A 55,052-nucleotide genomic window follows, 5' to 3' on the forward strand; every position below is an offset into this window, starting at 1 on the left:
CACACCACCCACCACGACTCGACCAGTCACGCCCGCCAACGGCGGCTACGCGGTGGATCCGGGCTTAGAGAACGGATCGGGCCGAGCGTGGACGAACTCACCGCGATTCACGATGAAATAGTCCACGACGCGGCGAATGCCTGGGCGACCGAACGTGGGTACGAGCCTGTCTACTCCGTGTCGCCACGATCCAGGATCGTGATCATTGGCCAAGCACCCGGCAAGCGCGCGCAGGATAGCCAGATCCCTTGGAATGATCCAAGCGGAACCAAGCTACGGCAGTGGCTCGGTGTCACTGAGGAGCAGTTCTACGACCCGGACATGCTCGCGCTGCTGCCGATGGACTTCTACTACCCGGGCAAAGGTGCCCATGGCGACCTTCCCCCACGACCTGACTTCGCACCCACGTGGCACCCGCGCATCTTGAAGCAACTCACAGAACTGCGCCTGACGATCCTCATCGGAAGCTACGCGCAGAAGCACTACCTCGAGGTCGCCGCCAAGCAGACCTTGACCGAGACGGTACGCGCCTACCGTGACTATTTGCCCGAGCGGATTCCACTGGTTCACCCCTCGCCTCTGAACTTCCGATGGCAGTCCAGGAATCCATGGTTTCAGGCAGAGGTGATTCCAGCGCTCCGGCTACTCGTCCAGGCAGCGATCTCAGGACCCAACTGATTGCGGATCCACCACCAGACCTTAGGCCGAGGATGACGTCGTTGACAGGACTGAGGTGCCTGAAGTTCCCGGACAGCGACCCAACTTCCTCACAACCACGACGACGGACTTGACCTGGAGGACTGGATCTCGGCGACAGGCGCTTGGATGGACCGAGGTAAGAACCTCGCCGGCTGACGGCACTGAACCACAGTACGGTCACCCTGGGCGTGCAAGGAGCTCTGCCAAATGACAATCCTGATGGACGACCAAGACGGCCAAGTTCTCGTCGTCGAGAACTCTGACCTGGCCTATTACGAGCTTCGGCTCGAGGGGGCGGTAGTCGGCACGCTGGACTACCGAGACTTCGAGGGTCGCAGAGTCCTCGGGTTGACCGAGATTCGCCCTGACCTTCGTGGCCGCGGTCTGGCCACGACGTTGATCCACGCTGTTCTTGACGACCTGCTGAGGCAAGGCATCCAGATCAGCAACTACTGCCCCGCGGTCGACCGATTCCTCCGGACGCACTCGGAGTACAACTTGGTGGTCGACCCCGCAAGGCCAGGGATGACAGACAGCCGGACGCTGCACCAGGCAGGTCCAGCTGAATCCGCGTTGGACGCCGCGATGCGCTCGGAACATGCGAGGCTGCGCGATTTGGTCGACGAGTCTCGAGGTGGCGAGACTCCGCTCACACACCGCAGGCACGACGCCGACTTGTTCTCGGCCTACGCGGCACAGCATTTGGCCGCGGCGACGGAACTCCTCCTCAGACACGCCAGCAGTTGGCCGGCCGACGACGTATCCGCCTACCTGGGCAACATCAAACAGCTCGAAAAATCTCTCCGCGTGCTCAAGGGACGGCAGTACGGTGACAGCCGATACCTCCATCTTCGATTTGGCGAAGTCTGGGAGGTCGTGATCCGGCTGCTGTCAGAGCACGAGGAACTCGAGAATCGCGTGACGGCTCGGATCCAGGACGAGTTCGATCAGGGCCTCATCAGGTCCCTGGCCGAAGAGCTCCTTCTGAAGCAGGACAAGTCACCAACTCGTAGCCATCCATCGTCGCCGCACATGGGAGTCATCGGCAAACTCACACGCCGGCTCTGGCGCATCGCCGATACCACGTCGGACGACCTCGAAGGTCGTCTCGTCCCGACGCGCTACCACCGGCACCCCAAACGTGACTCCTCGTTCTCCCATTACCTTCGCGGCACCCCGATCGATGGTGACGACGCGGCGACATGATCTGACTCCGACGCTGTCGGTCAGCACTGTCAGCTAGCAACGAGCGCGATCGATCACAGCTGCGAGCGCTCGGGGAACAGCAGACCTTGTAGCTCCCTGACGTGCCAGGACAGCGACTGAACTCGCCAGCCTTGCTGGGCTCCTCGTCGTCGCGGCGGGGCTGATCCTGCCCGCTGACCTCGACGTTGCACCGGTGCTGGTGCCACTCCGGACACGGGTCATGGACAACGCGTGCTCCCAGGTCGAGGATGCAAGGAATCATCGAGCCTTGGGAGAGACGGATGACGACGACGAGGCGACGGGTCATGGCAATCGGGTGCTCGATCGGGTTGCTGCTGGGACCCCTGGCGGTGACCGGTCCGGCGCAGGCGCAGGATCCGCCGGCCAAGCCGGTCACGGTGATGACGCGCAATATCTACCTCGGCGCGGACATCAACCGGCCGGTCGAGGCGGCTCTCCGCGCGGCGGCGCAACCCGGGGCAAACCAACTCACGATCGTCACCGCCCTGGCGAATGCGACCCAGGTGACCCGCGCGATCGTCGACCGCACCGACTTCGGCGTGCGCGGACGGCTGCTGGCCGACGAGATCGTCAATGCACGGCCGGACCTGATCGGTCTTCAGGAGGTCGCCCTGTGGCGGCACGGGCCGTTGCAGCTGAATCAGGTGGGCGTGCCGAACGCGGGGACCGTCGACTACGACTTCCTGCAGATCCTGCTCGACGAGTTGGCCGAGCGCGGCACGCCGTACGTCGCGGCCAGCATCGCGAACCGGGCAGATGTCGAGTCGCCGAGCTTCACCGGCTCGATCGCCGGGCCCGGTGGCAACCCCCGCGACATCCGCCTGACGATGCGCGACGTCGTCCTGATGCGCGCGTCGAGCAGCCTCACCACGTTGGACGAGGGCCAGGACATCTACGACGTGAACCTGCAGGTCGGCGTTGCCGGAGTGGACTTCAACTTCGACCGCGGCTACCAGTGGGTCGACGTCCGGGCGGGCGCGCAGCGGTTCCGGTTCGTGAACACGCACCTCGAGGCGTTCAGCTCCGACATTGCGCTGGCCCAGGCCAACGAGTTGGTCACCGAGGCCACGTCGCCGAACCGGAGCACGGTGTTCGTCTGCGACTGCAACTCCGACCCCGCGAACAGCTCGATCAAGCCGATCGACCATGTGCCGCACAAGGCGCCGTACGAACTGATCACCGGAGCCGGCGGCTACACCGACCTGTGGAAGGACTCCGGCCGGCCCGCGGACCTGCCCGGCTTCGACGCCGGCGACACCTCCGGCCTCAACGAGACGGTGGACGAGGCGGTTCCCGGATCATGGACGCACCGCATCGACATGGTGTTCGGCCGTACGGCGGACGGGGAGGCGCTCACCACCGACCGTGGCCAGGTGACCGGCCGCGACGGCGACCCGCGCGACCCGACGACCGGGCTGTGGCCGTCCGACCACGCCGGCGTCGTGATGCGAGTCCGAGGGCTGTGAGCAGCTTCGAAGGCTCGTTGAGGGACTTCGGTGGCGGCTTGATCTTGGCGAACATGGTGTCGATGCGTGGGGTGTTCGCCTCTCCGATGCGGATCTGGCCGAGAGCGGGCGCACGTGATTCTTGACGGCGCGTCGATAGGTATCCAACGACGTGGGGAGCATTTGCCGTCCGCGATCAGTTCCTCGAACTTGGCCTCCCAGAGATTGAGGACGTGAGCGCGAGGATCAGAGCCAGGCGCAGGGGCTTAGACGTCGAACTGCGGGCGCGAGGACTGCCCGTTCGCGTCGCCGTTCGGCGAGCTCCTTCTAGTCAAGGGACTTCAGCAGGCCGAGGACCTCGGGCCAGCCCTGGGCCTGGGCGGTGGCGGTAGCTTGGCGGGTGCCACCGAGTATGGCCAGCCGGCCGCTGAGCGGCTCGTACACGTGGGTGCCCTGGGGCGAGTAGGGATAGCTGCCGACGTTGTGGCCGGCACCGGGATAGACGAGGGCTCGGTGAGGATAGCGGTTGTGCGCGGCATTGAGTTCGTGGACGATCAACGGGGCCGCGGACGCCGAGGACCAGAGTCCGTCGTCGGCTCCGGCGATGGCGAGCACCGGGCCGCTGATGTGATCGACCGGGATGAGTTCGTCGGTGACAGGCTTGCCGCGCAGGGTCCACGCATTGGCGGTGTAGTCGGGGAATCCGGGCACCACCGTGGCTGTCGGCGCGTAGAGGATCGCGCCGTGGACGAGCGATGGGAAGTACTCCGCCACCAGCAGGGAAGCCTCGGCGCCGCGGGACGGACCGAGAATCAGCAGGTGGGCTGGATCCACGCCCGGCTGGGCCGCAAGAAGGCGGGCCGCAGAGGCGAAGTACTCGAGTGGGATGTTCTTCAAGGTCGGCGGCACGCCCGTGTCGTGGAAGTAGGCGACGGTCAAAGCGGGATACCCGTGGGAGGCCAGCAGGGCTGCAGTCAGCGCTTGGCTCATGCCGCCCTCCGAACCACCGATCAGCAGCACGGCCGGATGGCGCTTCCCGTCCGGCCTGGGAAGGAACAACTGCCCGGTCACCCCGTCCTTGGCCACCTGGAGCGCGCGGATCGTCGCGCGGTCGCCGAGCCAGCGCCTGGTCTCGGTAGTGGTCGCCAGGGTCTTACCGCCCTCGGTCACGCTGAGGTGGACTGTCGAGACAGGCCGATGATCTTTGACCTCGGGCAGGTAGAGCTGCTGATCCGGATTGCCGTCCGGAGGATTCATCGACCAGAACAGACCCATTCCGTCGGGCTCCTGGTAGGTGCCGCTGACCGGCTTGGCTTCATCGAGGTTCACCAAGCCCCGGTTGTCCGCCTTGACCCGGACCTCGGAGTGCCACTGCTTCTGCTGCAGATCGGCTGCGTCGGCGTTGATGGTGACCTCTTCGCCGGCGTGCAGACCGACCACCTCAAGGTGCACCGGCTGATCGGCGAGCGTCTCCGTCCCGTCCGACTCGATCCGCACCCGCTGACTAGGCCCGCCGGCGCATCCAACCACTAACACACCAACCCCGGCCGCAACCACCAACCATCGCCACATCCGCACCACCCTCCACCCCCGGTCCTACCACCGCGGGGGTCTAACGCAGGGAGACAGGTGGGATCAGTTGGATTAGCGGAGCTCGGTGGGCGCCGTGGACGCTCAGGCGGCAGCGTCAACTTCAGCGGCGCGAAGTTCTCAGGCGGCACCGTCTACTTCGCCGGGGCGGAGCTTTCCGGCGGTGAAGTAGACCTGTCGAACGCAGTTGGGCTCAGCGCCAGAAGGCCTTCCTGAAGGCCCGTGCGCAGGACTGAAGCTACCGGACCGGATGAAGCAGACCTCGCCGGATGGTCTCCCGCCCCACTGATCACGCCCTGCGGGTAGTCCTGACCCCGTAGGCAGGCGGCGGCACCAGCCGCCCGCTAGGGGCCAGCGACCGGAGCACCCGGCTTCCGCAGCCCCTGCTGTATCAGCCGTTATCACCGGGACGGGGCGAACCGTGACGTGGAAGTACTGGCGTACGCAGCGAAGGCGGGCGGCGGTGCGGCCGTGGCACCATGTGCGAGATGCGCACCTATCTGCTGACCGCTCCTGGGTGGTTGGTCGGCCTGTCCAGCGGGCTGATCCTCGGGACCGGTTTCGCCGCAGTGACTCGGTACGCCGATCCGCGAGCCTCCTGGTTAGCAGCGGCGATCGTTGGTGTCGTGGTCGGTGTGTTGTCCGGCGCCGCGCTGGCGTTCGCCGCCTGCAGACAACGGCGCGAGCTGCGCGTCGCGGCCGGGGATCTACCACCTGCACAGCTGCTGGACGCGTACCGGGCCGCGGTTAGGGGCCCGGTACCAGTCGACCCGCAGATCCGGGCAGCTGCAGCTCGCGTCGCTCGACGCCGGATCGAAACAGCACGCCAGACCCGGATTCTCACCGTAGCCGCGGCGATCCTGCTGGCGGTCGGCGCTGTCCTGAACACGCTCACCGGCAAATACGGACTTGCGGTCTGGCTCGCTTGCGCGGCGCTGGCGAACGGCGCCGTGGTGTACGAGATCAAGCGGCTGCGCCGACGACTCGAACGCTTGTCTGCTGAGGACGCCGCCAACCAGGGGATCTGAGTGCCGCACCCCTGTTGTAAAGCAATACCGGAATTGGGGGACAGAGCGAGGGCTACGACCGGCGCGCGGTCGTTTCGTCGTACCACGCTGAAGGTCAGGCATGCGAACAACGCCCGGTACGTCCGGGTGAGTAAGATTCGTCGATTTGGATGCTTCATCCATGGTGGCGGGGGAGTCGGGCCTGGTTCGATCTGCTCGTGCGACGCGATCGCACCACGGCCGGAATCGCGTTTGGCGGTTGGGTCTTCATGGCGGTCATCGGCAGCTGGCGCTCGGCGTTCGTCGAGAACCCGAGTGGCGTGGTGGCATGGGGAGTCGCCGGTCTGTACTCCTTGGATCCTCGCGGAGGCATTCGGCTACGCCACCAAGACGATCGAACAACACGCCCGCGCATCAGCAACCATCTACAGCCAGTACGTCGCCAGCCGGCACACCACAACGCCAGCCTGACTCCGGCCTCTCCGGTCTAGGCCCGACTCATCACACCCGCGACTGCCAGCCAACCCACAGGGGTTGCATCTGATGCAGAGCGCTGACACCTTGTTGCCACTTGGCGCGGGCGGGGCGGGTGCGAAAGACTGCTTCGATGTCTGCTGAGTACGCCGAGAGTGACCAGTTCCGTGGTGCCCGCATCCGGTCGAGTGAGCTCGCCGGGCTCGAGATCCGCGATTGCGAGGTCAGCGGTCTGAAGATCGTCGACTGCTACGGGAGCGACGTCTACCTCGGCGGCGACTTCGAGCGGGTTGTCGTCAACGACGTCGACGTGACCGCCTACGTCGAGGCCGAGCTCGACCGGCAGCACCCCACGCGGGCACTCGCGCGTGACGCCGCGTCCCCCGACGACTATCGGGCTGTTTGGGATGCCATCGAGAGGATGTGGCAGGGGACGCTCGACCGCGCCCGGCTGTTGCCCGAGGCAAAGTTGCACGAGCAGGTCAACGGCGAGTGGTCGTACGTCGAGACTCAACGACACCTGCTGCACGGCGGCGATGCCTGGCTCGGCAATGCCGTGCTCGAGGAGGAAGCGCCGTATCACCCGTTGGGCTTCCCTTACGGCGGGATGCCGCCCGAGGCGGCGGCGAAGCTCGGCCTCACCCTCGAAGCCACCCCGACGCTCGACGAGGTGCTCGCGCCGCGGCTCGCCCGCATGGCCACGATGCGGCGTGTCGTCGACGGGCTCACCGAGGCAGAACTCGATCGAGTATGTGGTCGCAAGCCGGCGGACCCGTATCCCGACCAGGAATACGTCGTGCGCCGCTGCCTCAAGGTGGTGCTCAAGGAAGAGGCCGAGCATCACCGTTATGCGGAGCGCGACCTCGCCGAGCTCGAGGCCGGTGCCTGAACCGGGTGAGGGCGCTCCCGCTTGGCAGCATCGCGCAGGCCACCGGCTCCCGCCCGCCAAGCAGGAACGCTGTCCCGATCGGAATGACTTCCAGCCGCAACGCGGGCTGCTACACCCGGCTCCTCAACTCCCGCTCCTGCCAGGTGGTCGTCGGTGGCCCGCAGTGCCATCAGCCGCGTCGAGAAGGCTCGACACTGCCCGTCCGTCTCGGTCAGGCGGGGTTGGCAGCAATGCGGCCAACCTCACACTGTGCAGGGTGGAGGGACTGCGCCGATCGTCGCTTCTGGCCGCCTTGTTGATCGTTGCTGCGCTCACGAGCGCGCTTCTTCCGCTGAGCAGGGCGCTCTCGGCGGCCGTGGCGGTCTTGCCGTAGGCGGTCACGTCACGCACGTGGCCGTCGTGGTCGCGGAAGTTTGCCTTCGCCCGGAACTTGATCGGCTTGCCGTTCTGCCGGTCTCGAGGACCCGGCTGGAGACGTCCCCACGATCCGACGGGCAGCGGTGGTCTCGCCATCTCAAGCCTCCAACCTGCCCGATGGTTGGCTGCTCAACGGCTGAGTCGGCGGGGAACCGAGAGCGGCGGAATGACGCGAGACGATGTGAGGTGACGCACAGTTACGCTCAGGCTAGAGCTGGTGCCGCACCAGATCGCAGGTCGGCGGGGCGGTTGGCGGTGGCAGGTTCGCTCGCTTGAAGCTCGGCAAGGAGCGGGCGTCCGGCAAAGAGGGCCGTAGGAGGGTCGTAGACAGCACAAAGGCCCAGGAGCAGATTGCGATGTCTGCCTGGGCCTTGGTGCTGGTGCGCCGCCAGGGACGCGAACCCCGAACCCGCTGATTAGCAGGCGAGATTGACCATAGGTTGCCGCCGATTGCAGAAATGTCTCGTGACCTGCGCGTTTGCGCGAATGAGTCTCGCAACGCTTGCCATACTGCTTCAGCTCTGCTCGTTGATAAGGGTGCGTTAAGAGGTGCGCAGTTTCAGTCACAGGATGAACTCTCCACGCAACGGATGGAGGTCTTCAACTGGGGCTGTGGATAGGCGCCGAACAGCGCTTCGCCGACCGCAGTCCGCCGCCAACTGCGGTCGGTAACCGCCGGCCGTCGCTCGCATCCCAGCAGGTCGAGAAAACCCAGGTGTCGCCAACCTGGGTGCCAGAGAGCGCCTCGTTCTCACTGCGAGCCGGAGGACGATCACCGTGACGTGCTGTGGACTGCAGACCCGTTGTCTGCAACCTGGCGGCGTGACTGCATGACGGATCTCGACTGGTCCAGACCATGAGCCCTGACGAGCCGCACTGCAAAGACCGCCGCATTCCGATGGCCGCCATCCGCCTCGTCGTCGGACAATCCCATCCGGGGAAACCCGGCAACAAGTCCAAGCAGTGACGAGTGACGCAATGGCTGTGGTTCTCCGCAACTTCGACGCGTACGGCGCCGCGGAGATCGCGCGGCGGTTGCACATCGAGCCGGGTACTGCCAAGAACACGTCGCACATCTCCTGACGAAACTCGATGCCCGGGATCGGGTGGAGTTGGTGATCCTCGCCTTCCGTGCCGGGCCGAGCGAGCGCGGTTCCGCCACGGCGGACGCCCGGAGCCGCCGGTCCTGGCCGCTTACCCTTCCGCCTGCCTCGACCAGGACTACGGTCGCGCTCGTCGGAACCTCCTTGTCCTACGTGGCTCTGGGCGTTCCAGTACCTCGGCGACGACGTGTTCCGCCAGCTGCTCACCGTGTCCTTCCTGACCGGCCTTCTCCGCTACGGCTTCCTCGTCTCCACCGGCCGCGGCGAACTCCCGGAACACGAACTCTTCCGCGACCGGCTCCTGGTGATCGCAGGTCTGTCCTGGGCGGCATCGGTGGGGGCCGGTTTGTACCTGGCCTAGACGGCGTAGGCGTTCTCATGCAGGCGGGTGATGATCGGGCACTGACCGCCGGGGAGCCTTGGGATATGAGTGAGCCGATGGTCACCGCGCTGGGTCATGCCGGTCTGCGCCTGGACGCGCCCGGAATCCGTCTACTGGCCGATCCCTGGCTGTCCCAGAGAGGTGCCTTTCTCGGCGCATGGTTCCCGTTCCCGGACAACTCGCACCTACTCACCCCCGACCTGCTCGACGTGGACCTGGTCGTGGTCTCGCACGAGCACCTGGATCACCTTGACCTGGACCTGATCGCAGGACTCCCGCCGGAGGTGCCGGTGGTGATTCCGCGCTACCCGTCGACGATCATGCAGCGTCGGCTCCGCGCGATCGGCCGGACCCGGGTAGTCGTTCTCGACGCCTGGCAGCGTTATCCGCTCGGCGATCATCCGGACGACTGGCTGACGGTGATTCCCGAGCAGTGTCCGATGAGCCATGACTCGGCGGTGCTGATCAAGGTGGCGGGCCGGAGCCTGCTGCACACGAACGACGCGCGGATCTCGCTCGCGCAGACCAGGCGGGCGATGGCCGAGGCCGGTGGCCCCTTCGACCTGATGGGCGCGCAGATGTCGGGTGCCAGCTGGCACCCGGTCCGATACGAGTACGACGAGGTCGAGCGCGAGCGGATCTCCACGATCAAGCGGGTCGGCAAGTTCAAGGCAGTTACCCGGCTGGTCCGCTCGGTTCAGCCGCGTTTGGTGATGCCGTACGCCGGTCCGCCCTGCTTCCTCGACGACGACCTGTTCGAGCTCAACAGCGGCCTGCGGCCGGGCGGGATCTTTCCCGACCAGGGCGAGGCACTCGCCTGGCTCGCGGACCGCCTGCCCCAGCAGCCCGGCGTGTGTCTGCTTCCCGGGGATCGGGTGGAACTCGGGAACCTCGAGGTCACCAGAGATCCACAGTGGAAGGACTTCTCACTCGCTGCGGGTCCGGAGGCTCGATGTCGCTACCTGCGCGAGTACGCCGATCGCCGGCGCGCAGCGATCGATGGTGTCTGGGCCGCGAACCCGCCACCCGCGCCCGGTCTGCCCGAGAGGTTCAAGGCCCACTTCGAGTCACTCGGCACGCTGTCCGAGTACTTCCTGGCTCGGATCGGCATGAACGTCCGCTTCGAGGTGTCGGGACCGGGCGGTGGCGTCTGGGACGCTCACATCGGCCCGGACCGCGTGCGGGTCGACCTGGACGGCGGCGGGTGCCATGCGGACTACCGGCTGATCCTGGACGGTCGCTGGCTCGATGGTGTCGTGTCCGGACGCACGCGGTGGGAGGAACTGTTGCTCTCGCTCCGCTTCACCGCACGCCGCCGGCCCGACCACTACAACGACTACCTCGTCGGGCTGCTCAAGCACGCCGACCGGGCCGCGCTGCGGGCCGTGGAGGAGTTCGAGGCGGCCCGTGATCCCGAGGAGACCATCGAGATCACGGTGGATGGCAAGAGGGTTCAGGTCAGCCGCTTCTGCCCACACGCCGGCGAGGACCTGGCCGAGACAGCGGTTGTCGTCAACGGGGCGCTGCGCTGCCTCGGGCACAACTTCGAGTTCGACTTGGCGACCGGCGACTGCCTCAACGCCCGCTGCGACCCGTTGCAGGTCAAACGCGACGTGGCCTACGAGGAAGCAGTCTGACTCAGACGTGCAGAGCGGGGCCGCCGGGTGATCCGGCCGCCCCGCTCTTGGGTGGAAGGGCTTACTGAACAGGGCGTTGCACGTCTACCAGGCCGCTGACGAAGAGCGCGGTCAGGACGAGGTAGTGAAGAGTCCGCCGGAGCGTGGGGCGACGGAGATACTCCTGGTCCGCGGCCACCCGGAGCGGAACAAGCACCTGCAAGTAGTAGGACTCGACGTCGGACCAGCTTGGCGGTGGGACGGCGGACCTTTCGCGATAGTGGAGCTGGGCGGGACCTGTCAGCCCGGGGCGAGCCAGGAGGATCGACTGGCAGGACGCGGGATAACGCCTGGCGAGGGCGTCGCTCTCGGGGCGTGGACCGACCAGCGTCATCTGGCCGCGGAGTACGTGCCAGAGTTGGGGGAGCTCGTCGATCGCAGTACGGCGCAGGAAGGCGCCGAGAGTGGTGATCCGGACGTCGGTCGCGGCCGTCACTTCGGGGCCTGAGGCAACCACCCGCATGGTCCGCAGTTTGTAGAGCGTGAACCGTCGCCCGTGTTCGCCGACCCGCGACTGGCTGAAGAACACCGGTCGTCCACTCGTCACCAGAATCAGCACGGCGATCACCGCGACCAGCGGCGCCACCAGGATCAGCAGGACTGACGCGACAGCGAGGTCCAGCAGGCGACGTCCCGGCCCTACGACGGACGGTGCGCCGGGCGCGACAGAACGGTGGCGGGCTCGGGCGATCAGGGACATGGTGGGCTCCTCTTCGTTCAGCCGGTACCCGCGGCGACGAAGACGGCGGAGAAGACCGCCGCGGCCAGGTCGCATTCGTGGGCGAAGGCCACGCGGTCGGTCGGCATCTGCGACGGGGTCATGTGGGTGGCGAGTTGCCGGCCTTCGCCGCGGCGGCGGACCAGTTCGGACCACAGCGGATTGGGGGACAGGCCCGGCCCGAGCAGGCTGACGACATTTCCCTGGTACTGCTGCCGCCAGGTCCAGATGTCGACCGCTCGCGCCCCGGCCGCGACTGGTACGTCGACGTAGGTGGCCGCGTCCTCGCTCGCCTGTCCCGCGTCGCCCTGGTAGCCGTCCGGCTCGGCGAGCGCCTTCCGGGCCTGGAGGATGGTGAGCTGCGGCCACCCCTGGGCCTTCACCCGGTTCCAGGCGTCGGTCTGAGCCTCGCGCTTGGTCAGTCCCCATTTGGCGTAGGTAGCGTCCTCGAGCAGGCCGGTGCTCAGGTCGAGCCGGTCGATCAGTTTGGCCCGCAGGTAGCTCTCGAGCGCCGCCGCTGTCGCCGCGGGGTACTTCAGCCGGACGCGTTGCGCGCAGCCCTGCTGGTTGTTCCCGCGCCAGGGCAGACAACCGAGCTCGGGCACGATCGCGTCCACCAGCAACTGCTTGCCAGGGGCAACCTGGGCGAGCCGGGTCTTGGCCGCCTTCAGGAACTCGGCTGCTTCCGCCATCGACTGCAGGCCGTCTTTGTAGCCGATCTCGTCGGAGACCTTGAAACCGACGACCCCCGGCTCCTTCGCGAGCTCTCCCAGCCTCGCGATCGCCGCGTCGAACGCGGCCGGCCCTTCGAGCCAGCGCGCGACGAGGTCGGTCTCCCACCAGATGGCGACACCTCGCTTGTGGAGCGCATTCGCCAGGTCGGCATAACGGTCGCCCGAGAGAGCCGGGGCCGGTGCTGCCGAAGGTGACGACGGCGTCGGTCCGCCGGTCGGCTGAGCGGGCACGGCGGTGTTGGTGGTGCCCGGTGACGCATTGGTCGGGTTTGCCTCGGGAGACCCGCCGGAGCACCCCGAGATGAGGATGAGCATGGCCAGGGCCGGGGCGGCGAATCTCATGAAGACACCTCACTGGCTGGTACTGCGGTTCTGCCATGGCGAGGCGTGGCGCGTCCGCTGAGCCGCAGCAGCAACCCGATCAGCAGCGCGTCCGTGGCCAGATACGCCGCTGTGGAGGCGATGGCCGCACCCAGAGCGCCGTGTGCGGGGATCAGTAGCAGGTCGAGTACGACGGTGATCACCAGGCCGATGCCGAGCACGATCGAGTTCAGCCCGGGAGTGCCACGTCCGTAGAAGTATGCACTGGCGACTCCGGAGGCCCCGGCGAGCAACATGCCTGCCAGCAGCACACGTGCCGGAATTACTGCCGGGCCGAACTCCGCGCCGTACAGCAGCCGCATCACCGGCGACGTCAGCAGCACGATGGGTAGCGCGGCCAGGACGATCCCGATCAGCGTTGGCCGGATCATCCGCCGGGCCGTCGACGCGGCCTCACGCTGCCCGAGCTTCGCAAGCCGCGGGTAGAACACCCAGGTCAGGGCATTGCCGGGCAGTCTGAGCAGTTCCGCGTACTTCGAAGCGACGGCGTAGCTGCCGAGAACCGCGGGTCCCGCCATCGCGCCGAGAATCGCGAAGTCCAGCCGGAGGTTGAGCAACGTGATGAGGCCGCCGACCTGACCCCGCAGGCCGTACGACGCAACCTGCCCGGCAAGTCCCCGGTCCGGCCGTCCGAACCAGCCGAAGCCGTTGCCGGCCAGTCCGAACCGCCGCCAGCCGAGCAACCGACTCGCCCGGCGCCATGCCTCGACAGCGACGACGAGGTCCGCCAATCCGAGTCCGATCACGATCGCCGCGACGCCATGGATGCCGCTCAGCAGCGGCAACAGGTAGCACGGTAGGAATGCCAGTTCCTCTGCGGCGATGACCACATCGCCGCCCCGGCGGTCTTCGAGTCCCTGCAGCGTCGTCTTGCCGAGTGTGAGCGACAGTTGCGTCGGCACCGTGAGTCCGGCCGCCGCGATCATCAGCGTCGACTCGTGCGGGAAGAACACGTGCGCGACAACCGGTGATGCCACCAGCCAGACCACGGTTCCCAGCAGGGCACCGCCGAGGCCGATGGCGGCCAGCGTCGGCCAGAGCCGCGGCAGGTTTCGTCGCGGAGCCGCGAGGAAGTAGGCCAGCGCCCCGGGCAGGCCGAGCACACAAAGAACGCCGACCAAGCCAGGGAGCATTCGCAGCAGCGCGTACTCGCCGACAGCCGACGGCCCGCCTGTCCGTGCCACGAGCACGGTGGCCAGCGTGAGTCCGAGGATCGCCAACGCCCGGGCGGAGGTGTTCGCCACGACGGTCCGAAAGAGTTCGCCGGTCGCAGGGATCCGCAGCCGCCGAATCATGAGACCCCCTTCTTCTGCTGGTCCTGCATGACGAACACCAGTGCCGCGACGAGGCCGAGCAAGGTCCAGAGATGGCGGAAGTGCAGCACCTCGTAGAACCCCGCGGCGGTCGCCATGACCGGGCCGATGACAGCCAGCAGCCAGGGTCTCGGCACCAGTCCGGCATAGGCCTCAGGCAAGCTGCCGACCACCAGCCGGAAGCACCGGACACCGATGGCGATGCCCAGCGCCAACAGCCCGATCGCACCGATCAGCCCGCGTTCGAGCAGCGTGGCGAGGTAGTCGTTGTGCGCCTCCTTCACGTACGGCGCCTGGTTCGCGGCGAGCGTCGCCTTCGTCCGGGCCGGCCCGTACCCGGTTGCGTCGCCTTGGAAGAAGAGGTGGGTTCCCTCCCGCACGATCGTCGCGCGTTCGCTGGTAGAGCTGCCGCTGCGACCGAAGGAGTCGCGGAGCAGAGGGATACTGCCTGCCGCGGCTTCACGGATCTGCCCCAGGTCGACTCGCGGCATCACGAACACGAAGACCAGACCGGCCACCAGCATTGACGCGGCGAGCGTGGTCAGGCCGACAAGCGCACCGTGCCGCCGGTACCGCGTGACGGTCACCGAGAGCACCAGCCCGACGAGCAGGGTGAGCATGGCTCCGTTGGAGCCGGTGAACCCGATCGCGGTGATCACCAGGGCATAGGCAATCCGTCGTACGCCGACGGATTGTGGGCACTTGCACGCCGCCATCACGAACAGCGAGACGACCAGATAGTTGCCGGCCAGGTTCGGATCGCCGAAGGTGTACGACGCGCGCACGCCGTCCTTGCCCGAGACGCCGCTGAGCGCATTGATGCCGAGGATGTACGAGGCCACCATCACGCCCGAGTAGACCGCGGCGGTCCGGCACCATGCCCGGGTGACGGCCGCCACGATCGCCGGGTTGTGGCGGCCCAACGCCAACGCCGAAGCCCACGCCAGCAGCAGCACGTCCTGTGCGAGGACGAGGCCCACCCCGACGGGCGCCTGAGCGACGTAGGCCGCGAAAGCCCCGCCGAGCAGCAGGCCCGCAACTCCCACCAGATAAGGCAGTTTGACGGGAAGGTGCTCTCGAACCGCCCAGAGCAGGGCGAGCCCGATGCAGAGGGTCATCCCGACATCGGCAAGTGCGGTGTTCCCCGGGCCGGCAGGTTCGAGGAACGGGAGCAGGCAGACGGTCAGCCCCATCATGCCGGCGAGCACATCGCCGCGGGGCAGCCCGGGCCGGTTGATCCCGCCGGAAGCACGCTGTGGGGCAGCGATGGTCATTCCGCTCACCCCCGCTCCTGCTGGCCCGTCGGCCACGGTGGCAGACTCGCCAGCAGCTCGAGGTGGTCGCTGCCGAAGTCCTCGTCGTTGGCCTGCGCCGCCACCTCGCCCAGACCGACCAGAGCCGCGGCATGCCACAGTTCGGGCGGCAACCCGCTCGCCGCCAGACCATCGCGGAGGTACGAACGGACGAGGTTCGGCAACCATCCCTGGCCGAGCAAGCCGTAGGTGATCCCAGGCCCGAAGCCCGTACGCCGGAGGCCGCGGTGCCGTAGCACCCTGTGTCCAGGTCGCGTATGGCGATCCAGGTAGAGGCAGTAGCTGACCGCGAACCGCACCAGGTCCCGCAGCGGCCAGCCGTCGCCGGCGCCGCCCTCCCAGTCGACGACCCCGGTGATCATGCCGTCGTTCACCAGGAGATTCCCGAACCAGTAGTCGCCGTGCACCATCGTGCGGGTCACGCACTGGTCGCCGAGGCGGTGATCGGCCGACGACAACCGGATCAGAGCCGCCCCCAGCTGCGGGTGGCCAGGCCACCGGTCGCGCAGTTGGTCGCTGACCTCCTCTGCCCAGCGGATCCGGCCGCGTCCACCCGCGGTCGCGGCCTGAAACCGTCGCAACCAGCCACCGGCGAGGGCGAAGTCCGCAGCGACCACCCGCGGCCGGGCAGTATGCATCCAGTGGTGATAGCCGACGCTCATCGGCCTGCCGCGCACGACGGTCGACACCAGCGCGGGCCGGCCGTCGCTGTCGAGGGTCTCGACGTACTGCGGGATGGTTTCGGCGATGCTGCCGAGTTCGGCGTCGCGCAGCTCGAGCAGCATCCTCGTCTCGCGCTCGATCGCCGTCGCGGCGACGGAGGTGGCTGGGATCTTGATGGCCACCGCGCCGATCGGACCACTCGGGAAGGTGCCTGCCGACGGCGTGACGATGAACGTTCTCTTGGCGTCCGGATCGCGTGAAGCCGCGATCAGGACGCCGCGAGTGCCAGGCGCGAACAGGAGGTCGTGCACCGTGCGCGGCCGGGGGTGGATCGCCCGGGGTGCTTCGCTCATCGTCGTCTCCCCACGAGGGCGCGGCCGGGTGAGGCAGCGCCGGTCCAGCTCCAGGGCAGGCTTCGCGCCAGCGCCAGCAGCGCGGACGCAGGCACGGCGGTGATCGCCAGCCCCGGCGGCACGGTCGCGATCGCGGTCCAGAAGTGCCGGACCGCGGCCTCGGTGTCATCGATCAGGACCAACGGGTGTCGCAGGGACGGCAGCACGATGAACTCGCGCTCGATCTCGATCGACAGCCGCTGTGCCGTCCTGCGCAGCCGACGGCGGCTGAAGGGCCGCTGGTCGATGAGGACGATCGGCAGTTCAGGCGTCAGCTCGTCCGCGGCGTTCGCGTCGATGGTGCGGGCATCCAGCTCGACCGTGCCGGGCGGACACAGCGTCATCCATGGCGACGTCGCGAGCCGGGCCCGGCCGGCCGGTTCGGCGAAGCTCATCGCGCCACCAGACCGGCGGTCCGTCCGCCTGAGTAGACCTGGTCGAGCACTTCGGCGAGCCGCGCGGCGTCGAAGGTCGCACCCGCCAGCACCCGCCCGTGCTGAACCAGCCGCTCCGCCGTCCGCGGATCGTCCAGTACGCCGTCGATCGCGGCCGCGAGCAACTCCGGCCGCCCTGGCGGAACCAGTACTCCGCTCTCACCCGGGATGACCAGGTCTGGCACCGAGTTCACCGCGGTCGCCACGACGGGAACACCGCACCGCATCGCCTCGACCACAGCACAGGGCAGCCCCTCGTACCGGCTGGCCATCGCGAACACGTCGAAAGCCGGGAGCAGTCCGGCGACGTCGGAGCGCTCACTCGCGAACACGAAGCGGTCCAGCAGTCCATCGCGCCGAACAAGCTCCCGTGCTTGGGCGAGACCTGGTCCCGAGCCGATCCACACCGCGATCGTGTCCCGATGCCGCAGCCTGGCGATCGCGGTGATCAGGTGCTCGGGCGCCTTCTGGTAGTCGAGCCGCCCCACCGTGCCGACCACCTGGGTATCCCCCACGAGACCCAACGCGGACCGGGCGGCCGCCCGCGACTCTTCGGTCTTCAGCACCGTGACCGCCTCGACAACGGGTGCGATCGTGCGCAGCGTGGACGGCCTGGCCAGACCACGTCGCAATGCCTCGGTGGCGACCCCGGTGCCGATCGCGAGGACCGTGTCGGTGATCGTGGCGAGCCTGCGCTCGATCGCGATGTACGCCGCCTTGCGGACCGGGTTCTGGAACTCGTGGAACGGGAAGCCGTGGTAGGTGTGCACGATCAGCGGCACTCCGGCACGGTGGGCTGCCAGACGTCCGAGTGCTCCCGCCTTCGCGCTGTGGGTGTGGACCACGTCGAATCCGCCGGCGTTGCAGCGGTCCGTGAGCTTGCGCAGAGCGGTCCGGTCATCGCGCGGCGAGAGCGGGGACACGAGCGAAGGCTCGAGGACGACCCGGAATCCGGCGGCCTCGGCCCGCGCGGTCAGAGGGCCGCCCTGACCGGTGATGATGCTGACTGCGTAACGCTCGGGATCCAGCGGCAGCACCCCGCGCAGGGCGACGCCGCCCGCTCCGGCGATGAAGCGGGTGACGATCTGCGCGACCTCGATGCGGCCGGCCATCAGTGCACCCCGTTCGTGCGGACAGCAGCGAGGTGCGGTCGCAGAAGTTCGGCCAGGCCGGCGCCGGGCTTCCGGCCGAGCTCGAGCTCCAGGCACGGCAGCCTTGCGGCGAAGGTGGCGGCGACCTCCTCGATCGGTGGGTGGGCCGGACCACAGCCGGTCGCCATCGCGAGAACGGCAGCGGTCGACCAGAACCGGCGGAGCTCGCCCGCGGCGTACGTGCCCGCAACGACGGCCCGGGTGGCTCGGGCCTCGCTGATGTGCCGGATCCGAGGGTCTGTCTGCAGGCCGCGACGTAGGACGACGACCAGCTGTGGCCGCAGTGCTCGCAACCGGGTGGCCCAACCGTGTTCCCGGCGGCCGTGGAAGGTCTTGCGACCCGTGGCGTCGGACAGCTCCGCGGGCAACCGCAGCGGTTCGGCCAGCCCGTACGCCGTGGTTCCGTCGCAGGCGGCGAGGTTGTCGCAGGTCGCCCGGCCGCCCGCTGCCAGCTCACGGGAAACCAGACTGGATTTGCCGACACCACCCGGCCCCGCGAGCAGTACTGCGACGCCGTCGATCTCGACGACCGACACGTGCAGCGGGGCAAGCCCCCGCTGCATGGCCAGCCAGAGTGCCGGGTAGTGCACGAGCACCTGCCCGGTCAGTGCGTGGTGCCTGGCCGGGAGCAACCGCGCGGCGGCTGCCTCCTTGGTCGACGGCGTCCAGCGGCTGATGACCCGGACGCCGTCCTCGTCGATCGCCCACAGTTGGCTGAACCCCGAGCCGCCGACGCTCTCGATGATCGCCTCCCGCCGGTGGGTCGCCCACACGCCGCGAGTGATCAGCTCACTCCCTCGGGTGTCGAAACGCTCCCGGCTCTGCTCGAGCGAGATGACGAGATTGGGCGGATCCGCGCAGGTGGTCTCGGCCTCGCCCGTTGCCGAGAGCACCTTGCGGACCGCGTCGTCCCGGCCTTCGATGGTGACCCGCTGCCCAGCGGTGTGCAGCAGTGTCCGGCCGGCGGGTGCGGTGTTCACAACAGCCTGCCGAAGCGGCGCTTGGGCGGGCCGCTGACGATGCCGAGCACTGGCCAGCGGACTGCCTTGAGGACGTCGTCGAGGTCGTCGAGCCGCCGCAGCAGCACGGTGCCGCCGGACACGACCACCACGCCGGCGGTCATCTCGTCCTGTGGTGAGACAGCGGACAACCCGGTGAAGCGGACGTTGGCGAACGGTGCGTCCAGATCCAGCACACTCGGCTTGCCGGCGTCCTCCATCCCACCGGGTGACGGACTCATCGCCCGGTACGGCGCCGACGAGAAGCCCGAGAGCGCGAAGAGCAACTGGCTGACGGTGTCGGCATCGGATTCGTCGGCGCCCATCAGGACGACCGCATCGACGCCTTGGCGCCGGGCCGCGAGCGCCATCGTGTTGCGCAAGGAGCTGATGTCCTCGGAGGACTTGCCGAGTACCGGCGCCTGCAACAGGTGCGCCAGGGCCCGCACACTCGCCACGCGAGGATGCATCGTCTCCAGAATCGCGGCGGCCGTCAGACCGAGTATCAGGCCGAGCAGCAACGCGAGAGCGGCCTGGGGGAGGAATGCCGACCGCACCTGGCTGATCTCCGCCTTGGTCCCGACCGGCACCACGATGTCGCGGTTGGCGTCCGCGATCGCCAGCGAGGCCCGCTGGGTGCTGAGCTGCGACACCAACTGGCTGGCGGACTGGATCTGGGTCTGGAGGTCGGCCCGGGCATTGACGTCGGCAATGCCCTTCAACTGCAGGACGAGCTTGTCCCGGTTCGCCGTCGCGTCCGCGACCTGCTTGTCCACCTTGGCCAGCGCCGCGTTGAAGGCGGCCCGGTCGCCATTGTTCATGAACGTGGCGACCCGCTCGGCCAGGGCGGCTACGATCTGGCCGGCCGCGATCGGGTCCTTGTCGGTGACGCTCAGCTCGACGATCGACGACTCGCCGAGCCGCTGCGCCGCGACATGGGTTGCGGCGAACTCGGCCACGTCGCGCTGCGCGCGGGCCTCCTGGAGCGATGCTCCCAGCAGGCTGGGTGTCGTCGCCAGGGCGAGCACCCGGCCGCTGATCCCCTCGGCCTCGGTCGCCGACCGCGGCGCCCCGGAGACCACCTGGAGCCGGACCGACGCAAGTGACACGGCCGGCTTGCTCGACTGGAACGCGATCGCCGCGGCCACCGGCAGCAGCATGCACACCAGGATGATCCCCAGGTGGGCCCGCACGATCCGACGGAACATCTCTTCGATGGTCATCGCTGTGCCCTTCGTCCGGTGGCGTGCATCACGGGAGCACCTTCACCGTCTTGGTCGCGGAGGCGGCCAGCCCGACCGTGTCTGTCACCGTCACGTTGACCGTGAACGTCCCGATCGAGGTGTAGGTGCAGAGGGCGGTCGGCGCGGTCTGGCTCGGCTTGGCCGGACCATTGCCGCAGTTGAACAGGTAGGTCGCGATCGGGGACTTGTCGACGCTGGTCGACCCCGAGGCGTCCGCCGTGATCGTCTGGGTCCGCTTGATGCTCGACTTCGACAGCATGAGTTTGGCCGTGGGCGGCACGTCGGCCAGGATCTTGACCTGGGCCGTCGCGGTGCTCGTCAGGCCGTCAGTGTCGCGAACTGTGACCCGGGCGGTGAAGGTCCCGGCATCCTGGTAGCTGCAGGTGAACGACGAGGCGGCCAGCGGACCTGTTGTCTGACCGTTCCCGCAGTCGAACGTGTAGCTGGCCAGCGGCCTGCCGTCGGCGTCCGAGGAGTTGCCCGCGTTGAGGACCACCTGCTGCGGCCGGTAGGCCTGGTTCGGCGTCGCGGTCAGCTTCGCTGTCGGCGCCCCGTTCGGCTTCACCACGATCGGCGCGCTGGTCCAGGTGTCGCTGAGACCGGACTCGTCCGTCACTGTGACCGTCGGCGTGAACGTGCCGGCCGCGGCGTACTGGCAGGTTCCGGAAGCGCTGGTCAGCACCGTTGCGTTGCCACAGACGATCCGGTACGCCGTGATCGGTGTGCCGAGAGCCACACTGGTCGACCCGTTCACCGTCACGTCCAGCGGTGCGAACCCGGTGGCAGGCGAGACGATCGCGCGGGCCACCGGTCCGGCGTACTCGAGGGCACCGAGGTCGGCGAACGGGATCGGTCCGACGCCGGTGTTCGCGACTGTCGGATGGTCGGTCGGAGCCGTGCCATCGCGGTTCGTCGCGGTCCAGCCGGTCACACCGGTGTCGGCGGCATCGATCGCGGGGGATTGGCTGGTCAGGTGCAGGTCACGGCCGGTCAGGTTCACGAAGTTCGGGTTGGCGGCCTGGCCGGCGGCCTCCTGCCCACTCGCGGTCCGGAAGGCCGCGATCGTGCTGTAGTCCTGCGATGCCCATTCGAACAGGGCGCCCCCGGCGGCGGTCTGGAAGACCAGGTCGCGATTCAGCGTGGCGCCCGGGATTGACGCCTCGTCCACTCGGATCTCGCCGATGGTCCGGGTACTGCCGACGGCGTTGTCCATCGCCACGTTGTCGCGGCTGGTGGAGTTGGTCGAGCCGCCCTCGAAGTTGATGCCGGCGGTGGCGTTGCGGACGACAGTGTTGGACAGCACTGTCGTGGTCGGCGCGAACGATGTGTCGATGCCGTGGTCGCCGTTGTCGTAGACAACGTTGCGACGGATCGTCGTATCGGTCGAGCCGCTGTAGGCCTCGACGCCGGAATCGTCGTTGCCGTACGACAGGTTGGCTTCGATCAGCGTCTGCTGCGAGGCGGCGCTGACGTCGATGCCGGTGGCGATCCGGGTCGCCAGCCGCTTGTTGAGGTAGGTGATCACCCCGGCCACCGTCACCCGTGTGCTGCCCTGGACGCTGACGCCGTGGTGCTGGTTCTCGTGCGTGACCGAAGCCCGCAGTTCGCTGTCGGTGGAGTTGAAGAACCGGACGCCGATCGAGAGGTTGAAGGCCGACTGGATGCCGGTCAGCGTCGCGTTGCTCGACGCATCCACCGTGACGCCGGGAGCCCCGGCCTGGGCGACGTCCAGATCGCCGAGGGTGATCCGCTGGGTCCGGTCCAGCGCGACGCCGTTGAAGTTGTGCTGGCGAATCGCGAAGCCGGAGACGGCGATGTCGCTGACCTGGCGCAGCAGGACGCCGAAGCTGCGAGCGCCCGCGGCGACCGCATGACCAGCCGCGGGGTTGGTGCCGCCCGTGTCGACGTACAGGCTCGTGGTCGCGGCGTCATAGAACCAGTTGTTGGTCGTGGTCGTCGTCGCGCTTGTTGCCTTGGGCAATGCCTGACCGTCGAGGAAGACCTGTGTCGGTGCGACGGCGAAGGTGTGCTTCCAGGCCGTCGTCGCGGTGGCGGTCCAGCCGGCCGCGTCGGAGACGTCGTTGGTGCCGACGATGACCGCGCTCGGCGAGGTCGCCTTCAGCGTGATCGGGTTGGCCGGCTCGCCGCTGCGGGTGATCGTGACCTGCTCGCGGTACTGGCCAGGTCCGACCAGCGCGGTGTCGCCGGCGAGGAGCTTCGTGGTGGCCGCGCCGATCGTGCAGAACGGTGCGGCAGCGGTGCCCGGGCCGGCGTCGGTGCAGGCGGGGTTGGTCTGCTCCACCGAGTAGGTCTGGACAGGTCTCGTGCTGACGACCTCCTGCGCGCTTGCGGAGTCGGTGAGCCCTGCTCCGTCCGTGACGGTCACGGCGACCGCGTAGCTGCCTGGCTCGGCGTAGGAGTGCGCGGCCGTCGGCGCTGCCTGCGGGCCGACCACGGTGCCGTCACCGAAGTCGAAGGTGTAGGTCGCGATGCCGAGCTGGTCGGCGTCGCTGGAGCCACTCGCGTCGGCGGTGACCGGGACCGAGGGTGGCGTGCTCACGGCGGCAGGGTCCACGACCAGCGCCGCGTGCGGAGCGTAGTTCGTCGCCCCCGCAACCGGCTGGAACTCCAGCGCGCCACGGTCGGCGTACGCCGGGCTGCCGGCACCGGTGTCCGCCACGATCGGGTCGTCGGCGAGCGGGTTGCCGGCGGGATCGGTCGGGTGGAAGCCGGTGGTGGCGGAGTTCGCCGAGTCGACCGCGGTCGATCCCGCGGTCAGCCGGAAGTCTCCCGACGCGGGGTCGACGAGGTCGGGGTCCACCGACGACCCGTGGCTCTCCTGGCCACTGGCCGCCGCGTAGGCGGACAACTTCTGGTAGACGGTGCCACCGACCTTCGTGGTCGCGGCCGTGGTGTGGTTGAACGCCGTGTCGTAGTCGGCGCCAAAACCGGGCAGCGAGCCGGCGTCGACGTACAGGTTGTACTCGTTCGCGGTGACGCCGTTGTCGACCGTCAGGTTGTTGGCCAGCGTGGCGCCGGTGGACACACCCTCGACGGAGATGCCGTCGCGACGGTTCGCGTACGAGGTGTTGTTGAGATAGCGCGCTCCGGTGGACGCCAACGTGTCGAATCCGTGGTCGCCGTTGGCGTAGGAGATGTTGCGAACGACGAGAGCGCGGTGGGACCCGTTGTAGATCTGTACTCCGGTGTCCTGGTTCTGGTACGTCACGTTGTTGCTGACCGTGTTGTCGGGGGAGTTCGTGTTCACGTCGATGCCGGCCGAGGTGGCCGTCGGGCTGGGCGAGGTGTTCGCGTAGGTGGCGTTGCCGTCGATCACGTTGTTCGACGACGTGGACAGACCGATCCCGTGCAGACCGTTGTGGTGGCTGCTCGATCCGGTGACGACGACCCCGCTGGAGCCGGCGATCCGGATGCCGGTGGACAGCGAGCCGTCCACAGCGGCCGCGCGGACAGCGATGCCGCCACCAGGAGACGTGTCGATCAGGATGCCGTTGCTGGCCGACTGGGACGCGGTGACGTGGTCGATCGTCGTCGCGGACGAGGAGAGCAGCCGGACGCCGGCGAAGTTCGGACGGATCACCTCGAGGTTGCTGATGACAAGGTTCTGCCGGCTGCTCGCGGTAATGCCGAACGACTGGGCGCCGGCCTCGATCTGGTGGCCGTCGCCGGGATTGGCGCCACCGGCGTCGACATACAGGACCTTGGCGGTCGCGTCGTAGAACCAGCTGTTCGGCGTGGTCGTGGTCGCCGAGGCCGCGGCGGAGAGGCGCTGGCCGTCCAGGAAGACCTGTCGTGGCGGCGATGGCGGCGCGTAGGGCGTACTCCACGCCGTCGTACTCGTGGCAGTCCACAGGGCCGCCGTGCCGAGGGCACGAGTACCGAGAATGACGACACCCGGGCCGTCGCCGGTCACGGTGATCGGATCAGTGGCGGTACCGGACGCGTTGACGGTGACCTGCTCCCGATAGGTCCCGGGCGCGACATGCACGATGTCACCCGGCGCGATCGCCTTCTTGGTGCCTTGTGTGACCGTGCAGAAAGGCACTGTCTGGGTGCCCGCGGTCGCCAGGGTGTCGCTGCAGTTGGCCGCCGTGTTGTCCACCCAGTAGCCGGTGCCGGCCGCGGCCGCCGAGCCGCTCGTGACCACCGCCAGGCTGGACATGGTGAGGATCATGACCGATCCGGCCGCCAGTTGCTTGAGCCGTCTGTTCATGATCTCTCCCGCGTCGGAACGAGTTGTCAGTGGAGGACTGCTACGGGCCGCATCCGCGCGACAGGCTTGACCAGGCCGTTGCGGACGAGGACGTCGAGGGCGGCGTCGACACCGCGATCGTCGAAGTGGAACGCGTCGCCCGGAGCGCCGTCGTCGTAGCGATAGCGGCGCGTTCTGCGGCCGAGCGGGTCGTTGCCGGAGATGCCCCGGGTGACGAGATCCTTGACGACGGTGCCGGCGCCGTGGCACGCGGAGTACAGGCTGGCCGACGCCTTGTCCCCGGCCACCGCGAGGTAGCTGGAGGTGCGGTGCGTGCCGGGGAGCAGCACGGCTTGCCCGGTTTCCGCGAAGGTTGTGCCGGGCGTCATCATGCCGGCGGGGAAGGCTCGGCAGGCGTTGTGCCGGTGGATCACGGCCGTCGAGTGACCGACGGGTTCCTCGTAGATGCTGTTGTGGGGCGAGTCGACGACGAGACGCCCGGTGGCACTGCCGAAGGACTCGGCCGCGATCTTCCGGAGCGCGGCGTACGTCGCAGTACGGAAGGCGAAGCCGTAGTTCATCGCGGCCGCGGTAGCCAGCATCAGGCGCTGACCTTCGTCGCCGGCCAGCTCGAGCGGAGTACAGCCGTCGGTGAAGTAGAGGCTCAGCCGGGCCTTGAGCTGCGCGAAGGACCTGGCCGACCGCAGGTGGAACCACGGCTTGAGCGCCGCGTTCACCGCCTTGATCTGTCGCGGGTAGTCCTTGCGACGGAAGAAGAGCCGGCCGATCTCGCCGGTGAAGACGCCGCCACCACCGTGGTACTGGATGGTCAGCTGACCCTCGGTCACGCCGAGCTTCGCCGCCCGCTCCGGGTCGAGGATCTCCTCGACCCGCTGGAGCTCGACGAAGTGGTTCGACGGACCGACGGTGCCGAACCGGTAGCGGGCCAGCTGGAAGGCGACGCCGGGCAGCTCGGACTGCAGCCGATCGATGCCGCCGTAGCGCTCGAGCTCGAGCCGCCCGCCCTCTTCGATCCGCTCCAGGTCGTCGGCGGGCGCGCCCCACCGGTCGACGCTGAACTCCGACCCGTCCTTGACCGCGCTGACCACCTCCGAGCGGGACAGCTCCCGGGTGCCCTGCGTGGGGTAGGGGTAACGCTCCCGGACGGCCCGGATGAAGGTGTCGATCGCCCGGTCGTCCGGAACCTCGGAGTCGACGGCGATCAACGCCATCCCGCAGTTCACCGACGAGCTGGTCAGGTCGGGGCGGATGGTGCCGGTGGTCGCGACGGCGACGCTGGACGGCAGCTCCATCTTGGACTTGTGGTGGAAGTCGGGTAGCACAACCGGTGGGGCGGCCAGGTCCGCGCCCTCGATCCGATGACTCAGCACCGATACCGTGGTGGGGTCAACCGGCAGGAGGCTGGTGTCGTCGAAGACCGTCGGGGTGTGGGGGACGGTGGCGTCGAGGACGCGGACGTTCAGGGGTGGCCTGGCCTCAGTGGTCATCTCTACTCGCAGTCGTCGCAGGTGGTCGCTGGTGGATCTATGCTCAGAAGTCGTCCGGGTACGGCGCTCCCGCGGTGACCGCGGACATCAGGCCTGGAGCCGGCGTGTACTCCGGGACGAGCCGGCGCAGGTGCCGGAACACCTCGTCGGGCCGGTTGTGCGCGGCGGCGTCGTACAGCTCGTGCAGGCCGGCCCGGAAGCCGGGGACGGCACGGGGCGGCCGCGTCATCGAGATCCGCGGATGATCCGTCGGCAACGCTTCCTCTTCGCAGCCGAACAGCTCCTCGGTGAGCTTCTCGCCCGGACGCAGACCCGTGTACCTGAACCTCACGTCGCGGATGTTGAGCAGGTTCGCGAAGTTGCGGACCAGGTCGACGATCCGGACCGGCACACCCATGTCGAGCACGTACGTCGATGAGCCGTCGGCCATCCGGGCCGCTTCGAGGACCAGCCCGACGGCCTCCTCGATGGTCATGAAGAAGCGGTTCACGTCCGGGTGGGTGACAGTCACCTCGGAGCCGCTGGCGAGCTGGTCGCGGACCACGTGCAGGAGCGAGCCACGGCTGCCGAGCACGTTGCCGAACCGGACCGCCGTCAGCACGGTGTCCGACCCGTGGTGTGCCTCCAGGACCAGCTCGGCCAGCCGTTTGGTTGCCCCTAGCACCGAGGCGGGGTTGGCCGCCTTGTCGGTGGAGATCAGCACGAACCGCTCGACGTCGTACGCGATCGCGGCCTCGACCAGGTTCTCGGTGCCGCGGACGTTCGACTTCACGCCTTCGCAGGGATGGCGTTCGAGGACGGGCAGGTGCTTCAGCGCCGCCGCGTGGAAGACGATCTGCGGACGGTGGTCGCGGAACAGTTGGTGGATCCGCTCGCCGTCGCGGATGTCGGCGACGACGGTGCTCTCGGTGTCGAGCAACGCCTCGCCCCACAGCTCGAGCTGAGTCCGGTGCAGATTGGACTCGTCGTGGTCGAGCATGATGAGTACGGCGGGCCCGAAGCCATAGACCTGGCGGCACAGCTCGCTGCCGATCGAGCCGCCGGCGCCGGTGATCAGGACCCGCTTGCCCGCCACCGCTTCGGCCGCGCCGCGGCTGACCACGTGCATCTCGGGCCGGCCGATCAGCGGGCCTACCTGAAGCGCGCGCATGTCCGTCCCCGCGATCTGGCGCTGCAGAGCCGAGAGGAAGGGCGGCAGGTGCAGCACTGTGACGCCCTGCGCGGCCGCTCGCAGCCCGAGCTGCTTCACCTGGTGAGATGGCATCGAAGGAATGGCGACCACGACGACGTCGATACGGTTGCGTTCCAGCACCTCCTCGAGATCCGCCAGCGTTCCCAGCACCCGGCGTCCCCCGAACCGCCGGCCCTGTTTCGCGTCGTCGTCGTCGAGGAAGCCCACCGGATCCAGTCCGAACGAGCTGACCCGGTGCAGGTCGCGGGCCAGGGCGAGGCCGGCCTCACCGGCCCCGACCACGATGGTCCGCAGCAGGTTCTTCTCGTCTTGCCGTAGCAGCACAGGCTGACTCATTCCGCTCCCTTTCTGGACAACCGCCGATGCGTGGCGTCTGTCAACGCCGCGCAGACGGCATGGATCTGGCCGTCGGCCAGCCGGGGATGGATCGGCAGCGACAGCAGTTGGTCGAACAACCTCTCCGCCCCGGTCATCCCGCCGGGTGGGATCGACGCGAGCTGGCCGAAGTACGTGAGCCGGTGGACCGGGATGAAGTGCACCGAGGTGCCGATGCCTCGCCCGGTGAGCTCGGCGATCACCTCGTCCCGCTCAATACCCGGTGCCAATCGGATCGGGTACAGATGCCAGGCGTGCGTGCCGGTCCCGGGTTCGGGACGGTGGGGGAGCCCGATGCCGGGCTGGGAAGCCAGCAGGTCGTCGTACCGTGCGGCGATCTGCGCCCGGCGGCGTTGCCAGGCCGGCAGGTGGGCGAGTTGCGCACGTCCCATCGCCGCCTGGATGTCGGTCATGTTCGCTTTCAGGCCCGCCTCGGCGACGTCGTAGCGCCAGCCGCCGCCGGGCAGGTAGCGGCGCCAGGCATCGGCGGTCATTCCGTGCAAACGGGCCCGACGCAACCATCCGGCCCGCCCAGGATCGTTGGTTGAGACCATGCCACCCTCACCGAGCGGCAGGTTCTTCGTTGCGTAGAAGGAGAAACAGGTCGCTGCGCACTCCGACCCGATCGGTGTCGACCCGGCATACGTACCGATCGCGTGGGCCGCATCGACGACGACCTGATCCAGCGTCAGTCCCGCCGCCTCGGCCAGAGCCGGCACGTCCGCGAGATCACCGGCCCAGTGCACGACCGTCATCGCCGCCGGCTGCCCGAAAGCCCGCACGGCCTCCCGCACCGTGGCGGGCGTCGGCATACCGGTGACCGCGTCCACATCGACTAGAACCGGGTGCAGTCCGGCGTGCACGATCGCCTGGACAGCGCCACAGAACGTCATCGTCGAGGTGAGGACCAGCGCTCCACGCGGCAGGCCGAACGATCGCAGCGCGAGCTCGATCCCGTGTGTGCACGAAGAGACGGCCACCGCGTGCTCCGCGCCGACGTACCTCGCGAACTCGGTTTCGAAGGCGGCCACCTCCTTGCCGGTGGTCACCCAGCCGGACCGCAGTACGCGCATCACCGCCGCCTGCGCCTCGGCCGAGATGTAACAGTCCGCGAACGGCACCGCGATGTCTTCGACCGGTACAGCACGTGGCATAGCGTTGATTCGGGTCGTCATCCCGTTGCCCCCTCAGAGCCCCTGTAATGACCCCGACGCTACGGGCTGTGAGCGTGCCTCGCGCCCGACGAGGAGGTGAGAACGCCTACGTCAATAGGACGATCCGGGCCCGCCGGCAGCTCAAAGATCGTCGATTTCGTCGATGCCTCTCACGCCGTGTGACCGGGCGAAGGCGACCAGCGCCAGGGCCGAGTGCTGGTCCGATCGGCGGAGCAGACTCTGCACGTGGGTGCGGACGGTGTTCATCGACACGAACAGATGCTGTGCCACCTCGGCCCTGGTCATCCCGGACACCAGGCAGCGCAGGACTTCGAGCTCGCGCGGGGTCAGCTCGGCGACGAAGCCGGCCGCCTCGTCGCGTCCGCGCAGCTCGGCCAGCAGGTGCGTCAGCACCGGTCGTAGTGTCGGGGGCGCGAGGTACATCTGACCGTCGAGAACTTGCCAGACGGCCGCCAGGAGCGTCTCCAGTTGGGTGGTCTTCGACAGCCAACCCCTCGCGCCGCACTCGAGTGCCTTCACGATCAGGCGCGGCTCGCTGCTTCCCGACAACACCAGCGCGGCCGGGGCGTCCTCCCGATGGGCAAGCTCGCCCAGCAGTTCGAAACCGGATTCGTCAGCCAGGACCAGGTCCAGGAGCACGAGATCGGGTGGATCCGTGGCCAGCAGTGCGCGCGCCGTCTCCAGCGTCGCGGCGTGGTTGACCCGGCTGATCCCGCCGTCTGTCAGCAGTGCGTCGGCCAGCACGTCCGCGAACACCCGATGATCGTCGACGAGCAGAATGACCGCTCCCGAGTCGCGGGCCATTATCCCTGTGTACCTTCGGTGCTCGACAGAGTCGCCACGTCGACCAGTCCCGCGGCTGCGGCGGCACGCGCGACCTTGCCCCGGCCATGGACGCCGAGCTTCCGCAGCACCTGCTGTACATGGGTGCGGATCGTGTGGCGGCTGACGCCGAGCTGATCAGCCATCAGCTGGGTCGAATGTCCTTGTACGACGAGCCGGAGTACCTCGAGCTCCCGGCTCGTCAACGCGTCGACCACACCCCGGTGCACTCGTCGCTCGGCCTGCTGCCAGCCCTCGGACACCCGTTCGCCGGCGGCAACCCGGTCGATCGTCGCCATCAGCACCGGGAAGGCACAGGACTTGTTGACGACGCCTTGAAGGAAACCTCGTTCGTGGGCTTCCCAGACACCTTCCTGGCACGAGTCGGTCAGCAGCACGACGGCCGGCCTGGGTTCGAGTTCAGCCAGGTGCTCTGCCACCTCCACAGCGGATGGGGAGCCGGTCGTGATGTCCAGGACGCAGACCTCGGGCCGGATGTCGGCCGCTTGGTCCAGGAGTACAGACGGTTCATCGGTAGTCAGCACTGTCTGGTGGCCGTGCTGGGTAAGAGCTGCGGCCAGGACGGAAACGAACAACCATTGCTCGTCGCAAACGGCGAGCCTCATGCCGGCCTCACCATCCGCCGGGGAGCAGGCAGGCAGAGCCGGACCGTGGTGCCGACCCCTGGGCCGCTGGAGATCTCCACCCGGCCCTGGCAGGCGCGGACAGCGGCGGCGACCACCTGGAGGCCACGACCCGTGCCCGCTGTGATCCCGCCGAAGCCGGCGCCGTCATCGACGACCTCGACCGTGGCGACCTCGGCGTCGACGTCGACTCTGGCTGTCACGATGCCATCGGGTCCGGCCGCACGGCAGGCGTTGTCGAGCATGTTGCCGACCGCGCGCCGCAGCAGTGCCTGTTCGCCGTGGACGAGTACCTGGCTCGATCGCGCGATGGTGATCCGGCCCCGATGGGTGAGGCGCACGACGTCGGCGCACTCGGACACAAGCCGGGTCAGATTGACCGCGCCGGCGTCCTGGCTGCGGTCGAACTCCGCGGCGAGCATCTCGGCGATCGCGGTGAACTGCTGGTGGATCAAGGTCAACCGCGTCAGCCCGGCTTCCTGCCCTGGCCTGGGCTCGGACAGCAGGAGACCTGCGGCGACATACTGTCGCAGGTCATGACACAGCCTCATCAGCTGATCCGGACCGGTGTCCGCGGACCCCTCTCCGACGAATGGCTCCGACGTACCGACAGCACTCACCTGGGACCCCCCTCAGAGTCGCCACCGAGCGAACCGCCCCCGCGGTTCCGTGCTGCCCAAGCCCGCCGACCTCGGCTACCGACGGTGATGCCGCCACTGCCGCCTCGATGAGCCCCCCAAGGACACACGTCTCGGTCTCAGGGCTCCAGTAGATGCGTTTCCCCGCCTGAAACAAGCGACTTTCGCCCAGCCGTCATGATGCGGTCATTTTTCCGTCATCTACCGTCCACGCCGCTACGGAGTAAGAATTTCACGGATCGTGACGATCGATCAGGGGAGGTACTCGTACCCGCCGAGGTCGTCATACGGGCGTGGCCCCTCGGCGAAGGTGTTCGGCGTCGCGGGATCGTCATAGCGCGAGTTGCCCTCGATGTCAGTCGCCTGTGCGCCACTGACGCCGGAGTCGCCACGGTCGATCGCGGCCGAGCCGGCCAGCAGCCGCAGATTCCAGCTGTCGGCCTCGACGAAGCCTGGATCGGCCTGAACTCCGTGCGCCTCCTGATGGGTCGCGGCCTGCATCGCGGCCAGCGAGGTGTAGGTCGACCCGAATGCGTACATCTTGCCGGCCGTGGTCAGCCAGACCAGGTTGTGGTCGACGACGGTGCTGGCCGGGGCGGAATCCCAGATGCCGATGTTGCCCGCCCGCCGATTGCAGGCGATCCCGTTGTAGGCCGGGTGAACAGCGTTGTCGGCGGCGATGTTGTTGATCACCTGGTAGCTGCCTGAGGTGCCCTCGACATTGATCCCGGTGGTGCAGTTGCGGTAGACGGTGTTGCCGATCATGCGTCCGCCGGTGACGTTGAGGTTGTCGATGCCGTGGTCGCCGTTGTTGTAGGTGACGTTGAGCGCCGCCAGGTTGTCATTGCCCCCGGTGTAGAACTGGATCCCGGAGTCCTCGTTGTCGTGGGTGACATTGCGAAGTACGGCATTGCCCGGACTGATCACGTTGATGCCGTTCGCGTTGCGCTGGAACCCGTCGGCGTTGAAGCTCGCGGTGTTGGCAGAGACCGTGATTCCGGTCGCCCCGGAGTTGAGCACGATGCCCGTGCCGTTGTTGTGGTGCACGTAGTTGCCGCTCACCGTCGACGACGTCGCGCCGCGGATGCTGATGCCGGGCGCCGTCTGGCTCTTGGCGGGGCGGCCGGCCCCGCTGACCGTGTTGCCGGTGACGGTCAGGTGGTCGCCCTTCGACACATAGATGCCATCGGCAACGGTTCCGGTGAAGGTCAGCCCGGCGATGGTGAGATAGCTGCGGCTGGTCAGGTTGGCGCCGTAGTAGGTGGAGCCGACGATCGTGGGATGCCGTCCGGGCCACTCGGTGATCGTGATCTGCGCGTCCGCGGTCCCCGAGACGGTGGGCTTGATCGTCTCGGCGTAGCTGCCGTCGCCGATGTAGAGGGTGAAGCCCGCGGCGAGCTGGCTGACGCCCTTGCCGATCGTGCAGTACGGCGTTGTCTCGGTGCCCGGGCCGGAGTCGGAGCAGGCCACCGTCCGGTCGACGTACAGCGTCGTTGTCGCGGCTTGGGCGAGGGAGGGGATCGCCAGCAGGCCGGCCGGCAGCAGCGCCGTGGCGCACAACCCCAGACTCCTGATCAGTCTCATGTACTCACGATAGGAACGGGACAGGATCGTTGCATCGCGCAAACGACGTAGCCGCCTGCGTCCACTGGACGAGATCCGGACCGGAGCCTGCCACTGCGTACGTCGGCCGAGCGTGGTTGCGGCCGACGCGGCGAGGGGGGATGCCGACGTGGGCGACAGGCACGACGCTGAGACGAACTGTGGGGTTTCGGCCCGGCGCGTCGACGTACGCAGTTCAGACAAGGCTGCGCCATCGCACGGCGTCAGAGCAAGGAAGATGACGGCCCTGTCATCGAGTGGTCAGACGGTCCTGACGACGTGGCCGGGGGAGGGTGAGCTCGAACACCGCGCCGCCGAGGGGGTGGTTGCGGACCGCGAGCGTACCGCCGTGCGCAGTCGCCGTCGCGCGTGCCATCGACAGCCCCAGGCCACTGCCCATCGGTCCGTTCGGCGGCATCCGGTGCCAGAAGCGGTCGAAGAGCTTGGGCAGGTCCTCGGTCGCGATTCCGGGGCCGGAGTCTGTCACGGAGACGATGCAGGTGCTGTCGAGTAGCTGGCAGCGCAGGTTGATCGTGTCGCCGTCGGTGGTGAAACGCACCGCATTCTCGACCAGGGCGTCGATGGCCAGCGTGAGCCACTCGGGATCCACTGCGACAAGACCGGTCGGCTCGTTCCTGATCCGCCACTTCCGGTCGGCGCTGGCGGACCAGTTGGTGCCCAGTCCCTCCACGAGCTCGGCGACGTCGGTCGGCTGCAGTCGTAGTGCCACGCCGGAGTCGAGCCGCGCCAGTGCGAGCAGCCGGTTCGACAGGGCCGACATCCGATCCAGCTGCTCCAGTGCGACGGTCAGATCCTGTTCCACGCCGTCCGGAATCTCGGTTGCCGCCGCCAGTTCGAGATGGCCGCGGGCGATCGTCACCGGGGTCCGGATTGCATGTGAGGCGTCACGGAAGAACTCGCGTTCCCGGTCCAGGCCGGCCAGCTGGCGCGACGCCATGTCCTCCACCTGGCGCAGTGCGGTCGCCCGGCGCTGAGCGTGCCAGACCATCACGAGGACCAAAATCGGCACCAACGGAATCTCGGCCAGCTCGGCGTGCGCGAGTGCACCCTCCGAGGCATGGGCCCACATCAGCCATCCGCTCGGCACGGTGATCGCCGCCACGACCGCCAAGGTAGGCACGACGGGCCAGACCCGGTAGCCGTAGGCCAGTGCGACGGCCACGAACATGAGGTGGAACGGCGCGGCCTCATGGCCAGGCAGCGCCACCATCAGGCCCATCATCGCCACCACGAGGACGGCCAGGCCGACATCGACCACCAGTCCGGTCCGGGGCCGCGGCACCGAGACCGCCGGAGCCGTCAGTGGCTCAGGCGCTCTGGAGCTGATAGCCGACATTGCGCACCGTCACGATGAGGTCCGGTCGCACCTTGGCGCGCAACCGGCCGATACAGACGTCGACCACGTTGGTCGCCGGGTCGAAGTCGTAGCCCCAGACCTCGGAGAGCAGCTCCTGCCGCGAGCAGACCGCGTCCGGGTTGCGCATCAGGTGCAGCAGCAACAGAAACTCCCGGTGGGACAACGCCGTCGTCTTGCCGTTGACGAGCAGGTGCCGCGCTTGCAGATTCAGCACGACGTCGCCGACCTGCAGGGTGTCCCGCCGCCTCGACCCGGCATTGTCCTGCAGCCGGTTGCGCACGCGGGCGATCAGTTCCCGGAGGGCGAACGGCTTGGCCAGGAAGTCGGTCGCGCCCTGCTCGAGGCAGGCGATCCGCAACTGGACATCGCCGGTCGCCGACAGGATGAGCACCCGGAGGCTCGGTTCCTGTGCCATCAACGCGGACAGCACCGCTTCGCCGTGTACGCCCGGCATGATCAGGTCGAGCACGACCAGATCGGGGTGCTCGGTCAGCGCGAGACGGATCCCATCGAGCCCGTTCGTCGACGTGAGTACCTGGTAGCTCTCTGTCTCCAGAGCCCGCCGGACGAACCTCACCAGGTCGGGTTCGTCGTCGATCACCAAGATCTTGGTCATCCGGGCCCCCTCTGGACGATGACCTTCGTTCTTCCCCTGCCGCCCATTCTTGCCAGGACGACGCTGCCCACAATAGGCCTGAAGTCCTTGAAAAGGTGGGGATTGCCTAACGGCGCAGGAGTGGCTCCAACGATCGGACGGCCGGTCCGTCGATGGTGAACAGCGGGTGAGCCGGCGGACACTCGGCGTCCGCTCAGCATCGCGGCCCTGAGGTCCGGGGTCATGGACAAGGCGTGCTTCCAGGTCGAGGATGCAAGGAATCATCGAGGCTTGGGAGGGACGGATAGGACGACGAGGCGAGGGGTGATGGCAGTCGGGTGCTCGATCGGGCTGCTGCTGGGACCCCTGGCGGTGACGCCGTGGTGAGGAGGTCGGGGTCGTCCGGCAGCAAGGCGACGGCTTGCTCGATCGCCGCCGCCGCCTCGTCGATCCGCCGGGCGTTGCCCAGGAAGGCGATCTGCGATCGCAGGGTCCAGCTGTGGCGCGGCGTCGCGGCCAGGGCTCGATCCGCCACGCGATTGCGTCGTCCTCTAGGTCCTGGTCGCTGAAGACCCAGGCCGCTGTGGTCAGGAGGTCGGGGTCGCCGGGCCGTAGGGCGACGGCTTGTCCGATCGCCGCCTCCGCCTCGTCGAACCGCCGCGCGTAGCGCAGAAAGTCGATCCGGGATCGCAGGGCCCAGCCGTGGCGCGGATCCGCGGTCAGGGCTCGATCGGCCCACGCGATTGCGGTGTTTCTGATCGTTGGCTGGGCGGGTTGCACGCTTTGCCCGCACAACCGCCTTGGTCACGAATCCACGCGGATGAACTGATATGGACAGCTTCTGCGTGGTCCACTCGGGCGTATCCTGAGAGCAGCAGCTGCCCTGGACCCGGTGGCGAGGACGCGACCACATCGGAGTCCAGGGATGTCCATCAGCGTGCGAAGTACCAATGCCACCACCCCGGCTACCAGCGGTTACGCGGAGCTGGCCCGGGAGATCCGCCGCCTGGGCCTGCAGCGTCGACGGCCGGGGTTCTACACCGTCCTGCTGATCGCCAATCTGATGGCCCTCGGCGGTGTCGTCACCGCGATGGTGCTGCTGCGCGACTCGTGGTGGCTGATGCTGCTGGCGGTTGCGCTGGCGATCGTGTCGGCGCAGATCGGCTTCTTCGGCCACGACGCCGGTCACCACCAGATAGCCCGCAAGCGCGTTCCGACCATGCTGCTCGGCCTGCTGAACGCCAACCTGCTGACCGGACTCAGCTACGGCTGGTGGATCGACAAGCACAACGCGCACCACGCCCATCCGAACGACCTCGAGGCCGATCCGGACGTCCTCCCCGGCATCCTGGTGTTCGACGCGGCACAGGCAGCCGAGAGGAAGGGCGCGGCCGCCTGGCTGACGCGTCACCAGGCCTGGCTGTTCTTTCCCCTCCTGTCGCTCGAGGCACTGAACCTGCAGGTCTCCAGCGTCCGCGCCCTGCTGAAGCCGGGCATCCGGAACAGAGCTATCGAGCTCGCCCTGCTCGGCGCCCATTTCGGCAGCTATGCCGTCTTGCTGGTCACCACCATGACCTGGCTGCAGGCGAGCGTGTTTCTCGTTATCCACCAGGGGCTGCTGGGTGTCTATCTCGGCTGCTCGTTCGCCCCCAACCACAAGGGGATGCCGATCCTGACCGCCGAGCAGGCCGCCGACCCGTTGCTGCGGCAGGTGCTCACCTCCCGCAACGTCCGGGGTGGGCCATTTGTCGACTTTGCGTTGGGCGGCCTCAACTACCAGATCGAGCACCACCTGTTCCCGAGCATGCCGCGGCCCAATCTCCGGGTGGCGCAACCCGTGGTACGCCGCTTCTGCGCGTCGCATCAGGTGCCCTACGTAGAGGCCTCGGCGTTCGCGTCATACGGCGCGGTGATCCGCCACCTCCGTGATGTCGGAGCCGAGCTGCGCCGAACGCGGAAGATCGCCGCCGGGTGAAGGAAGGACCGGGTTCGCGACGCCCTGACGCCCGGCGGGCGGCCAGACCTTCCTCTACGGGAAGCGGACGGCGCGGGGCTGGACCGATGGTCGGCCCGCCTCCTGCGGCGTTTCCCCGGGCAGGACTGACGCACTCACCAACCCGATGATCGCGGCCTGGACAGCGAGGTAGTCCGTCCGTGGGGCTCGGCCTGGGGACGCAGCGCAGCTGGGCGTTCGACCTGCTGTACGGGTCGGGACTTCAGTGGCGCTGTGGGTGCGGATTGGCGGTATCGTTCGAGGTATCACACACCGCTGAAATTCGGAGCGGCGTGTTCGGCTGCCCTAGACCCGGCGGCGCTCCACTGGAGTGTTATCGCAGGGAGGCGGGACTATGTCTGTCACACGCGCAGCGGATCCTCAGCCCCTTACGGTTGGCAGTTACCGCCCCAGCTCAAGTTCGCTCGCGACAGGTGTGGTGGTCGCTGCCGGTTTCGCGAAGTTGGCGATGGAGCTGCACGCCGCGGTGAGCATGGCCGAGACGGTGGACCGGGTGCTGGCGTGCGCACTGCTCGCCACCGGGTGCGATTGCGCCGGAGTGGTCCTGGTTCAGCAGGGGAAGGATCTGCAGACGGCCGGTGCCACGGACCGGCGGGTGGAGCAGGCTGACCGACTGCAGTTGGAGTACGGCGAGGGGCCCTGTGTCCCGGTGAGCAGCGAGCACGACAGCGTCTTGGTCTGCGACAGCGTTGTCGACCGGCGGTGGCCGCGGTGGAGTCAGGGAATGGCCGAGCTGGGTCTGCGCAGTGTGCTCACCGTCCGGCTGTGCACGACCCGGTCGACTCTGGGCGCGCTCAACCTCTATCGGATCCGCCCGGACCAGTTCACCGCCGCCGATGAGGCCACCGCGCGTCTGTTGGCCCGGCACGCCGCGGTCGCGGTCGCGACCGTCCGGGAGGCGTCGGCGCTGGCGCAGGCGGTGGAGGCCCGCACGCTCATCGGCCAGGCTCAGGGACTATTGATGGAACGCTTCGCGATCGACGCCGACCAAGCGTTCGCGGTGCTCCGTCGCTATTCACAAGACAACAACGTCAAGCTCCACATCGTCGCCGACGAGCTGGTCACCACCCGCCGGCTTTCCACCAGATCACCAGCCGGTAGCGCCAATAGATCTCTGGTGATCAGCTGATCGGTGAGTTGGCCTTGGTGAGCGATGTGGAGTGGGAGGCGGTGTGGTCAGGTGTCATCGTTGCGGGTTCGGCAGATCCTGGCCGACGTCATGACCGACGTCATGGCCGGCGAGGGAGGCGGGCTCCCGGAGCGGCTGTGCCTTGCCTGTGCTGTGGCGGTACCGGTCAGTGGAGTGGGGCTGGCATTGATGACCGCGACCGGCCACGGCGGCACCATCACGGCCACGGACGGGGCGGCTGCGGTGATGGAAGACCTCCAGCAGGCCCTGGGTGAGGGGCCGTGTGTGGATGCGTCCCGGGACGGGCGGCCGGTGCTGCAGTCCGACCTGGCCGTCACGGGGACGTCGCGGTGGCCGGGCTTCACCGCCGCCGCCCTCGAGGCGGGTATCGCTGCCGTGTTCGCGTTCCCACTGCAGGTCGGGGCGATCCGGCTGGGAATGCTCGACCTGTACCGCGACACGACCGGTCCGCTGGACCGGCGCCAGTTGGCCGAGGCGCTGGCCTTCGCCGAGGCGGCCACCACGATCTTGCTGCACCTCCAGGACAAGACCACACTGGGCCAGCCGCTGCACCCGCGGCTGGCGGAGGCCGTCGAGAGCCGCCGTGAGATTCATCAGGCGACCGGGATGATCACGGTGCAGGCTGCGGTCGGTCTGGCCGAGGCGCTGCTGCTGCTCCAGGCCTCCGCCTACAGCAGTGAACGCCCACTGATCGACGTGGCCAAGGACGTGGTCGCCCGGCGGCTACGCTTCGCGCCCGAAGACGATCATCATGAATAGGGAGCACCCGGTCACGGGACACGAATACATCAGGAAAGAGAATGCCATGAGCAGGGAACAGCGACTGGCCGGCGTGTTCGTCGAGCTCGCCGACACCCTCGTCGCCGACTTCGACGTCATCGACTTCCTGCACACGCTGACCGAACGCAGCGTCGAGCTCCTCCAGGCCGACGCGGCCGGTCTGATCCTGGCCGACCCGCAGGACCAGCTGCAGGTGCTGGCCTCCACCACCGACCAGGCCCGAGTGCTGGAGCTGTTCGAGCTGCAGAACTCCGAGGGACCCTGTCTAGACTGTTACGTCACAGGGCAGCCGGTGGTGAACATCGACCTGGCCGAGGTCGAGACCCGCTGGCCGCGGTTCCAGGCAGCGACCACAGCGGCCGGTTTCCGCTCCGTGCACGCCCTGCCGCTGCGGCTGCGCGGTCAGGTCATCGGGGCCATGAATCTGTTCTGCCGGAACCAGACCAGCCTCAGCGACGACGACCTCGCGGTGGGCCAAGCCTTGTCGGACGTCGCCACCATCGGTCTACTGCAAGAACGCACCGTCCGCCACGGCGAGATCGTCGCCGAACAACTCCAGGCGGCGCTGAACAGCCGCATCCTCATCGAACAGGCCAAAGGAGTGCTGGCCGAGCGAGCCGGAATCGGCGTGGACGCGGCCTTCGCCATGCTGCGCGCCTACGCGCGCCACAACGGACGCAAGCTCAGTGCGGTCGCCGCCGCAGTGATCGACGATCCCCTGGACGCGGCTGTGTCGCAGTCTCTCGGGCACAGCAAGTAACGACGATCATCATGGAGCCCGTCACCGAGTCCTACCGCCCCACCCACAGTCTGAACCTGCGATCCGCCCGCGGACACATTTGGCCCGGGCGGGGCCTTCCCCATCCTGCTGTTCGAGGACCAATATGCAGACGGGAGGCTTGGGCTGATGGCCAGTTTGGCGAGCTACACGACGCTTTACGTGATCGCGGTCCGGGTAGACGGAGGTGTCAGTCTTAAGAACATCGCCGCCGTGCGGTGGGACGCAGGTGACCGGGCCGGAGGAATCGTCGGTCGGCGACTTCATCGGATGGCTGGACCGCGGTGACGCCCGCGCTTTCGTCCGCAGGGCCGACGGTGATCGCGGGCCCCGGATCCAGGTCGACCACGACGGGGGGCGGCGGTACCTGCGCAGCCGTGCCGACGACGCGGGCCCGTCCGATCGCGGGCGGCCGGACGCGCTGTTGCTGCTACCACGTTGGCAGGACGGCAAGGCGACCAAGCGACACATGAGCCACCACTAGCTGCCGCTTTTCGGCCAGGTCGCCACCCGATGGAGTCGAGTTGGCCCGACCTGCGCAGGAACGGCCGTTGCCCCGGCCCCCAGGCGGCGAGGCAACAGCGCGGGATCGTTCCTAGGGGTTGGCGGGCCGCTGCGTCGCCGGGTCCGGTGGGGCGTCAGCCTGATCGGAAACGGGATCGTCAGCAGGGATGTCCCGGCCGGCGGGTTCGGCGGCTGGGGTCGGCGTGGCGTCGGCCTGGTGGCGTAGCTCTTGGACCTCCCTGCGGCGGCGGTAGCCGCGGCGCACGCCCTTCTTGAGCAGCCAGAGGCCGAGAATCAGCGCGGCCGTGTTTGCGGCGCCGGCAAAGAAGGCGCCCGCCACGGTGATGTCGAGGTCGACGCCGAACGCCTCCAGGGTCGCATCGTCGGCGGACGAGGTGGCCACGCCTCCCTGGACTCGACCCGGATCTGCACCCTGCCCGCCGAGGACGACCTCGACGCCGCCGTCGCCCTAATCACCGTCGACCGCTGACCCAGCAACCCACTACTTGTCGGTTCGGGCCAGCTTCGGGAGTACCGGGCCTACCAGGAGCGTGGCGCCGAGGCGTTGCGGCTCAGGCTGCTCCGGGCACATGCATGACCTTGGGCCCATTGGCAACATGAGAAGCATCCGCAATGGTGGAGAGCGTGACCCCTGTTGCCGATGCCGACGTTCAAAGGAAGCCGGCTGACCATGGACACCTTCTTGTGGGTCGTCGTGCCGTATGTCGGCCTGACGGGCTTCGTCGTCGGGCACCTCTGGCGCTACCGCTACGACAAGTTCGGCTGGACGACCCGGTCCTCGCAGCAGCGCTGTGGCCCTTCACCCGCCTGGTGCACGTCTTCAGCGCCCCACTCGGCTACCTGACCCGCCCCTACATCGTCTACCGCAGCTGAGACGACGATCAGTTAGGCAGCCGCGGGCCACGCCGCGGCTGGTAAGGAGAGGTGACGGTTATGGCACATACCGAGATCATCAATATCGAGGCGTGGGCCCGTGACCTGATCACCAAGGCACGTGCCGCTCACAGCGGTCGGGCCGCACAGCTGGTGCGCGGTGGTCCGGATACCCCGTTGACCCAGACTGTGATCGCGTTAGACGCCGGTGCCTCATTATCCGAGCACGAGAATCCAGGCGAGGCCACCGTGCTGGTGCTGGAGGGCCAGGTTCGGCTGATCGCGGCAGACCACGAATGGCGAGGCGCCCGTGGCGACGTGATCAACGTGCCGCCGACCCGGCACAGTCTCCAGGCCGACACCGTGTCGGTCATCCTGCTCACCGCCGTCAAGCAGCCCGCGGCCGAGCCCGCACACGCCTCCAGATCTGAGCGGCCCGCCAGTCACCCGGCCGAGCCAGCACCCACAGTGGAAGACTTGAGTGTCAGTGACTGCTGGTCCCTCCTGCGAACCGGCACCGTCGCACGACTCGCCGTCTGGGTGGACGACCACCCCGACATCTTCCCACTCAACTACGTCGTCGATCATGCCAGCATCGTCTTCCGCTCGCGGGAGGGCACGAAGCTCGCCGGCGCGTTGACCGACACACCGGTGGCCATGGAAGTCGACGGCTACTCCGCGGAGACGTCACGAGCATGGAGCGTCGTGCTCAAAGGCCGCGCTCGCGCGATCGAGCAGACCGAGGAACTGCTCGACACCTTCGTGCTGTCACTCTTCCCATGGGAGGGCGGAACAAAGAACCGGTTTATACACATCGTGCCCGACGTCATAACCGGCCGTCGATTCCTCGTCGTGGATGCTGACAGCTGGCTTACGCCAATGTCCGATGCGCGCCGGACCCCATCTGAGTAGTCGTCGGACACCGAGGCCATAGTGGTGATCGGTGAGACCACCGGTCGCCGGCGCACCCGGCGCGTGCTCGTCCAGCAGCCGGTCGAGCACTCGTCGGGCCATTGCCGCTGCTTCGGTGGCGCGGTCAGATCCTCACGCAGGCCCAACGCAGCGGACCCCACAGAGCCTGCCACCACCCACCACGTGGTGTCGGATCTCATCATTAAACGGTTTCGGAACCGACCCACATAACCACCAGCGAGCCGAGCGCGGTCGTCCTGTCGAATACGACTCTTTCCCGACACCTCGGTCAGGCCGATCCACCAGCGCTCAAAGGGCCCGTCGGAAACAACGTCGGCGAACTGTTGGATCGGGTAGCTTCCCGACGCATGCTCTTCGGCCTAACGCGCTTAACCAAGGCCGACAGTCGACGCGACGTTCCAGCCATCGACGCCGCCTTGTGATCCGGGCATACGGGTCAGCGCGGGAAGCCGCGGGCGATCCCTCAGGCCTCACGGGCTCGCTTCGCGATCGCTGTGCGGCGGCCTCCGGCCGCCCATGACCCCTGAGCCTCGGCGGCCCCTGATGGAGGTCATTTTGGTCGAGCTGGGTCACGGGCTGCGGGGCGAGTTACCCGGTCTGGGGTATCAGGGTGGTTGTCAGCCCAATGAGGAGGATGTCGAGGCCGCGTTCGAGTTCGATGGCGCCGTCGTGGGAGGCCAGGACTGGGGCGAGGCTGCGTAGTAGGGGGAATTCGCCGATCGGTAGCCGGTGCAGTCCCAGCCGCAGCAGGTCGTCGGTCTCGTCGGGGTTTTCGACGAGTTGCTGTAACTCGTTGAGCACGTGGCCCTTCAGGAACCCGAACAGGGCCTGGTAGATGTGCAGGGCGTCGGGTCCGCTGAATCCGGCGCGGGTGAGCAGTGTGAGGATGTCTTCGAGTGGGCGCAGGGTGCCTTGCGGGCGGAGCGCAAGCGGGGTGGCCAGGAGCCGGGTGACCAGCAGCGGCACCACGTGTGGGTGGGCCAGTGCCAGGCGGCGGTAGTCGCGGGCGACGGTGCGCAGCTGGGCGGCCCAGTCGCGGTCGGTGGAGTCCACCTTGAGCTGGGCGAGCACGGTCTCAGCGACGCCGTCGAGCAGGGCCGCCTTGTTCGGTGCGTGCCGGTAAAGGATCATCGGGTCCCGGCCTAGGGCGCGGGCGAGGCGGCGCATGGACAACCCGTCCGCCCCGTCACGGTCGATGATCTCCAGCGCGGTGGCCAGCACCACATTCCGGGTGATCTTGCCACCTCCGTTGGCGGCGGCGTCATCGACGGCGCGGTCGGCCGGCGGTGGGGTCATCGCAGCGGCACCTTCTCTCATGTGTTCGAGGCCCAGCGGTCATCCAATTGTTACGCATGTAGATCTACGAGGTTGACATCACTCTAAGCAACGGCGTTCACTGTAGGTCTACAACGTAGACGTTCGGAGTGCGTCATGATCGTCATCCTGGGGCTCATCATCTTGCTCGCCGCGGTGATCGTCGGCGTGGCCGGTGTTCTCGGCAACGGTGGCGGCGCGCATACGCTCACCGATGACGGGTTCGCGGTGTTCGGCTACCACGTGACCGGCTCCACCGGCACCCTGTTCCTTTACGGCATCGTGGTCGGGGCGGTCGCCTTGTTCGGGTTGACCCTGCTGCTGGCCGGCGCGCGCCGCACCTCCCGCCGCGGCAGCGCGGCGCGCCGCGGGCTCAAGCAGTCCCGCCGCGAGACCGCCGCTGCCAGCCAGGCTCGCGACGACCTCATCGACGAGCGTGAGACCGCCCGCGCCTACACGGCGAGCGCGCTGGGGAACGGCACGCCCCACGGCGACCGCCAGCTCAACCCAGACGACAGTCTCTGGAGCAGGCTGCACCTGTTCGGGCGCCGCTCCGCTCCCCGGCAGGCCGCCGCCACACACCCAGAGTCGCTGACCGGCAAGCGGGCCCCCGATGCCCCTGCCGATCCGCCCGCTGCCCGGCAGGCCGCCGCCACACACCCAGAGTCGCTGACCGGCAGGCCGGCCCCCGATGCCCCTGCCGATCCGCCCGCTGCCCGGCAGGCCGCCGCCACACACCCAGAGTCGCTGACCGGCAGGCCGGCCCCCGATGCCCCTGCCGATCCGCCCGCTCCCGCAGGATGATCGTGCTCATGGTTCAGGAGAGCTGCTGACAGCAACGTCAACAAGTAGCCGCGATCCGCGCCTTCGCACTGTCGCAGATCACCTGGCGGACGACCGTCGCACATCACCCGACGGAGGACAGCTGACTGGCTGACTGACTGGCTGACTGTGATCCGCCAACAGATCCGCGACACATCTCCGCCAACTGATGTGCAACAGGCGAGAAGTCTGTCCACCTGTCGCAGCAACGCACGGATCTGGCCGATGAGCGGGCACACTCGCAGTGATGGACCGCTGTCATTCCACTGGGCGCTCAGAGGGTGTGGTGATCCCACCAGGCCCGGGGACCGGGCTTCGCCCCAGCCCGATCCCCGTGGTCACCGCCTCGCGCCCTGGTTGAGGTCGATGCGCAGAGCCGCGTCGTCAACCGCGGCCACGCAAGTCTTGCTTGAACGTCGCAAGTCTCCCTCGATCAGACGTCGTCGGGATGTCACCCCCGCCTGTCAGCCTGGCGGAGCATCGCGTCTGTTTCGGGGTCGGGCATGAGCTCCCGCACCTCTTGCGCGCACCGGCAAGCGGCGGCGATCTTGGCAGCCCACGCCAGCGCCTCCTCGCGTGTGGCCACGTCGACGACCGAGAACCCGCCAATGACCTCCTTGGTCTCCGGGTAAGGCCCGTCGGTGACCACCCCGTCCGTGGCTACGACGCTCGCCCTCTGCCTCTCGAGCCCGCCGCCGTACACCCACACGCCGGCGTTCACGGCCTCCTGGACCACCTCGTGCGAGGCCTTGCCCACGTCGGGCCAATCCTCGGCGGGGATGTGGTCCATCGCGCCGTCATTGAACGAGATCAAGTACTCCGGCATCCCATGACTCCCTTGTCCCGGCGGCCTCTCAGACCGCCTCTCGCCTGTTCAACGAACGACTCGTCCCGGATCCGACGCTATGCCAGAAGAAATTCTCACGGGATCTCCGCCGATCGGCGCTCGACATGTCCCCCTGTCGCGGGGATCATCGCCGCCGCCACCGGCTACGAACAGTTCCACACACTCATCTGCCTGCGATCCGTGCTTTCGGCTGTCGCAGATCACCTGGCGGACGACTGTCGCGCATCACCCGACGGAGGACAGCGCTCACTCTGGGCCCTCAGTCGGATTGACCTCTTATGGATCAAGGCGCAGCTGACGCGGCGCACCGCCCGGCTGCCGTCCTTGCGGGCGGCGCTGGGGCGCCGTCCTCGGGCCCGCCGGGCGGACAAGCCAAGCATCTTCAGAGTCGGTGGCTCGGTCCGCAGACAAGGTGACCGCCCCGCCCTCCTCGCATGCCAGTCTCCGGCCTTCGCTGCGCGCGTCCAGGGCGCGTACGGCGTCGCTGGCGCGATCGAGCAAGCTCGACCCTGGACCCGCTTAGCTGCGGCCTATAGTCTGGCTGGTTGCGAGGATGACGGGGGAGTGTGGTGGCCGCGTGACCGCACTGACGCCCGTCCGGAGGCCCACGGCTTTCAGCCGGTCTTAGGGCTGAGGGTGCATCGTGTCGTCGCGAATGTTGGCCCCACCCTGGTTCGGATCTTCACGTCCGATGTTGCCGGCGGTTGTCTGCTCAGGCGCCGGTCGAGGGCAGGGGACCGCGCTCGAGGATTTCGGCGAGGAGCCCGGCGGTGGCGGTGAGATGTTCCTGGTCCCAGGTCCATATGCTCCACCCCAGGTGGGTAAGGCCGATCTGCAGCTCGTAGCAGTGGTGGCGTATGGCGGCGTCGACGAGGGCGCTCTCGTCGGCTCGTAGGCCTGGGTCCTGGAGCAGTCCGGACAGCGGGGCGGTGGCGGCGATCCCCGGGTAGAACACGGGCCCCCAGACACTGCACCAGGCGGCGTCGTAGAGGAAGTCACCGCGTAGCGAACACTTCCAGGAAATCACCGCTTGAACCCGGCGACAGTCCGGACTCACCAACACGTTGCCGTGCAGGAGATCACCGTGTATGAGATCGCGGCGCTCGGGGCAGGCAGCGACCAGCGTCCTCACCCGGTCGCAGACCGCTGCGGACAGGGCCGCGAGCTTCGGGTCGCCGTCCAGGGGGGCCCTCCCGTCCACCAGCCTGGCGAGGACAAGTTCTCGCCAACTGCGTGCCGGCGCGCCTGCCGGGTGCCACATCACCAGTGCACCGGGGGGTGAGGGTACCCGGTAGAGCGCGACGAGCAGCCGGGTGAGGGTGGGGGCGACGGCATCGGCGCGCTCGACCGGGGTGTCCTCCAGGAACCGCCCGTGATGACGGACCGAGATGGCGTAGGCCTGTCCGGTCGGTGTGGTCCCCACCTCCCTGACCTGCGGTACCGGCAGATCCGGTCCGCTGAAGGCCATAGCCATCTGGTCGGCTTCGTACCAGGAACTCTCACGGCCGAAGCGGATCACCAACTCTTCCTCGCCCGCTCGGTAGGCCCATGCCGATGACCACGCCCCGCCGGTGAGGGGCTCCAGGTCGCTGGCAGTGCCGCCGGAGTGCTGGGCGAGGAACGCGGCGACCTCTTCGTGCCCGGGCTGTTGCATGCCGCCAGTATCCGCCCAGGTTGTCCGCGGGCCCATTGACGGGTCGCTGGGAGCGCCGGCCATGAGCGCGGAGCATGCCCATGACGTGCCCCCGAACGGCCCTCACCAGCCGTTAATGGTCAACTCGCGCCGCATCGAACCACGCTCGGCGCCAGCCAGACGCCGCGACGCCCGGCGCACGAGAACCCACTCGTAATGCGTCGCTCCAATGACCCCAGCGTGACCCCAACGAGGTGCAACACGAGGCGACGATGAGCACCTGGCCGACGAGCTTGGGAGCGCGAACCGACAGGTCGTGTTCGAGGTGCCCGTCTCTACGGATCAGAAGGCCGGCGCCCGGTGCGCCTGGTCGGGCCCGACCAGGCGTGAACCGCGATCTAGGGTGGTCGAGATGCATGGCATGACTCGTGGCACCAAACGACGGATATGCATGGGGAATCTCGCGCTCGCTGGGGGCGGCCGTGTTGCCAAAAGCGCTGGTAGAGAGCAGATGCGACGGTGTAGTTCCTCCTCGTAATGAGAAGGTCGTCGGTTCGATTCCGCCCGTCGGATCCAGTGTGATGTCTCAAGACATACCGGACAGGTGAACCCGCGGACTGTGGGTTCACCTGCTTCTTTGCGGACGGGTCCTGGCGGGCCGCCGGCGGGGCTGGTAGTCGCCGATGGGGTCGAGGACGAGCTCGCGCAGGAGTTCGCCGGTGGCGATGTGGTGGAGGCGGCCGTTGACTCGTAGAGGTTTCGGGCGGCGAGCACGATCGGCCGGACGGCCTGGTGCCTTGGACCGGATCTTGGAACGCTGACGGGTCCGTGGTAACGCCGTCGGCCAGGTGTGTCCAGCCACCACGGCTAGTGCGGCCCGCCCGCGTAGCTCATGACGTGCTGGCCCCGGCTGCCTCATCGGTGAAGAACCTCTCTAGTGGGGTGCCGGCGTACTTTTCAGCGAGCAGTTCGGAGAAGCGCAGCAGTGAGCTGCGGGGCCGGTAGTTTCCCACGATGTGCTGGGTTTGTCCGTGCGCGTTGCGGGTGATCAGGGCGACGCAACCGATCGGCTTGCCGTCGACCATGGCCACGTAGTCCTCGATCCATCCGTCGTCGCCCCAGGGGCCGACGACGTGAAACTCCTGAGAGTCCCCGTACAGCGTTCGGATTCCGACCACGACGCTGCGGGCGTTCTCGGCGCCCTGGATGGCGCCGTCCAGCATCGAGCCTTCGACGGTCACGTCGTCGGCCAGGTTGTCCAGCCAAGCCGGGTAGTAGTCGCTCAGGGCGGGATCGCCGCCGACCAGGTACCTCGGCGTGGCCTCCTTGTCGAGTGGGTCGCGTGTGACAGACATCGTGAACTCCCTTTAGGTGCGGATGCCCCTGGCGGGCACCGCCGGTGGTGTGTCTGCGTCCGGGTCGCCGGGGCAGCAAACCTGTCGGTGCCTGCCCGACCGGCTTCGGATGCTGGGTCAACGATGCGCGGTTTGAGCGGCCCGTCGCGCCCGTCGAACGACTAGTGGTTGCGCGGGCTCAGGTGGTCCGAGTGGGTTCAGGGCGTTCGGGGTGAGATCCGCGGCCTACCCACCGATCGCGAGCGACCCGTTACGGGACATAGCAGCTGGGGGCGCTCAACCGGGGACGAGCAATTGCACGCCAGGGTTTCGACGGGCGCGAACGCTGCGCGTCTGCCTCCAGGGTTTGAGAGTCATCAAATCCCACCGGTCGTGGACGACCGGTGAAAGGAGCAACTCATGTCCATCAAGAAGGTGGCGCGAACCGTCGTCGCAGCGGTGGCTCTCGCAGGTGCCGTCGGCGTGGCTGCATTGGCCCTGCCTGCGTCGGCGGCTACGCCGGCGTGCGGGGCGAACTGTCTGTCAGTCTTCAGCAAGGAGCTCGGTACCTACGCTCACCCCAACTTCGTCGAGCACGTGTTTGGCGGGGTGGCCAGTGTCGGCACCCCGACGGGTCTGGCCCCGGCCAGCGGCATGGACACGTCCGAGGACTTCATCAACCCGCATTCGGGCCCGGTGTCGGACTACTACGCGATGGGGTTGGTCTCCGCCGCGGTTAACGATGCCTACGGATCTTTTCAGGCATCGCAGCTGGAGTACGCGCCCGCCGGTGTGCGCACGGGATTGTGCGTGGGTGTCGCCGACGACCCGCACCAGAATGAGGCGCTCAGCCTGCAGCCTTGCACCGTGCCAGGCAAGACGGTGTGGATCATCGGCTCACCGCTGTCCCCGTCGACGCCCGGGTTCTTCCCGATCATCAGCGGCGCCACCGCCGACTTCTCCCGGCCATTCGTGATGAGCTACCCCCGGCACGTCGACACCAGCAACACGCTTCCGCCGATTCGCCTGCGCCACCTTCAGTTCTTAGGTCCCGATCGCACCCTGCATGACACTCAGCTGTGGGGTGTGGGCCGCGGGCCGCTCCAGTAGGCACCGTGCCCGAGCAGTTGGCGCCGCTCACGGCGAGCGGCGCCACGCCTTTGCGTGACGTCGCCGAACCGCGCCACGACCGCCGGCGTCGGTCGGACGCTGCCTTCGACGCTGGACGGAACGGCCGTGGACCATCGCATGTCAGGGTGGGATGCTGTGGGTTGTCGTTCGCGGTTTGCGATCTGGCTCGGCTTGGGGAGGCAGCACGGCCGGGAAGCCCGTCAACTCGAGGCGCCACGCCCTGCTCGGGCGCGAGCGGGAGCTTGCGCGGCTCGACGAGCTACTCGCTGCGGTCCGGGTGGGCGGCAGTGGATCGCTCTCGTTGGTGGGTGAGGCGGGTCTCGGCAAGTCGGCGCTGTTGGAACATCTGGCCGGCTCTGCTGCGGAGTTCCAGGTTGTTCGGGCGGCGGGTGTCGAGGGTGAGATCGACCTGCCGTATGCAGGTCTGCAACAGCTGTGTCGGTCGATGCTCGACCAGATCGAGGTGTTGCCGCAGCCGCAAGCGAACGCGCTGAGGGCCGCGTTCGGCCTGGCATCTGGGGATGCCACGGATCGGTACCTGGTGGGGCTTGCGGTACTCGGCTTGCTGTCAGAGGTCGCGGCGGACCGGCCGTTGCTGTGCGTGGTGGACGACGCGCAGTGGCTGGATCAGCCCACCGTCCAGGCACTCGCGTTCGTCGCACGTCGGCTCGGCGCGGACTCGGTGGCTCTGATGATCGCCAGCCGCGCAGAAATGGACGAGCTAGCCGACATGCCGTCGCTGCAGCTGGGCGGGCTGCCACTTCCGGAGGCGCGGGCGCTGCTCGACTCTGTCCTGATGCGGCAGTTGGATGCACCAGTACGGGAGCGGTTGCTGGCCGAGACCCGCGGGAACCCGCTGGCGGTGCTGGAACTGCCGCATACCCTGACCCGGGCCGAGGTCGCCTCAGGGATTCTGCGCCCGGAGGGCGGGTCGCTGTCGACCCGGATCGAGGACAGCTTCCGACAACGCGTCGAACAGCTCCCCGACCAGACCCAACAGCTGCTGCTCCTCGCCGCTGCTGACTCCCTGGGCGATCCGCTGCTCCTGTGGCGTGCGGCCGAGCACGCCAACCTCCCGGCGGACGCCGCCGACCGGGCTGTTGATGCCGGGCTGTTCGAGATTCGCGAGCAGTGCGTGTTCCGCCACCCCCTTGTGCGTTCAGCGACATATAGGTCGGCGAGCGAGAATGACCGGCGTACGGCGCACGCGATCCTCGCCGACGTCACCGACGAGGACAAGGACGCTGACCGGAAGGCGTGGCACCGGGCGCAGGCGACTGCAGTTCCGGACGAGGACATCGCGGCGGCGCTGGAGCACACGGCCTCGCGGGCCAGGGCACGAGGTGGGCTGGCTGCGGCCGGCTCGTTCCTGGAGCGGGCCGCTCAGCTCACCCCCGACCCCGGCCGGCGTCTGCAGCGAGCTCTGGCGGCAGCCGAGATGCTGCTCGAAGCCGGCGCGCTAGCCTCCGTCGAGACTCTCCTGCGCACCATCGACACGTCCGGCATCAGCGAGTCGTCGGAACTCCAGCAGGCTCGTACCGACCGCCTACACGCAGAGGTGATGCTCGTCCGCGAGGACGGCGACAAGACGGCGGCGATCCTCCAGATGCTCAACGCGGCCGACAGGCTGGAGCCGTTCGACCGCGACCTGGGCCAGGCGATTCACCTGCGGGTTCTCGATTTGGGCCTCAATCATTTGGGCGTCAATCTCGGGCCCGAAGGCCGGGCCGCGGTCGTCGCTATAGCCCACGCCCCGCCACGGACGGACCATTTCACGCCCCAGGAACTGATGATCCGCGGATATGCGCGGATCTTCGCGGAAGGCTTTCCGGCCGGGATTGATCTGATGCGGGCGGCGATGGTGGCACTGAGAGATGCGCCGGGTATGCAGGAGTCAGACTTCCCCTTACTCGAAGCATGCGTTACAACGGCCGGTGGGCTGTGGGACCTCGTCTCCGAAGAGGCTTTGATTCGGCGCGGCGTCGAACTGGCTCGCCGGGTAGGGGCGTTGCCGAGACTGCAGACGCTGCTGTCCAAGTGGGGCCACCTCAAGGTTTACGTCGGCGACTTCACGGCAGCGGACGCCCTGTTCGCGGAGGCTGAGACGCTGAGCAAGGTGACCGGGACCCACAACCTGGACAGCGGCTCGTCCCTCGATGCGGTCCGCTGGGAGTGCGATGAGGCCCTTCGACGCCTCGAGGAGCACGAAGGTCAAGGAATCCACGGCGCATTCTGGATCCTCACGCTTCGCGCCAGGGCGTTCAACGGGGCTGGCCGATACGAGCAGGCGCTGGAATTGGCGCGGCGGGCTGTGCACCACGTCGGCGCCTACTCCCACGCACTGATCGAGCTGGTGGAGGCCGCAGTGCGGTGTGGCGACCTGGGCCGTGCGCGCGACGCGCTGGAGCCGCTTGTGGCCCGCACACAGCTGGGCGGGACCGACTGGGCGCTCGGGCTCGAGGCCCGGTGCCGCGCATTGGTCAGCGATGCCGAGAATGCCGACGTGTACTACCGCGAGGCGGTCGAGCGGCTCGGTCGAGCCGGCACCCGGCCCGCCCTGGCACGTGCCCACCTGCTCTACGGGGAGTGGCTGCGCCGCGAGGGCCGCCGCCGGGACGCCCGCGAACATCTCCGCACCGCACTCGAGCTCTTCGAGACTGTTGGCATGCCGGGCTTCGCCCAGCGCACCCGACGCGAGCTGGTCGCGACGGGCGAAACGGCCCGCAAACGAGTCGAGGAGACCCGCACCGATCTGACCCGGCAGGAGAGCCAGATCGCGCGGCTGGCTGCGGACGGCCTGACGAACGCAGAGATCGGGGCACAGCTGTTCCTGAGTCCACGCACGGTCGAGTTTCACCTGCGGCATGTCTACCCCAAGCTTGGCGTCAGTTCACGACGCGAGCTGTGGAAGGCAGTCGCCATTGGCGCCCCAACGAGCGGATCCTCCGGCTAGGACGCGAGCGCCCCTCGCCGGCGGCGACCCCGCTGTGCATCAGCGACCGTGACTGCGGCGAGGACGAGGACGGCCGTGGTGGTGATGGCGACCAGTGCCCACGCGCAGGCACTCCAGTAGCCGAACTGCTCGATGCTCAGCCACCGCACGGCCAGCGTCGTAGACGCAGCGACGGGGAAGGTGAAGGCCCAGAAGTTCGTGGTGAAGCGCAGGCGGCGGTACTCGCCGAAGAACAGGACCTGGACGAGCAGCAGCATGGCCACGATGGACAGCAGCGAGTAGCCGACAGGGTCGATCCGGGCGCGGTTGATCATGAGCCAGGCCAGACCCGCGGTCGCGGGTGGGGACACCAAGACCGACAGCGACGGCTTGATGGCGTCGGGAAGTGGGCCGCCGGTGAAGAGGCGGTTGACGATCAAGGTCCCGATGCTGAGCCAGAAGAACACCCCGACGCCGAACGCGCCGACAGCTGCTCGGTGCCACCCACAGGCACTGAGACCGATGCTGGCGATGAACGCGCCGGCCACGGTAGGGAGCAGGTAGCCGGGATGGAACGTCGCGACTGGCACGTTACCCAACAGCCAGTGAGCCAGTAGTTGAGCTGCGACGGTGACCAGGGCCGCGACAAACACGGCGACCGCGATCTTTCCGACGACGTGAGCGTGTTGCTCGTAATGGGCGGCGAGCAGAATGGCGATGACGGGGATGTAGGCGGCGAACGGGCCGTAGATCGCGTGCTCACGGTCGTCCGCGAACGTTCGGGGCGCGCGGAGTCCGCCGGCAAGATAGGTCAGCGTCAGGACTGCCCACGCGACCAGGCTCACCCCGTACAGCGCCTCGGAGGGCCACTGGGCGGCTGACAGGGCGGCGTGAGCTGCCGTCCATGTCGACCCGAGACCGGCCACACCGAGTGGGATAGCGAACAACCCCAACAGGTGCGGCGTGCCGCCGCTCGCGGGCTGAGCGTCGCTGACCGTGAGCGCTGTCGCGGTCCCGGTGGTATCGGGGGCAGAAATCAAGGCGGCGGCCGATGTCTCAGCGTTCTGCCGGTTCGCGTCGTGTTGTGGCTGGGTGGTCATCGTCGGCTCCGATTCGGTCGCGCTGTTGGGTTGCAGGTCTCGCCCCAGCAATGTCCGGCAACCGAGGCGGCCTTCGCGCCAGGGACTCGACTGGACTACGGACGGGCCGCCGGATCGTCTGGCCAGCCGCCCTGTCGACGTCATGGGCAGGCACACGAAATGGGGGTGAGAGGCAAGGTGGAGAGCGAGCACCAGGGATTCCACCGGCGCGAAGCACGCGACGATCGCGGCATCGTCGACAGCAGCGGCGCAGATCGCGCCGCCGAACCAGATGAGGAGTGCGAGCCATGAACGTCAATCTCGAAGTCGTCACCATCCCTGTCTCCGACGTCGACAAGTCCCTGGGCTTCTACCGCGACCAGCTCGGCTGGCGTGTTGACACCGACATCGATCGCGACGAGTTCCGTATCGTGCAGGTAACCCCGACCGGCGCAGGACACGTCTCGATCGTGTTCGGCCGAGGTATCCCGATGGCTGAGCCCGGCTCGATGCGACACCTGGAGCTTGTGACGACCGACATCGCCGCGACTCGGGAGGAACTCGTCCAGCGCGGTGTCGAGGTCACCGACGTTTACCACGGCGCCGGAGCGCCCTTCTTCCCCGCAGCCCGCATCCCCGGACCCGACCCCGACCACACCAGCTACGCGTCTTACGCGTCGTTCAACGACCCGGACGGCAACGGCTGGACCGTACAGGAGATCACCGTCCGACTCCCCGGCCGCGAACCGACCGTCTGAGCTGTTGGCCACGTGCGCCCGAGGCGAGGTGGCACAAGAGTCCAAGTCGCGGCTCTAGCCAACGCTCCTGCTTTGGCCTGTCACTCGTGCTCGTCGGTATTGCATCGCCTCTACCAGTCCGCGGGTTCTCAGTTCGGCGATGGCCCGGCTGACCGTGCCGACGGATACGTCACGTGTCGCCGCTAGATCGCGTGCGTACGGGAGTTCAGAACCAACTGGGTACTGACCAGCCTCGATCGCAGCGCGTAGTTCGGCGGCGAGCTTTTCGAAGGCATGCCGCGGGTTGCGCTCACCGAAGTCGGGCCCTCGACGACCTCGCCGTCGTACTGGTCGCCGGTGCGCTCCCACCATTTGCAGACGTTCCCCGTGAGCAAGCACGCGACGCCGAGCTTATGTGCCGCGGCCGGCCGTGGTGCTGTTCGTGGTGCGAAATCCTCGGCGCCGAGGAGGAAATTCGCGTGTGGTGCGGCGAGAGCAGTACGCAAATCCGCTGGTAGAGGCCCAATCACAAGCTGTCGGTCCTTCTCGTAATGAGAAGGTTGGCGGTTCGATTCCGACAGGCGGCTCCACCACGCCCGACTGCGGGCGGACTCAACACGCGGTTCGAGACAGCGTTTGGGTGGCGCGAGGCGCTTGCCTAGGGCAACACTGGCAAGGTGGGCAAGCTGGCACCCGACCTGCTCGGGCCGGTTGGACTGGAGCTGGCCCGGGCCGTCGAACGGCTGCCCGGCCAGCACGGTATGCCTGGCGGATCCCGCTACGAATTGAAGTGGGATGGGTTCCGCGTTGGTGCGGTCTGCCGCGAGGGTGAGGTCCGCTTGTGGTCTCGCAACAGCAAGGACTTCACCGCGAAGTTCCCAGATGTCCAGGCAGCTCTTGAAACCCAACTCCCAACCGACTGTGTCCTGGACGGCGAATTGGTGGTGTGGACCGGGGACCGGCTCGATTTCGACGCATTGCAGCAGCGAATGGTCAACACCGCAGCCACCGTCCGTCGGCGCCTCGCGCCGGCCCAGCCAGCGTCGTTCGTCGCGTTCGACGTCCTAGCCATTGGCAGCGTCGATGTCCGCCCGCTGCGATGGACGGTCCGCCGCCGGCGACTGGAGTCCCTGGCCGGTCAATGGGTCCCTCCGCTGCAGGTATCCCCGGTCACCGCACAGGTCGACGAGGCCCGCGAGTGGCTGGACGCCTTCAAGTCCAGCGGGGTGGAGGGTCTCGTGGTGAAGGGCGCATCGACCAGGTATCAACCCGGCCGCCGCGACTGGGTGAAGTTCAATTCTCTAGGGGTGGGTAGTGCACGGCCACGTCGCCGGGGGTGCCTTGTGCCTGGTCAGGTGGCTGGCGTCGGGTGGGTTGCTGTGCGCGACAGGTGTCGCGGACCTGCGGTGGTGGCGTGATGGTGGATCTGCCGGTGGGGCTGGCTGGGCCGGTGGACTTCGAGCTGGCTGAAGCGGTGGAGGCGTTGCCTGGGGAGAAGGTGCTGCCGGGCGGGTCGAGGTATGAGCCGAAGTGGGATGGCTTCCTTCACTGAACCTGTCAAGCAGGTCACCCGGTCCGGCCACTTCGGATAGGCCGCTGGAACTCCTCCCAGCCCAATTGAGCAGGTTGACGCGGGCGCCCTTGTCGGGTGAGGCGACTGGTCGGGCGGGGCTAATGAGCGTATCGGGTGCGAGCGACCCGGTTGCGTGACAGTGGCGTCCAGCAGAGTGGTGTACGGCGGGCCCGGTGACGGGCGTGGCGTAGGCGCATAGAGGCGG

47 protein-coding genes and 2 pseudogenes are annotated in these 55,052 nt (G+C 68.0%); 21 read left to right on the forward strand and 28 right to left on the reverse strand.

What is annotated here, in order from left to right; genetic code table 11:
- The 3 genes from ACFPJ1_RS21900 to ACFPJ1_RS21910 form a co-directional block, all read left to right on the forward strand.
- A partial coding sequence (locus tag ACFPJ1_RS21900) for a uracil-DNA glycosylase family protein (protein ID WP_380106508.1) occupies positions 1 to 678 on the forward strand: 678 nt, incomplete at its 5' end.
- 240 nt (positions 679 to 918) lie between these two features.
- Positions 919 to 1,905, forward strand: coding sequence for a GNAT family N-acetyltransferase (locus tag ACFPJ1_RS21905; protein WP_380106580.1), 987 nt, complete (start codon positions 919 to 921; stop codon positions 1,903 to 1,905).
- 281 nt (positions 1,906 to 2,186) lie between these two features.
- Entirely contained in the window at positions 2,187 to 3,392 is a 1,206-nt protein-coding gene (locus tag ACFPJ1_RS21910) for a hypothetical protein (protein WP_380106510.1), read from the forward strand.
- Between the two features lie 306 nt (positions 3,393 to 3,698).
- Here the strand turns inward: ACFPJ1_RS21910 and ACFPJ1_RS21915 are convergent, their stop codons facing one another.
- The gene (locus ACFPJ1_RS21915) at positions 3,699 to 4,868 is read right to left on the reverse strand and encodes an acyl-CoA thioesterase/BAAT N-terminal domain-containing protein (RefSeq protein ID WP_380106512.1); all 1,170 of its coding nucleotides are present in this window, start codon (positions 4,866 to 4,868) and stop codon (positions 3,699 to 3,701) included.
- Positions 4,869 to 5,449: 581 nt separating this feature from the next.
- On the opposite strand from ACFPJ1_RS21915, the gene ACFPJ1_RS21920 reads away from it, so the two are divergent.
- The 4 genes from ACFPJ1_RS21920 to ACFPJ1_RS21935 all read left to right on the forward strand — a co-directional run bounded on the left by ACFPJ1_RS21920 (position 5,450) and on the right by ACFPJ1_RS21935 (position 10,870).
- Positions 5,450 to 5,989 carry a hypothetical protein gene (locus ACFPJ1_RS21920; protein WP_380106514.1) on the forward strand — a complete coding sequence of 180 codons (540 nt, stop codon included), beginning with the start codon at positions 5,450 to 5,452 and terminating at the stop codon, positions 5,987 to 5,989.
- A gap of 586 nt (positions 5,990 to 6,575) precedes the next feature.
- Positions 6,576 to 7,331: a DinB family protein gene (locus ACFPJ1_RS21925; protein ID WP_380106515.1), complete on the forward strand. Its 756-nt coding sequence runs from the start codon at positions 6,576 to 6,578 to the stop codon at positions 7,329 to 7,331.
- Positions 7,332 to 9,038: 1,707 nt separating this feature from the next.
- Entirely contained in the window at positions 9,039 to 9,212 is a 174-nt protein-coding gene (locus ACFPJ1_RS21930) for a hypothetical protein (protein WP_380106517.1), read from the forward strand.
- A gap of 65 nt (positions 9,213 to 9,277) precedes the next feature.
- A complete protein-coding gene (locus tag ACFPJ1_RS21935; RefSeq protein ID WP_380106518.1) occupies positions 9,278 to 10,870 on the forward strand; it encodes an MBL fold metallo-hydrolase in 1,593 nt (530 codons plus the stop codon).
- A 61-nt stretch (positions 10,871 to 10,931) separates the two neighbouring features.
- On the opposite strand, the gene ACFPJ1_RS21940 is transcribed toward ACFPJ1_RS21935, so the two are convergent.
- From ACFPJ1_RS21940 to ACFPJ1_RS22035, 20 genes are all read right to left on the reverse strand, one after another.
- The gene (locus ACFPJ1_RS21940) at positions 10,932 to 11,609 is read right to left on the reverse strand and encodes a sugar transferase (protein ID WP_380106520.1); all 678 of its coding nucleotides are present in this window, start codon (positions 11,607 to 11,609) and stop codon (positions 10,932 to 10,934) included.
- A 17-nt stretch (positions 11,610 to 11,626) separates the two neighbouring features.
- Positions 11,627 to 12,703, reverse strand: coding sequence for a hypothetical protein (locus tag ACFPJ1_RS21945; RefSeq protein WP_380106521.1), 1,077 nt, complete (start codon positions 12,701 to 12,703; stop codon positions 11,627 to 11,629).
- Complete coding sequence (locus ACFPJ1_RS21950; RefSeq protein ID WP_380106523.1) at positions 12,700 to 14,037, reverse strand: MATE family efflux transporter; 1,338 nt, start codon at positions 14,035 to 14,037, stop codon at positions 12,700 to 12,702. Before ACFPJ1_RS21950 ends, ACFPJ1_RS21945 begins: the two co-directional genes overlap by 4 nt.
- On the reverse strand, positions 14,034 to 15,329 hold the full coding sequence (locus tag ACFPJ1_RS21955) for an O-antigen ligase family protein (protein ID WP_380106525.1): 1,296 nt from the start codon (positions 15,327 to 15,329) through the stop codon (positions 14,034 to 14,036). The genes ACFPJ1_RS21950 and ACFPJ1_RS21955 overlap by 4 nt, the downstream gene beginning before the upstream one ends.
- Positions 15,330 to 15,334: 5 nt before the next feature.
- A complete protein-coding gene (locus tag ACFPJ1_RS21960; protein WP_380106526.1) occupies positions 15,335 to 16,384 on the reverse strand; it encodes an aminoglycoside phosphotransferase family protein in 1,050 nt (349 codons plus the stop codon).
- Positions 16,381 to 16,818, reverse strand: a complete 438-nt coding sequence (locus tag ACFPJ1_RS21965; RefSeq protein ID WP_380106528.1) for a hypothetical protein — start codon at positions 16,816 to 16,818, stop codon at positions 16,381 to 16,383. Before ACFPJ1_RS21965 ends, ACFPJ1_RS21960 begins: the two co-directional genes overlap by 4 nt.
- The gene (locus ACFPJ1_RS21970) at positions 16,815 to 17,969 is read right to left on the reverse strand and encodes a glycosyltransferase (protein WP_380106530.1); all 1,155 of its coding nucleotides are present in this window, start codon (positions 17,967 to 17,969) and stop codon (positions 16,815 to 16,817) included. Before ACFPJ1_RS21970 ends, ACFPJ1_RS21965 begins: the two co-directional genes overlap by 4 nt.
- Positions 17,969 to 18,988, reverse strand: a complete 1,020-nt coding sequence (locus ACFPJ1_RS21975; RefSeq protein WP_380106532.1) for a hypothetical protein — start codon at positions 18,986 to 18,988, stop codon at positions 17,969 to 17,971. Before ACFPJ1_RS21975 ends, ACFPJ1_RS21970 begins: the two co-directional genes overlap by 1 nt.
- Positions 18,985 to 20,229 (reverse strand): GumC domain-containing protein, encoded by a 1,245-nt coding sequence (locus ACFPJ1_RS21980; RefSeq protein WP_380106533.1) that lies wholly within the window; start codon positions 20,227 to 20,229, stop codon positions 18,985 to 18,987. Before ACFPJ1_RS21980 ends, ACFPJ1_RS21975 begins: the two co-directional genes overlap by 4 nt.
- A gap of 28 nt (positions 20,230 to 20,257) precedes the next feature.
- The gene (locus ACFPJ1_RS21985) at positions 20,258 to 24,484 is read right to left on the reverse strand and encodes a right-handed parallel beta-helix repeat-containing protein (protein ID WP_380106535.1); all 4,227 of its coding nucleotides are present in this window, start codon (positions 24,482 to 24,484) and stop codon (positions 20,258 to 20,260) included.
- A gap of 26 nt (positions 24,485 to 24,510) precedes the next feature.
- Complete coding sequence (locus tag ACFPJ1_RS21990; protein ID WP_380106537.1) at positions 24,511 to 25,971, reverse strand: RtcB family protein; 1,461 nt, start codon at positions 25,969 to 25,971, stop codon at positions 24,511 to 24,513.
- Between the two features lie 43 nt (positions 25,972 to 26,014).
- A complete protein-coding gene (locus tag ACFPJ1_RS21995) occupies positions 26,015 to 27,499 on the reverse strand; it encodes a polysaccharide biosynthesis protein (RefSeq protein ID WP_380106539.1) in 1,485 nt (494 codons plus the stop codon).
- Positions 27,496 to 28,713: a DegT/DnrJ/EryC1/StrS family aminotransferase gene (locus tag ACFPJ1_RS22000; RefSeq protein ID WP_380106540.1), complete on the reverse strand. Its 1,218-nt coding sequence runs from the start codon at positions 28,711 to 28,713 to the stop codon at positions 27,496 to 27,498. Before ACFPJ1_RS22000 ends, ACFPJ1_RS21995 begins: the two co-directional genes overlap by 4 nt.
- 120 nt (positions 28,714 to 28,833) lie before the next feature.
- The gene (locus tag ACFPJ1_RS22005; protein ID WP_380106542.1) at positions 28,834 to 29,517 is read right to left on the reverse strand and encodes a response regulator; all 684 of its coding nucleotides are present in this window, start codon (positions 29,515 to 29,517) and stop codon (positions 28,834 to 28,836) included.
- Positions 29,517 to 30,161 carry a LuxR family transcriptional regulator gene (locus ACFPJ1_RS22010; protein WP_380106543.1) on the reverse strand — a complete coding sequence of 215 codons (645 nt, stop codon included), beginning with the start codon at positions 30,159 to 30,161 and terminating at the stop codon, positions 29,517 to 29,519. Before ACFPJ1_RS22010 ends, ACFPJ1_RS22005 begins: the two co-directional genes overlap by 1 nt.
- Complete coding sequence (locus ACFPJ1_RS22015; protein ID WP_380106544.1) at positions 30,158 to 30,730, reverse strand: sensor histidine kinase; 573 nt, start codon at positions 30,728 to 30,730, stop codon at positions 30,158 to 30,160. The genes ACFPJ1_RS22010 and ACFPJ1_RS22015 overlap by 4 nt, the downstream gene beginning before the upstream one ends.
- 339 nt (positions 30,731 to 31,069) lie before the next feature.
- Positions 31,070 to 32,401 carry a right-handed parallel beta-helix repeat-containing protein gene (locus ACFPJ1_RS22020; RefSeq protein WP_380106546.1) on the reverse strand — a complete coding sequence of 444 codons (1,332 nt, stop codon included), beginning with the start codon at positions 32,399 to 32,401 and terminating at the stop codon, positions 31,070 to 31,072.
- Between the two features lie 268 nt (positions 32,402 to 32,669).
- Positions 32,670 to 33,776 (reverse strand): sensor histidine kinase, encoded by a 1,107-nt coding sequence (locus ACFPJ1_RS22025; protein WP_380106547.1) that lies wholly within the window; start codon positions 33,774 to 33,776, stop codon positions 32,670 to 32,672.
- A complete protein-coding gene (locus ACFPJ1_RS22030; protein WP_380106548.1) occupies positions 33,748 to 34,413 on the reverse strand; it encodes a response regulator transcription factor in 666 nt (221 codons plus the stop codon). Before ACFPJ1_RS22030 ends, ACFPJ1_RS22025 begins: the two co-directional genes overlap by 29 nt.
- A 220-nt stretch (positions 34,414 to 34,633) precedes the next feature.
- Positions 34,634 to 34,927, reverse strand: coding sequence for a hypothetical protein (locus ACFPJ1_RS22035; RefSeq protein ID WP_380106549.1), 294 nt, complete (start codon positions 34,925 to 34,927; stop codon positions 34,634 to 34,636).
- A gap of 402 nt (positions 34,928 to 35,329) precedes the next feature.
- Here ACFPJ1_RS22035 and ACFPJ1_RS22040 point away from each other — a divergent pair, with 402 nt between their 5' ends.
- From ACFPJ1_RS22040 to ACFPJ1_RS22060, 5 genes are all read left to right on the forward strand, one after another.
- The gene (locus ACFPJ1_RS22040) at positions 35,330 to 36,367 is read left to right on the forward strand and encodes a fatty acid desaturase family protein (protein ID WP_380106550.1); all 1,038 of its coding nucleotides are present in this window, start codon (positions 35,330 to 35,332) and stop codon (positions 36,365 to 36,367) included.
- Positions 36,368 to 36,824: 457 nt separating this feature from the next.
- Positions 36,825 to 37,535, forward strand: coding sequence for a GAF and ANTAR domain-containing protein (locus tag ACFPJ1_RS22045; protein WP_380106551.1), 711 nt, complete (start codon positions 36,825 to 36,827; stop codon positions 37,533 to 37,535).
- 51 nt (positions 37,536 to 37,586) lie between these two features.
- Positions 37,587 to 38,315, forward strand: coding sequence for a GAF domain-containing protein (locus ACFPJ1_RS22050; protein WP_380106552.1), 729 nt, complete (start codon positions 37,587 to 37,589; stop codon positions 38,313 to 38,315).
- Positions 38,316 to 38,361: 46 nt separating this feature from the next.
- On the forward strand, positions 38,362 to 39,096 hold the full coding sequence (locus ACFPJ1_RS22055; protein WP_380106553.1) for a GAF and ANTAR domain-containing protein: 735 nt from the start codon (positions 38,362 to 38,364) through the stop codon (positions 39,094 to 39,096).
- A gap of 247 nt (positions 39,097 to 39,343) precedes the next feature.
- Positions 39,344 to 39,598: a hypothetical protein gene (locus ACFPJ1_RS22060; protein WP_380106554.1), complete on the forward strand. Its 255-nt coding sequence runs from the start codon at positions 39,344 to 39,346 to the stop codon at positions 39,596 to 39,598.
- Between the two features lie 111 nt (positions 39,599 to 39,709).
- Here ACFPJ1_RS22060 and ACFPJ1_RS22065 read toward each other — a convergent pair whose 3' ends face one another.
- On the reverse strand, positions 39,710 to 40,021 hold the full coding sequence (locus ACFPJ1_RS22065; protein WP_380106555.1) for a hypothetical protein: 312 nt from the start codon (positions 40,019 to 40,021) through the stop codon (positions 39,710 to 39,712).
- A 288-nt stretch (positions 40,022 to 40,309) separates the two neighbouring features.
- On the opposite strand from ACFPJ1_RS22065, the pseudogene ACFPJ1_RS22070 reads away from it, so the two are divergent.
- The 3 genes and pseudogenes from ACFPJ1_RS22070 to ACFPJ1_RS22080 all read left to right on the forward strand — a co-directional run.
- Positions 40,310 to 40,371, forward strand: a pseudogene (locus ACFPJ1_RS22070) (hypothetical protein); the annotation flags it as partial.
- Between the two features lie 54 nt (positions 40,372 to 40,425).
- Positions 40,426 to 40,512, forward strand: a pseudogene (locus ACFPJ1_RS22075) (respiratory nitrate reductase subunit gamma); the annotation flags it as partial.
- 60 nt (positions 40,513 to 40,572) lie between these two features.
- Positions 40,573 to 41,424: a pyridoxamine 5'-phosphate oxidase family protein gene (locus tag ACFPJ1_RS22080; protein WP_380106556.1), complete on the forward strand. Its 852-nt coding sequence runs from the start codon at positions 40,573 to 40,575 to the stop codon at positions 41,422 to 41,424.
- 609 nt (positions 41,425 to 42,033) lie between these two features.
- On the opposite strand, the gene ACFPJ1_RS22085 is transcribed toward ACFPJ1_RS22080, so the two are convergent.
- Entirely contained in the window at positions 42,034 to 42,741 is a 708-nt protein-coding gene (locus ACFPJ1_RS22085; protein WP_380106557.1) for a TetR/AcrR family transcriptional regulator C-terminal domain-containing protein, read from the reverse strand.
- 135 nt (positions 42,742 to 42,876) lie between these two features.
- On the opposite strand from ACFPJ1_RS22085, the gene ACFPJ1_RS22090 reads away from it, so the two are divergent.
- The gene (locus ACFPJ1_RS22090; RefSeq protein WP_380106558.1) at positions 42,877 to 43,563 is read left to right on the forward strand and encodes a hypothetical protein; all 687 of its coding nucleotides are present in this window, start codon (positions 42,877 to 42,879) and stop codon (positions 43,561 to 43,563) included.
- Between the two features lie 469 nt (positions 43,564 to 44,032).
- On the opposite strand, the gene ACFPJ1_RS22095 is transcribed toward ACFPJ1_RS22090, so the two are convergent.
- The 3 genes from ACFPJ1_RS22095 to ACFPJ1_RS22105 all read right to left on the reverse strand — a co-directional run bounded on the left by ACFPJ1_RS22095 (position 44,033) and on the right by ACFPJ1_RS22105 (position 47,416).
- Complete coding sequence (locus tag ACFPJ1_RS22095; protein WP_380106559.1) at positions 44,033 to 44,407, reverse strand: YciI family protein; 375 nt, start codon at positions 44,405 to 44,407, stop codon at positions 44,033 to 44,035.
- Between the two features lie 733 nt (positions 44,408 to 45,140).
- The gene (locus ACFPJ1_RS22100; RefSeq protein ID WP_380106561.1) at positions 45,141 to 46,082 is read right to left on the reverse strand and encodes a phosphotransferase; all 942 of its coding nucleotides are present in this window, start codon (positions 46,080 to 46,082) and stop codon (positions 45,141 to 45,143) included.
- Positions 46,083 to 46,951: 869 nt separating this feature from the next.
- Positions 46,952 to 47,416 (reverse strand): hypothetical protein, encoded by a 465-nt coding sequence (locus ACFPJ1_RS22105; RefSeq protein WP_380106563.1) that lies wholly within the window; start codon positions 47,414 to 47,416, stop codon positions 46,952 to 46,954.
- A gap of 399 nt (positions 47,417 to 47,815) precedes the next feature.
- On the opposite strand from ACFPJ1_RS22105, the gene ACFPJ1_RS22110 reads away from it, so the two are divergent.
- A complete protein-coding gene (locus ACFPJ1_RS22110; protein WP_380106565.1) occupies positions 47,816 to 48,505 on the forward strand; it encodes a hypothetical protein in 690 nt (229 codons plus the stop codon).
- 175 nt (positions 48,506 to 48,680) lie between these two features.
- Positions 48,681 to 51,479, forward strand: coding sequence for an AAA family ATPase (locus tag ACFPJ1_RS22115; RefSeq protein ID WP_380106567.1), 2,799 nt, complete (start codon positions 48,681 to 48,683; stop codon positions 51,477 to 51,479).
- On the opposite strand, the gene ACFPJ1_RS22120 is transcribed toward ACFPJ1_RS22115, so the two are convergent.
- Positions 51,476 to 52,558 (reverse strand): SLAC1 family transporter, encoded by a 1,083-nt coding sequence (locus ACFPJ1_RS22120; protein ID WP_380106569.1) that lies wholly within the window; start codon positions 52,556 to 52,558, stop codon positions 51,476 to 51,478. The two genes, ACFPJ1_RS22115 and ACFPJ1_RS22120, sit on opposite strands and share 4 nt — an antisense overlap.
- 287 nt (positions 52,559 to 52,845) lie before the next feature.
- Between ACFPJ1_RS22120 and ACFPJ1_RS22125 the strand changes: the two genes are divergently transcribed.
- Positions 52,846 to 53,295: a VOC family protein gene (locus ACFPJ1_RS22125; RefSeq protein ID WP_380106571.1), complete on the forward strand. Its 450-nt coding sequence runs from the start codon at positions 52,846 to 52,848 to the stop codon at positions 53,293 to 53,295.
- Between the two features lie 54 nt (positions 53,296 to 53,349).
- Here ACFPJ1_RS22125 and ACFPJ1_RS22130 read toward each other — a convergent pair whose 3' ends face one another.
- Entirely contained in the window at positions 53,350 to 53,646 is a 297-nt protein-coding gene (locus ACFPJ1_RS22130; protein ID WP_380106573.1) for a winged helix-turn-helix domain-containing protein, read from the reverse strand.
- 305 nt (positions 53,647 to 53,951) lie between these two features.
- On the opposite strand from ACFPJ1_RS22130, the gene ACFPJ1_RS22135 reads away from it, so the two are divergent.
- Together ACFPJ1_RS22135 and ACFPJ1_RS22140 are read left to right on the forward strand one after the other, a co-directional pair.
- Complete coding sequence (locus ACFPJ1_RS22135; protein ID WP_380106576.1) at positions 53,952 to 54,692, forward strand: ATP-dependent DNA ligase; 741 nt, start codon at positions 53,952 to 53,954, stop codon at positions 54,690 to 54,692.
- Positions 54,692 to 54,826, forward strand: a complete 135-nt coding sequence (locus tag ACFPJ1_RS22140) for a hypothetical protein (protein WP_380106578.1) — start codon at positions 54,692 to 54,694, stop codon at positions 54,824 to 54,826. Before ACFPJ1_RS22135 ends, ACFPJ1_RS22140 begins: the two co-directional genes overlap by 1 nt.
- Positions 54,827 to 55,052 lie beyond the last annotated feature (226 nt).

Origin of the sequence: Kribbella qitaiheensis, from assembly GCF_042657745.1 — a bacterium.
GTDB classification, from domain to species: Bacteria; Actinomycetota; Actinomycetes; order Propionibacteriales; family Kribbellaceae; genus Kribbella; species Kribbella qitaiheensis.

What these genes read in the sequence shown, in the direction of transcription:
- ACFPJ1_RS21905 (WP_380106580.1), top strand. Translation starts at nt 919, where the DNA reads ATGGACGACCAAGACGGCCAAGTTCTCGTCGTCGAGAACTCTGACCTG.
- ACFPJ1_RS21910 (WP_380106510.1), top strand. Translation starts at nt 2,187, where the DNA reads ATGACGACGACGAGGCGACGGGTCATGGCAATCGGGTGCTCGATCGGG.
- ACFPJ1_RS21920 (WP_380106514.1), top strand. Translation starts at nt 5,450, where the DNA reads ATGCGCACCTATCTGCTGACCGCTCCTGGGTGGTTGGTCGGCCTGTCC.
- ACFPJ1_RS21925 (WP_380106515.1), top strand. Translation starts at nt 6,576, where the DNA reads ATGTCTGCTGAGTACGCCGAGAGTGACCAGTTCCGTGGTGCCCGCATC.
- ACFPJ1_RS21935 (WP_380106518.1), top strand. Translation starts at nt 9,278, where the DNA reads ATGAGTGAGCCGATGGTCACCGCGCTGGGTCATGCCGGTCTGCGCCTG.
- ACFPJ1_RS21940 (WP_380106520.1), bottom strand. Translation starts at nt 11,609, where the DNA reads ATGTCCCTGATCGCCCGAGCCCGCCACCGTTCTGTCGCGCCCGGCGCA.
- ACFPJ1_RS21945 (WP_380106521.1), bottom strand. Translation starts at nt 12,703, where the DNA reads ATGAGATTCGCCGCCCCGGCCCTGGCCATGCTCATCCTCATCTCGGGG.
- ACFPJ1_RS21950 (WP_380106523.1), bottom strand. Translation starts at nt 14,037, where the DNA reads ATGATTCGGCGGCTGCGGATCCCTGCGACCGGCGAACTCTTTCGGACC.
- ACFPJ1_RS21955 (WP_380106525.1), bottom strand. Translation starts at nt 15,329, where the DNA reads ATGACCATCGCTGCCCCACAGCGTGCTTCCGGCGGGATCAACCGGCCC.
- ACFPJ1_RS21960 (WP_380106526.1), bottom strand. Translation starts at nt 16,384, where the DNA reads ATGAGCGAAGCACCCCGGGCGATCCACCCCCGGCCGCGCACGGTGCAC.
- ACFPJ1_RS21965 (WP_380106528.1), bottom strand. Translation starts at nt 16,818, where the DNA reads ATGAGCTTCGCCGAACCGGCCGGCCGGGCCCGGCTCGCGACGTCGCCA.
- ACFPJ1_RS21970 (WP_380106530.1), bottom strand. Translation starts at nt 17,969, where the DNA reads ATGGCCGGCCGCATCGAGGTCGCGCAGATCGTCACCCGCTTCATCGCC.
- ACFPJ1_RS21980 (WP_380106533.1), bottom strand. Translation starts at nt 20,229, where the DNA reads ATGACCATCGAAGAGATGTTCCGTCGGATCGTGCGGGCCCACCTGGGG.
- ACFPJ1_RS21985 (WP_380106535.1), bottom strand. Translation starts at nt 24,484, where the DNA reads ATGAACAGACGGCTCAAGCAACTGGCGGCCGGATCGGTCATGATCCTC.
- ACFPJ1_RS21990 (WP_380106537.1), bottom strand. Translation starts at nt 25,971, where the DNA reads ATGACCACTGAGGCCAGGCCACCCCTGAACGTCCGCGTCCTCGACGCC.
- ACFPJ1_RS21995 (WP_380106539.1), bottom strand. Translation starts at nt 27,499, where the DNA reads ATGAGTCAGCCTGTGCTGCTACGGCAAGACGAGAAGAACCTGCTGCGG.
- ACFPJ1_RS22000 (WP_380106540.1), bottom strand. Translation starts at nt 28,713, where the DNA reads ATGACGACCCGAATCAACGCTATGCCACGTGCTGTACCGGTCGAAGAC.
- ACFPJ1_RS22005 (WP_380106542.1), bottom strand. Translation starts at nt 29,517, where the DNA reads ATGGCCCGCGACTCGGGAGCGGTCATTCTGCTCGTCGACGATCATCGG.
- ACFPJ1_RS22010 (WP_380106543.1), bottom strand. Translation starts at nt 30,161, where the DNA reads ATGAGGCTCGCCGTTTGCGACGAGCAATGGTTGTTCGTTTCCGTCCTG.
- ACFPJ1_RS22015 (WP_380106544.1), bottom strand. Translation starts at nt 30,730, where the DNA reads ATGAGGCTGTGTCATGACCTGCGACAGTATGTCGCCGCAGGTCTCCTG.
- ACFPJ1_RS22020 (WP_380106546.1), bottom strand. Translation starts at nt 32,401, where the DNA reads ATGAGACTGATCAGGAGTCTGGGGTTGTGCGCCACGGCGCTGCTGCCG.
- ACFPJ1_RS22025 (WP_380106547.1), bottom strand. Translation starts at nt 33,776, where the DNA reads ATGTCGGCTATCAGCTCCAGAGCGCCTGAGCCACTGACGGCTCCGGCG.
- ACFPJ1_RS22030 (WP_380106548.1), bottom strand. Translation starts at nt 34,413, where the DNA reads ATGACCAAGATCTTGGTGATCGACGACGAACCCGACCTGGTGAGGTTC.
- ACFPJ1_RS22055 (WP_380106553.1), top strand. Translation starts at nt 38,362, where the DNA reads ATGAGCAGGGAACAGCGACTGGCCGGCGTGTTCGTCGAGCTCGCCGAC.
- ACFPJ1_RS22080 (WP_380106556.1), top strand. Translation starts at nt 40,573, where the DNA reads ATGGCACATACCGAGATCATCAATATCGAGGCGTGGGCCCGTGACCTG.
- ACFPJ1_RS22085 (WP_380106557.1), bottom strand. Translation starts at nt 42,741, where the DNA reads ATGACCCCACCGCCGGCCGACCGCGCCGTCGATGACGCCGCCGCCAAC.
- ACFPJ1_RS22090 (WP_380106558.1), top strand. Translation starts at nt 42,877, where the DNA reads ATGATCGTCATCCTGGGGCTCATCATCTTGCTCGCCGCGGTGATCGTC.
- ACFPJ1_RS22095 (WP_380106559.1), bottom strand. Translation starts at nt 44,407, where the DNA reads ATGCCGGAGTACTTGATCTCGTTCAATGACGGCGCGATGGACCACATC.
- ACFPJ1_RS22100 (WP_380106561.1), bottom strand. Translation starts at nt 46,082, where the DNA reads ATGCAACAGCCCGGGCACGAAGAGGTCGCCGCGTTCCTCGCCCAGCAC.
- ACFPJ1_RS22105 (WP_380106563.1), bottom strand. Translation starts at nt 47,416, where the DNA reads ATGTCTGTCACACGCGACCCACTCGACAAGGAGGCCACGCCGAGGTAC.
- ACFPJ1_RS22110 (WP_380106565.1), top strand. Translation starts at nt 47,816, where the DNA reads ATGTCCATCAAGAAGGTGGCGCGAACCGTCGTCGCAGCGGTGGCTCTC.
- ACFPJ1_RS22120 (WP_380106569.1), bottom strand. Translation starts at nt 52,558, where the DNA reads ATGACCACCCAGCCACAACACGACGCGAACCGGCAGAACGCTGAGACA.
- ACFPJ1_RS22125 (WP_380106571.1), top strand. Translation starts at nt 52,846, where the DNA reads ATGAACGTCAATCTCGAAGTCGTCACCATCCCTGTCTCCGACGTCGAC.
- ACFPJ1_RS22130 (WP_380106573.1), bottom strand. Translation starts at nt 53,646, where the DNA reads ATGGTGGGAGCGCACCGGCGACCAGTACGACGGCGAGGTCGTCGAGGG.
- ACFPJ1_RS22140 (WP_380106578.1), top strand. Translation starts at nt 54,692, where the DNA reads ATGGTGGATCTGCCGGTGGGGCTGGCTGGGCCGGTGGACTTCGAGCTG.